The sequence below is a fragment of the Nodularia sp. LEGE 04288 genome (assembly GCF_963896525.1).
Classification (GTDB): Bacteria; Cyanobacteriota; Cyanobacteriia; order Cyanobacteriales; family Nostocaceae; genus Nodularia.
Map to the genome: position 1 here is coordinate 1 of NZ_CAWQOY010000131.1, position 41,050 is coordinate 41,050.

Below are 41,050 nucleotides of genomic sequence, written 5' to 3' on the forward strand. Positions count from 1 at the left end.
GCTCCCTGCCCCCCAGCCTCTTTTTACCGGGGACGTGTCACCATAGTATAGGAGTTGCCTAAAGATGCAAAAGGAGATAGAACCTTGAAAAGTCAGCAATTGGGGAATTGGCAAACCACAGTTTTTGGAATTGTGTTAGCACTAATTGTCCTCGTCGGACTAAATTCCTTTGTAATTCTCAACCCAGGACAAGCAGGAGTCATCAGCATCTTAGGTAAAGCTAGAGATGGTGCGCTACTAGAAGGCATTCACATTAAACCACCACTTGTATCAGTAGTTGATGTGTATGATTTGACAGTACAAAAATTTGAAGTCCCCGCCGAAAGTTCTACGAAGGATTTGCAAAATTTATCAGCAAGATTTGCCATTAACTTTCGCCTTGACCCCACAAGGGTAGTGGAAGTGAGAAGAAAGCAAGGAACCTTAGCAAATATTGTCTCAAAAATCATTGCTCCTCAGACACAGGAAGCGTTTAAAATCGCGGCTGCTAGAAGAACAGTAGAAGAAGCAATTACCAAAAGGAGTGAATTAAAAGAAGACTTTGATTTAGCTTTGAGCGATCGCTTGGCTAAATATGGGATAATTGTGCTAGATACTAGCGTAGTTGACTTGAATTTCTCGCCAGAATTTGCCAGAGCTGTAGAAGAAAAACAAATAGCTGAACAACGGGCGCAAAGAGCAGTTTATATCGCGCGGGAAGCTGAACAACAAGCACAAGCAGATGTGAATCGCGCCAAGGGTAGAGCCGAAGCTCAAAGACTCTTAGCAGAGACTCTCAAAGCCCAAGGTGGGCAGTTGGTTCTGCAAAAAGAAGCAATTGAAGCTTGGAGAAATGGCGGCTCTCAAATGCCCAGAGTCCTCGTTATGGGTGGTGAAGCCAAAGGCGGTGTGCCATTCATTTTCAACCTCGGAAATGACCCAAATAAATCATAATTTGAGTAAATAATGCCAATGGGGTGGGAGCATCCCACCTCAGATAGCAAAGCCAAACCCAGAAAATCGTAAATTAATTTATGGCGACACCAAATCATCAAAACCTCACAACCTCAGAAGCTACAAAAATCCTGCATAAATTCAACTGCTTAGATATCGCACCTATTCTCAAACCCTCAGAAAAAGCCTTAGTCCGTCGGGCTTTAATTTTGGTAGCTAGTCTATCTGATTACCAGATATTAGGGATTTGTGCTGATACCGCAGAAGCAGGGATACTGGCCATGAGAACTTATTCTCATGCTTTTGGTTATGAAGTCCCCAGTGATTTAGCCACACCCGAAGGGCCAGTTTATATCAAATTAAATGGCAAAAATGGGTTATGTTATCTCGACTCCTATGCCGGACACCATCGGGGTGTATTAATTTCTTGCCAATCTTATAATGAAGGGGGAATCAACGAAATGTATGGACATTTACCCCTGGATTTATTTGCTGAAAATTAGTAAGTGTCCCTGGGAGCATTCCAAATGTGTGAGAATTTAGTCACAAGATTGTGATTTAGCCTGGAGGGTGAAAGAAAATAAACCGCTTGGAATGTTCCCGTCTTGGTAAGATGAGATATTTTACAGACACTGACTAATGACCAATGACCAATGACTAATTTTTATGAGTAATATTACACTACAATCAGTTAAAAAAGACTTTGGCATCAAAGAAATTTTAAGAGATGCCAGTTTTAGCTTAGATACTACAGATAAAGTCGGTTTAATTGGCACTAATGGTTCTGGTAAATCAACTTTATTAAAAATGATTGCCGGACTAGAATCAATTGATAGCGGACAAATTACCTTTACTTCTGGTGCAAAAGTAATTTATTTACCACAACAGCCAGACTTAGATGAAAATCACACGGTTTTAGAGCAAATTTTCGCTGACAGTGGCGAACACTTAGCTTTAGTCCGTGAGTATGAAGAACTATCTCACAAACTTGTTCACCATCCAGAAGATAGTCAGTTGATGTCCCGCTTGTCTGGGGTAATGCAACGCATGGAAACTGCTGGCGCTTGGGAACTGGAAACCAACGCCAAAATTATCTTGACTAAGTTAGGAATTTCTGACTTTGATGCTGTTATTGGTACTTTGTCAGGCGGTTATCGCAAGCGCATCGCCTTAGCAACAGCTTTATTATCAGAACCAGACATTTTACTGATGGATGAACCTACCAACCATCTGGATGCGCTGTCTGTGGAATGGCTGCAAAGTTATTTAAATCGCTTTCGTGGCGCACTTTTGCTAATAACTCACGATCGCTATTTTCTCGATCAAGTCACAAACCGGATTATTGAAATCGACCGAGGCGATATTTACACTTATTCAGGTAATTACTCATATTACCTCGAAAAGAAAGCTTTAGCTGAAGAATCGGCAATTAGTAGCCAACGCAAACATCAAGGTGTACTCCGTCGGGAATTAGAATGGTTAAGTCGGGGACCAAAAGCTAGAAGTACCAAACAAAAAGCCCGAATCCAACGCATTCAAGGTATGCGGGAAACTGAATTTAAACAAGTTCAGGGTAAAGTTGATATTTCCACAGTCGGCCGTCGCATGGGCAAAAAAGTTATTGAACTGAATAACGTTTCTAAAGGCTATGATGGACGCACCTTAATTAATGATTTCACTTACGAATTTAGTCCAGAAGACCGCGTTGGAATTATTGGCGGGAATGGTACTGGTAAATCGACTTTAATGGATATGATTACCGGGCGCATTCAACCAGATTCCGGTAGTGTGGAAATTGGGACTACGATTCACATCGGTTATTTTGACCAGCATTCAGAAGAGTTACTCTCAGCCGTAGACGAAAATCAGCGAGTTATTGACTATATCAAAGAAGAAGGCGAATTTGTCAAAATCTCTGATGGAACTCAAATTTCCGCTTCCCAAATGTTAGAACGGTTTCTATTTCCGGGAAACCAGCAGTATGCGCCAATTCATAAATTATCTGGTGGGGAAAAACGCCGTTTATTTTTGCTGCGAATTCTCATTGGTGCGCCTAATGTGTTGATTTTAGATGAACCTACCAATGATTTAGATGTGCAGACATTAGCGGTACTAGAAGATTATTTAGAAGATTTTGCTGGGTGTGTAATTGCAGTTTCTCACGATCGCTACTTTTTAGATCGGACTGTAGATACTATTTTTGCCTTGGAAGAGGGCGGTAATCTGCGACAATATCCAGGTAATTACTCAGTTTATCTCGACTATAGGAAAGCTGAGGAGGAAGAAACAAAACAGCAACAAGCAGCTAATACGAAGGAAAAACCCAAGGAAGAGGTAAAAGTTGCAACTTCATCTTCCGACACCGAAAACAAGAAGCGCCGCAGACTCTCAAACTGGGAAAAGCGGGAATTTGAGCAGTTAGAAGGGAAAATTTCCAAGTTGGAAACTGAGAAAGCCACAGCCGAAAAAGCCTTGGTAAATGTCTCTCCTGGGAATTATACCCAAGTCCAGAAACTCTACGATCAAGTGGAAAATCTCAAGCACTCGATTGATACGGCGACAGAACGGTGGTTAGAATTAGCTGAGATGGACGCGTAATAAAATCGGTAAGAAATAATATGCCTGTTAAAGTTGGTGATACTGCGCCTGATTTCTCTCTCAGCGCCCAAAACGGTTCCACAGTCAGCCTTAGCGCTTTTCGTGGTCAAAAAGCTGTGGTTTTATACTTTTATCCCAAGGATGACACACCGGGATGTACAGCCGAATCCTGTGCTTTCCGGGATCAATACGAGGTGTTTAAAACGGCTGGTGCTGAAGTGATTGGCGTTAGCGGAGATTCTAACGAGTCTCACCAGAAATTTGCGGCGAAGTACAATTTACCTTTTACTCTCTTGAGTGATAAAGGCGACCAAGTACGGAAGCTATACGGCGCAACCGCAATGTTTGGTTTTGTCCCCGGTCGCGTCACTTATGTGATTGACAAGGAAGGCGTTGTGCAGTATGTGTTTGATTCAATGTTGAATTTTAAAGGTCATGTTGAGGAAGCGCTGAAAACTTTGCAACAGTTGGCGGTTAACTAAGAAAACGTCTGAGTACAGAAGCTCATGGTTCAGCCATAGGTAACCATGAGTAGTTCACTTAGCTGCATAAACAGCAATGCTGATACATATGAGTGAATACAAGGTACAAATTAACTGATAAGTATTGGTAGAGCATGATGAAAAACGTCACAAAATGGCTTTTGGGCTTGGCGATTGTTCCCGCAAGTTTGGTATTTACATCTAGTCATGCTCAAGCCAGTCAGATTGCTGGTGAGTGGTTCTTTGGTCTTTGGGATTGTAATATTGACGGTAGACCAGCCCAAATGCAATGGAAAATAGTAGATAACCCACAAACTACTTGCAATGGTAATGTTTGCTCTACTACTTCTGGTGTCCGTCTTCTGGGACGGTTTAGTGATAATGGTAGTGCGTGGGTTAATTTAGGAAAACGTTTTTCTAGCAGACAAAGACAGGATTTAGGTATTCGTTATCTAGGTGCAGAGCAAGATAACTGGTATCTCAAATACAACAGTCAAACTAAGATTGCAGATGGTTGGACAACATGGCGTGGTAATCGCTACCCACTACAATGTCGCAATCGCAGATGAGTATTTTCCAAATTATGCAAAATGTGTTTTGAGGAAAATATTAGTTTTCGTTTAGCCTGTGGGGTTGTCACCCCAAACCCTCTCCTTAGTAAGAAGAGGGTCGCTAAAACTTATTTTAGGGGGGTAGGGTTTTGGCTTTTATGCTGATTTAAAGTAGAGACTATCCTCACTTATGCGAGTGGGCTTTTTCAGCCACAACATGATTACCATTGCCATTTTTGCCGTTGGTGTGTCCGTTACTATTACGGGGTTGAATCACACCGTAACCACCGTGGTTACGTTCGTAAACTACATTGATTTCGCCAGTTTCAGAGTTGTGGAACATATAAAAGTCGTGTCCCACTAGTTGCAGCTGTTGTGTGGCTTCTGCAACGGTCATCGGTGGCATAGAAAAATATTTTGTTCGGACAACCTCGTTTGGTAGTTCGGGAGTGCGATCGCCAATTAAATCTGCCGCTACTGGTTCGGGAACTAATACTTGATTTGTGGGTAGGGCATTAGTTTTCTGATCTTGAAGTTTTTCTTTATATTTCCGCAGTTGACGGGCAATTTTATCTGCTACTAAGTCAATGCTGGCGTATAAGTTTTCGCTGCTTTCCTCCGCACGGATCACGCTACCATTGGCATAAATCGTCACTTCCGCCGCTTGCTTGGTGGTAATTCGAGGATTGCGGGCAACGCTCAGATGCACATCCACTTCATTGGTAATATTCTGAAAGTGACTAACGGCTTTTTCAATTTTTTGATGTACATATTCCCGAATAGCATCGGTGATTTCAATATTTTTGCCGTGGATGACAAGCTTCATGTAAACTCTCCCACTGATATATTTGATGTGAATTTGTTTTGTATGAAAAGAAGTCGCGGTAAGGTCTTTCACTACCGCCAAAACAAATTTTGAACTATTTTAATGTACTGCTTCTACGTTTGCGCTCTGTTGGATGTTTGATCCAATTCGAGTTTCAACGATTTATGAGATTCACCAGCCAGTGCATTCGTTCTGATTGTGTTTGGCGTGATGCTTGATGCAGACAGTTCCTCCTAACACCTTTGAGGTTATATATTCAACGTAGCACTTTGTATTCTCTAATGCACCTGAGTTTGACGTTCCTTTAAGATCCTTTGCATAGCTTGACATTTCTTGACCCAAATCCTGTAAATTGCAATATATTTGGTCAATAAACCCGTTGATTTTTGGCATGATCCGTAGTACCGAAACAGATTGCAGACGTTGTTTGTTATTTAACGCTGGATTGATGCCATATACTGATGCTCTTTTATGGCAGCGATCGCTTCTCACCGAGCGCATTCTGCAACCTAGTCTGGATGATGTGTTAATCTTGCTAGAGCATCCGCCTGTCTATACTTGGGGACAAGGCAGCAATCCCGAATTTCTCAAAGATTTGGATAAAACTAAATTCGATGTCCACAGAGTTGAACGCGGTGGCGAAGTCACGTATCATTGCCCTGGTCAAGTTGTGGGGTATCCAATTTTAAATCTGCAATATTATTGTAAAGACCTGCATTGGTATCTCCGGCAACTAGAAGAGGTATTAATTCGGGTATTGGCAGTTTATGGATTGACAGGCGATCGCCTACCGGGTTTTACTGGTGTTTGGCTAGAAGGGCGAAAAGTTGCCGCGATCGGTATTAAAGTCAGTCGTTGGATTACCATGCACGGATTTGCATTCAATGTTTGTCCGGATATGTCAGGCTTTAAACATATTATCCCCTGTGGGATTGCTGATAAGCCTGTAGCCAGTTTAGCCGAATGGATTCCCGATATTACCTGCGAAGAAGTACGTCCTAATATAGCCCAATCTTTTGCGGAAGTATTCGGCGTGGAATTAGTCGAGTCAAAGAATTTTAGATTTTAGATTTTAGATTTTGGATTGATTCCACAGATAAATCAAAAGCACTGTATCATTCAGGAATTATTGGTCAATGGGTGATTAAAATTCCTGATAAGTGATTGAGCTTCATAGATCACAAAATAATCAAAAACAGCTATGATTTTCGATCAAGATGGATTAATGTGATAAGGTCATGAAAAAATCAGCAGTAAAACCTACTATTTAGTTGTATTAACTGGAAATTTATGGATTTTAAAAAACTGACTAACCAAGCACAGGAACAAGCCGCAGAAGTTACGGCTGCTGCACAAAAAAAAATCGATGCTGTTATAGATGAATTTAATAATTTGCTTCCTGTCGTAGAACAATTAGGATTCAGGGTAGTAAGCTTTAATATCGAAGCAGGAGTATTACCAACCATAAATACTTCTTTAATTGGCTCAATAGATAGCATTAACGATGAAGTAATTGGGCAGATTATTACAGAGAATAAAAATAACAAACTACTTATTGCAGTTCTCAATTCAGTCTTAATGACTAAGAGTATCCATCAGCGTCTTAAAGGAGCTTATATATCAATTTTAAAAGATTTGGTGATTGATATTCAGTTGGGTATTCCTCCTAAGATATCTTGTCGATTTCAATAAATTATTTCTGATATTCCAGCCGTAGTTGTGGAACATCAACCCGTTCACCCTCATAAAATAGAACACGGCTAACTTCTTGCAAACCCAATTCGGCAAACTGGGCTAGTTCGGAGTTAGACAAAGGCCAGGGAGGTCCATCAGGTTCTACCTCTGTCTCTCGAAACCGATTAATCACTAATAAAGTTCCTGCTACTGCGACTACAGAAGCCACTGAAGCAATCACAGTTGAGCGAATACTTAAGGGTAAAGCTTGGATATTCCTGATTTCTACAACTAAATCAAAAGCTTGATGCCATTGTGCAGGTAAATTTAACAAATCTGCAACTACATAATTTACAGCAGAGTTAGGAAATCGTTGCTGACACCAATCAATAGCCGTGGGGGAAATATCAAAAGCGGTGACTTGAAATCCCAAGTTTGCTAAAGCTTCTGCATCATCTCCCAAACCACAGCCAATCACCAGCGCTGAATGTCCCTCACCTTGAGTATGATTAATAGTCAGCCAATCTTGTAAATAAGGGTGACAAGTTAACTTAGCCCAAGGAATTTGTGTCACATCACCCTGAGACTGACTATACAAAACATCAAACCATGCAGTAGGATTTGATTCTTGTATAGCTTGAGTCGCTAATTCTTTTACCCGTTGCTGTAAACCTTCTGGTTGTTTCTCAAACATCTAACTATCTGCGCCTCTGCGTGAAATAATTAATTTTAAAACCCCCCCAGAAATTCCGAGGGAGTTTTGAAGTTATTCAGTTTTTCTAGACAACTATACAGGATTAGGTTGAGTCTTATTTTGCAGTAACTGAATAATCGCTGCTTTTTCTAAAATTCCTACCAGTACACCATTGTCACGAATCACAGAAAGGGTAGATAACTTTTGTTGTTCGAGTAACTGTACTACTTCCAACAGGGGTTGATCCGATTTGACTGTGGTAGATTGTTCAATGGATTTCATCACTGCGCTGACTGGGGTTTCTGTCCACTGTGTTGTGGGAATAGTTCGCAAATCATTCAGGTTAATTGCGCCGATTAATTTTCCGTCTTCATCAGTGACTAAGAATGTTTTCCAGTCTTGATTGTTAAAAATTCGTTGGTCAGCAAAGTCTCTGAGGCTATCATTGGCAGATACAATGGGGCTGTTGAATGTTACAGCGTCTGCTGCGGTCAACCCGGTGCATTTTTCCTGTACTCTGGCATATTGTGCTGTTCTTCCGGCATTTTGCAACAAGAAGAAACCGATTAACAAGTTCCAAGAGTTGGCGAAGCTACCAAAGAATAATAGGGGAATTAAACCAGATGCGATCGCCACCCAACCAAATATTTGTCCGACTCGACTGGCAAAAGATACACCTTTGTAGGGGTTGCCTGTAATCTTCCACACAGCAGCCTTGAGGATATTACCACCATCTAAAGGCAAGCCAGGAATCAGGTTAAATAACGCTAATGCCAAGTTAACAGAAGCGAGAACACCAAGGATAGCTGCTGCTGCACCTGTGGCGGCGGTAGTGACACCAATGACTGTAAATACACCACAGAGGACGAGGCTCACTAAGGGTCCGGCGATCGCCACCCAAAAAGCTTCCCCTGGGGTTTCCGATTCTTTTTCTAAACTAGCCAAGCCACCAAATATAAATAATGTGATGGATTTGACATCAATTCCTTGACTAATTGCGACAAAGCTATGTCCTAATTCATGGGCGACGACAGAAGCAAACAATAACAACGCTGTCATCAATCCCAGTGTTAAAGCTAATCCCCCAGATAACCAGGGAAATTGTGCCGTCAGTCCACTGCTATAACTCCAGGCTACCAAGCCCAGAACTAGAAACCACGACGGATGGATATAGAAGGGAATCCCGAAGAGATTACCAACGCGAATTGTGCCATTCATGCCGTACACCTTTGAATAAATCTGCGAGAGATTTGCTTGCGCTGTTCTCTATGAATTTATTGTAACGTAATGTTAAAAAGTTTTAATCTTGGACATAGTTGTGGTAACCGCCCTTTTTGGTGCGGTTGTTGGGAATAAATTCTCCAGCTTTCCGAAATGGTGCGATCGCAATAGGTAGATATAGATGTGTTCAAACAACGCCAGTTAATCAAGTTTAAAAAAGTGTGTGCTTTCCCAACTTGAATAACTTGTAATTGTTACAACCAGATTTATTTTATTTTCTCGATAGGTCAAACAGCCTCGTTATAGCTACCAGGCAGTACTTTTATCTTTCAGATAAGAGCATATCGGGATGGTTCATAGCATCTACTGATCAACTAATTCAGTTTGCTGATTGTATTAAATTTATCAAAGAACCTCATATCATGCAGAACCAACGTCCAGCACGTCCTTCACGTCCAGATTGTCAAGAGCTTGGCCCTGAGAACAATAAACAACGGCAGAGATCATCTCGCAAAATCCGCCGTGAAGCCGCACAAATTGCTTTTAACAGAGGTATTGAAGATCATGTTTGTAATGGTGAAGAACAGGATTATTTGGGTGCAGATGGGACTCCTAACTATATTGCTAACTTCTCTAAAGGTTTGCCACACAATGAACTGGGCGAAGTAGACCCCAAAGCCTACAAATCCCTACTCAAAGCACTGGAAAGTGGCAAACCACAAGACTTTGAGGCTATTCCTCTGGGCCAAGGAAGAAAATTGACTAATCCTCAAGCCGGACTAAGTTTTGACCTACAAGGCCCTGACGGTCGCGCACTCGCCATACCTCCAGCCCCCCGCATTGATTCGCCACTAAACTCCGGGGAAATGGCGGAAATTTACTGGATGGCGTTGTTACGGGATATCAACTTCACTGACTTTAGCCAAAAGCCTCTAGTGCAGGAAGCAGCAGCAGACTTATCCAAATTCTCCGATTTTCGTGGGCCAAAAGTTGGCGCAAGTGTCACCCCAGAGACCCTTTTTCGAGGTAATTATGCTGGTGATTTAGTTGGCCCCTACATTTCCCAGTTTTTGCTCAAGGATATTCCCTACGGTTCCCTGACAATTTCTCAAAGACAGAAAACTGTTTTACCAGATATCAATTATTTGACTGATTACGACGACTGGCTAAATGTGCAGAACGGTGATTCAGATCCAATAGGTAAAGATAAATTCGATCCTACACCCCGCTATATCCGCAACATCCGAGATATTGGTCAGTATGTCCACGTTGATGCTCTCTACGAAGCTTACCTGAACGCTTGTTTGATTCTGTTAGACATCAAGGCTCCAGTCGATGAGGGTAACCCCTACAAGAAGTCACAGAATCAAATGGGATTTGGTACGTTCGGTGACCCACACATCCTGAGTTTGGTGACTGAAGTTGCAACCAGGGCGTTAAAAGCTGTGTGGTTCCAAAAGTGGTCTGTGCATCGCCGCCTGCGCCCAGAAGCCTTTGGTGGACTAGTTCATAACCATCGCAAAGGCAAGGCAAAATATCCGATTAATCAGGAGATTTTGAATTCCAGTGCTTTGGCAAAAGTTGAAAACCACTATGGGACTTCTTTGCTACCAATGGCATTCCCCGAAGGTTCTCCTACCCATCCCGCCTATGGTGCTGGACACGCTACTGTAGCTGGTGCTTGTGTGACAATTCTCAAAGCTTGGTTTGACGAATCTTGGCAGATTCCCCATCCAGTGGTTCCTAATCATGACGGTACTGAGCTAATGGCATACACTGGCGCTGATGCCGAAAAACTGACTGTAGGTGGTGAATTGAACAAAGTTGCTGCTAACATTTCACTTGGTCGTGATGGTGCTGGTGTTCACTGGCGCAGTGACTATACTGAATCAGTCAAACTAGGTGAACAAATAGCAATTGGACTTTTGCAAGATCAGTCACTTACCTATAATGAAGATAACTTCTTTACTTTGACTAAGTTCGATGGTAAAAAAGTGAAAATCTCTCGTGAAGAGGTGAAACACTTAATGGATGAAACTGAAAATGATTAATAGTTATTAGTTTGTCATCATCCATAACTAATCCTTACCCTCGGCATAATCCGGGGGTATTTTGGGGAATTGCCTCTACCGAGCTTCTGGAGCTTTTTGCAGGCGGATCAATGTATTGTAAACTTGTCTTTTTAAGTTATTGTTATTCTGTAGCTCTACAGTAATTTTGTTAAAGCGGTCAATACTGAGACCATTATCTTCAACTATTTTGAGAGAGCGATTACAGTAAGTTACGGCGATATTTTGAGCTGGCCGTGGTAGCTTGTTCATGCTGTTGGGATCGTTACAAATAATTTTGGGTATTTCTCCGCCCCCAATTAGTTTCTTAATCTCATCAAAAGCCTGTTGACGCGGTGTTTCCATAGCCAACACAGCTTGGGCGTAGTTGGTAATATCAGTATTGTTAACTGAATTGTTAGCCGCAGGCGTTTGAGCATCGGCGTGGGAACTGAATATCAGACTGCTGGTAACTAAACTAGCTGTGGTCAGAATGCTGAAAAGTAGACTCCGGGGAAATAGATGTTGTCGGCTAGGTTGAAAAAATAAATTAGCAAGTCTTTTCATAAAGTCGATGACACAGACGGATAGTAGGGAGATGTTAATGGCTTTGAATTATTTTAGGAGTGAGAAGTTCCAGGGAACTGTCTATGAATTAAATTTTTATATTTAATATCCGCCCCGTTGGCATACTTGACAAAGTTCTATTACTTTGGTCTGAAGTGCAGATACTTCAGTGTATCCTTGCTTGAGGCTGACTTCTAACTCTAGTAGTAGTGGTAAGCAGGAGACTAGTTGCTCTACAGAAAGTGATTTGACTTCTTGCTGTAAAAAGTAAATACGTTTGGGGTTGCTAACCTCGGCTAATTGGGCGATCGCTTGAGGATTGCGTTCCCCAGTTTCCATAGCAATCTTAACCAATAACCAGGTACGAAATTGACCTATGAGAGTAGCAACTATCTTCAATCCCGGTTCGGCAACGTTGATTAGATCAGCCAAAATAGTTAAAGCTTTAGCTGTGTCTCCCATTCTAATCGCTGCTGCTAATTGTAAACTATTTTGAGTAGTATTTCTGACTAATTTTGCCATCGTATCTACGTCTAACGGCTTACCGCTATCCGATGTATAAAGACGTAGTTTTTCCATTTCATTGTACAGGAGGCGTGTATCATTACCGACTGCTTCTGCTAATATTTCCGCAGTCCGGGTAGTCAGCTTCACTCCCACAGTTTGAGCAACTTGATTAACTGACTGTACGAGCAATTCTGTTTTCCAGGGTGGGATGAGCGGAAATTCTCGAAATTCATTGGCGGATTTTTTGAGCAATTTGGTGGATTTCAGGCGTTCATCTGGTTTGTTGCGGCTGGTGAGTAATAACCAGGAGTTTTCGGGAATGACTGACAGGGTGCGCGTCAGTTCGGCTAAGACATTTTCTGGGCAATGCTGACAGAGGGTAGTATTGATTAGCCACACCAACCGTCCACCAGCGCCAAAGGTGGGTGTCATCACTTGATTTAAAGCTGCAATTGCCGCATCTGGTTGGTCTGGGGTTAAAGATGTATAGTTAAAACTTGTCCAGAGAGGATCGAGAATGCGATCGCGTAATATTGTAACTGCTTTTTCAATGGCAAAATCATCCTCACCCCAGTAAACATAGATTGGCATAGATGAACCTCATCGCAGGTGCGGGTGCGAGTAGACAGAAAAAGATAATATCTTAGAATTATCCCAATATTAATATAAACAGTCAGGTTTATGAGTACATCACAGACAGTACAACCATTGCAGGCTGAATGGATCACACCAGAAAATTTTCGACGTTATGGACAGGTAATTTCCGCTAGTGAAGATGGTAAAACTTTTGATACAGAAGATGCCCAATTAAACCTACAAAATGGGACACCACGATTTTATATTATGAGATTAGAAAAGCGCGGGCGGAAGTTTAATAAAATTACTCGTCATTTGCAATGTACGCAATGTTTAGGTTCTCTAGAAGGAAAGGATTGGTTAATTGCGGTTTGTCCTCCTCATAATGATTTGAATCAACCAGTATTAGCAGAAATTGCAGCTTTCCGCATACCGGGAAATTGCTTCATCAAGTTAAATGAAGGTACTTGGCACGCTGGCCCATATTTTGAGCATGAATTTGTGGATTTTTATAATTTAGAACTTGCTGATACTAATGTGGTGGATCATTTTACTCATGATTTTCTCCAGAGTCATCAATTAGAGTTTGAAATGGTGACTTGAGGTTTAACAGTTGCTCTTGATATATTTCCGGTGTGTTAATATCTAGTAAGATATCAGAATTATCAAATTCAACTTGATGAATTACTGCGTGAAAATTCTGGATCAATTTACGTAAACCCAAAGTTTTCTCGGAAATATTTTGTAAGTGCGATCGCATTTTATTTCCCAGCAGGATGGGATGTCCCATTTTACCTTGATATATGGGTACGGTAATCAATGCTGAATTAGTTTTGTGTCCTGAGATAAGTTTTTGATAAATATCTGATTTCCTGGGTTGGTCAACAGCAGAAATTGCTAAAATATCAAAGTTTGAGGGAATATTTTGTAAACCTGTCAGAATGGAAGTTGTTTTCCCAGAATTAGCATTAGGATTAATCACAGTCAAAGTACTTGAAGGACAATCTTTTTGTCTTTGGCTATTGTGTGAACCCAAAACTACTACAGGCGTAAAACCTACATTTAACCACTGTTCCATTTGATAAGTTAAGAGAGTTTTTCCTTCACCCCAAGGTAGGGATGTTTTACAAGTACCCATGCGCGTAGATTTACCCGCAGCAAGAATAATAGCAAAGTTTGCCAATTTTAGTTTCTATATAATATTCTTACATTTTGGCAGATAAGGAATTTCCTGTTCCACCACGGCGAACTTTAATCAATTCTGCACAGATACTCACAGCTATTTCTTCTGGTGTTAAAGCCCCAATATCTAACCCAATTGGTGCATATATTTGTTGTAAAAACTCAGGATTTAGTTGCAAGTTTCTATATACTGTCTGGACTCGTTTCTCGCTACCTACCATCCCAATATATTGTAGCTGTAAATTACTGAGCATTTCTAAGGCTGCTAAATCTTGTAAATAGCCTCTAGTTACTAAAGCAACGTATAAATTAGGAATTTCTGCTAATATTTCTGCAATTGAGTTGATGGGTTGGGTTAGCACTAGTAATGCATCGGGAAATCTTTCTGGAGTGGCAAAATCTGGACGATCATCATGTATAATAATTTGAAATCCGGCTATTTTAGCAACCTGTGCTAGGTAAAAGCCTATATGTCCCCCACCAATAATTAAGAGTATGGGTGGTGGTAGCAAGGTTTCGATTAACGCATGATTTTTTAACTGTGGTAAAGTTGGGGTTTGTGCTGTTTCTAAGTAGGGTTTGGCATCTGTATTAAATGGGGTGACAATTGCCAGCAATCGCCCAGATGTTAAAATATCTATAATTTGGTTGACTACGTTTAAGTTTTCACTTTCTGTCCATAGTTCTAGCCATACCAACATTGTGCCACCACATACGCCTTGAGTGTCTGGTGTGCCGGTTAAGTCGATTTCAACAAATTTTTTCTCGCCTGTTTGGAGTATTTCTAAGGCTTGCTGATAAATTTTGGCTTCTCCTGCGCCACCGCCAATTGTTCCGTAGGTTTTGCCGTCAGCGCTGATGAACATTTTTGCGCCTACTTCTCTGGGTACTGAACCTTTGGTGCTGGTGACTGTGGCTAGGACTACGGGATTTTGTTTTAAGGTTTTTGCTAGTTTTTGGTAGAAGTTGAGCATTTATGATATCGAACCGCAGAGGCGCAGAGGACACGGAGGAAGAAATTAAGAAAACGAACCGCAAAGTACGCAAAGTACACGAAGGAAGAAAGAAAGGAAGAAAGAAATGTATATAGCGTTTCTTAATTACGAATTACGAATTACGAATTACGAATTACGAATTACGAATTACCCTAAGTTGTTGCCAAACTCTTTCAGGTGTCATAGGAAGTTGGTACAGTCTGCATCCTGTGGCATGAGCGATCGCATTCGCTATGGCTGGGGCTGTACAATTAATTGTAATTTCTCCGACTCCTTTTGCACCAAAGGGACCGTAGGGATCGGCGGCTTCTACTAAGATTATTTCTATTGGTGGTATATCTGCGGCTTTGGGTATGATATACTCTCTTAAGCTGGGGTTAATTATGTCTCCTTGTTGGTTGAAGATCAGTTCTTCGGTTAACGCATAGCCAATTCCCATTGCTATTCCCCCAATTGCTTGTCCTTCACAAATGCGTGGGTTGATGGCTTTGCCTAAATCAATGGCTTGGACGCATTTTAAAATTTCTACTTTGCCTGTTTCTATATCTACTTCAACTTGTACACCTTGCACGGCAAAGGTTAATGTCGATTCGTCTGCGGCGTAGGCAAGTTCCACGCTGGTTTGATTGGTGGTGAGGAGTTTTTCGGCGGCTAGTTTTACGGCTTGTCCGGAAATATAAATTGTGGCGGAAGCGTAAGAACCTGCGTCAAAGGGTGTTTTTTGCGTGTCGCCAGAAATAATCTTGATGTCAGCAACGGTAACACCTAAAACTTCCGCAGCTATTTGTCGCAGGGTGGTGTCGGAACCAGTCCCCACGTCTACGGAACCGGTTCTGAGTTCGTATTTACCATCAGCTAATTTTGTGATTTTCACACTCGCTAGGTGAATTTTAGATAAGCCGCTACCTTGCATAGAAACAGCAAACCCGACACCACGACGACGAGAATTTTCTGTTATTGGCGGTGTATTGGGAATGTAGTTGAGTGACTGGGTGACTTTTTCCCAGCATTCTTCCACAGCGTAACTACCAATTAAGTTAAAGTGGTCTTGGGACGTGCCTAAACTAATGACATCTCCGGGACGAATTAAGTTTTTTAAGCGGATTTCTCTGGGATTAATCTGGAGTTTTTGGGCAATTTCATCAATTTGGCTTTCCATTGCGAAGCTTCCTTGAGTTGCACCATAACCGCGAAAAGCACCCGCAGGCATTGTATTAGTATAAACTGCAAAAGCCTTTAATCTTTTATTGGGACAACGATATAAACCCAGGGGAATATATCCTGCTAAAAACGCCACTGTTTGCCCATGATTACCATACGCCCCAGTGTTAGCAATGATTTCCATATCTTGGGCGATAATTTTACCATCGGCTTTGACACCGCTTTTGATGCGAATTGTCATCGCATGACGGCTATTTGTGGCGGTAAATTCTTCTTTTCTAGTAAATTCCCATTGTACGGGTTTACCTGTTTTCAAAGTTGCTAAAACACAAAGGTCTTCTGATAAGATTTCTTGCTTATTTCCAAAGCCACCGCCTAGTTGTGCTTTATAAACGCGGATTTTATCTTGGGGAAAGTTGAAGATTTGAGAGAGTAAGCGTTGACAGTGAAATGGAACTTGGGTACTAGAACGGACAACTAATGTTCCATCCGCTTCTAGCCAACTGATAGTAATATGGGGTTCCAGATGAACGTGTTGGACTGCTGGTAAATTAAAGGTATTTTCGACAATGACATCAGCTTCGGCGAATGCTGCGGCTATATCACCCGATTCTAGGAGAATTTGTCCGGAAATATTGCGGGTTTTATCGGGAATTTGCGATGATTCTGGTTCTTCATGAATCACCACTCCGCTATTCATAGCTTCGATAGGGTCGATAACATGGGGAAGAATTTCATAATCGACGCTAATTAATTCACTAGCTTTTTCGGCAATATGAGGGGATTCTGCAACTATAGCAGCAACGCGATCGCCTATAAATCTGACTTTATGATCTAACAAATAATGATCTAAAGGATCGGGTACTGGTTCGGCGTGTCCGGCGGTAGTATAAGGTATTCTGGGGACATCTTCATGGGTGAAAATCGCCACTACTCCGGGAAGGGTTTTGGCTTGTGCTGTGTGAATTTTGAGAATTCTGGCGTGGGGATGTGGCGATCGCAATACCTTGAGATGCAATAATCCAGGTGGGGCGATATCTCCGGTATAAGCTGCTTGACCTGTGACTATTGCTGTACCATCTTGTTTAGGAATGTTTTTACCAACAGATTTGAAGGAGTTTTCAAACGCCGATGAACGCGGATAAACGCTGATGTTGGAGTTGTGCATCTGTGGTTGATAACTTGCCAAAATACTTTCAATAATCGCCTGATATCCTGTACAACGACAGAGATTTCCTTTTAAAGCTAAACGTAATTCTGCTTCTGACAATGCGGGTAATTTCGCCGCAGTCATTATCATTCCCGGAGTGCAGAAACCACATTGAAAACCTTGTGATTCCAGAAAAGCTTGCTGTATCGGCGCGAGTTCTTCGTTTTGGAAAAGTCCTTCAATAGTAGTTACCGATTTATCAGCAATTCGCATGGCTGGATAAATGCAACTATGGATAGGTGTATCGTTTACCCAAACAGTACAAGCACCACAATCACCAGTATCACACACACGATGTACACCAAACCAACCTAATTGACGTAATAAACTTAAAAGGCTAGTTCCCGGATGACAATTTTCTGTATAACTTTGCTGATTAACTTGAAAATTTAACTGTTTTTGCATCGCTTGATTAAAACTTTGGTTAATTCCCGCCGATAATCTGCACTAGCTTTTGTATCTGTAATAAAGGTTTCTGTTGCTATATCCTCATTTTCTAATAAACGCGGCGCAGCTACACTTGCAGCAATCACATAATGCACTTTTTCTCTGTTACTCGCACTCACTACAATGGCTAATGCTGGGTCAGATGTGGCTATACTCAAACGTTGATAATTAACTTTCCATTGTAAGTTAGGTAAGGGAATTAAAACTCTTCGGAGAATTTCTCCCGGTTTTAAAATTGTGCTTTTATCTCCTAGTTGAAAGTCTTGGGCGGCAATTTGATATGATTCTCCTTGTAAGTTCCAAATTTCATAAATTGCATCTAAAGCTACCATCACTGGTGCTAAGGTTCCTACAGATAAAGCGAGGCAAATGTTACCTCCGACTGTAGCTATATTAATTACTTTTAATGAGGCTGCAAGTGCATTAACAGCAGTTTTTAATCCTGCGATTGCTGTCCATTCTGGTAACCAGGGATATTCTAAAATTTTAATTAATGGACAAGTTGCACCGATAATTAAATAATCTTGGCTAATTTCAATTTCTGTCCATCCTAAATTTTGCGTATCTACTAAAACTTTTGCATCTGGTTGGGGTTGGGAAAATAGCCATGTTCCTCCACTTAGCCAAGTCCAACCTTTTTCCCATTTGGGGATGTCTTGGATGTGGTTTGGTTGTAGGTAGGTTTCGATGTTTGGTAAATCCATTTTTTAAACGCAGAGGTACGCAGAGGTACGCTGAGGGTTTTAGATTTCTAGTTGGAGTTGCAGGTTTAATCTTTTGGGGAGGGAGATTTTATACACGTCGCCTTGATTCATTTCGTCTGGTGTCTGCATTTGGCTTAAGGCGGTGACGACTTCATCGGAGTTTGCTGTCAGGATGACTACTGCGCGATCGCACGCTATGGGAAAATCATGCCATGTGCCAATATATAATAATAGTCCGTGACCAGGGGGAAAGCGGAATGCTTGGATTTGATTGATGTTGGGTAAGTTTTCCCCAGTTTCATGATTGGGGGGTGCTAAAACCATAATAAATGGTGCTTGTCCCAAGGCGATGAACATTTGAGTCATATATATATGTCTTTCTAGCCAGTTAATTGGCGGATATCCTGGCAGAATTTTGGCGGTTCTGAATGTTGCTGTACCTCGATAGCTAAAGTCGATGTTTTCACCTTCGAGGACTCTTTGTTGATAAAATGGAATCCCTAATCCGGGTTTGCTAACGTCGTCTCCTAATAAATGTCCGTAGGGTTTAATGTTTTCTGAGTTAGCATCAATGACGGGGATTTTTAAGGTTTGTGTGGGTGAAATAGTCATGGATTTAACGCACCACAGAGACGCAGAGAACACAGAGAGAATTTACAGCACTTTGTCATTTTAATAAATATTATTATAAATCTTGTGGGGGAGGGCAAAGATGCCCGCCTTTCTTTATTATCTATTTATCCATCCATTGATAAATACTTTCACCTGTTGTTAGCCAGGTATGAGGTTGATTTTTAATGTGAAGTAAGCATTGTTTGAGATATTTTAACCTCAGTGGTTGACCGACAATAAATGGATGTAAGCCAATAGCCATGAACCGAGGTTGCTTTTCTCCCTCTAGCCATAACTGCTCAAATTGATCAATAATTGCTTGGGCAAATTCTACCCCAGAAAATCGGTTACTCAAACATAAGCTAATGTCGTTTGCTTCTATGGTATACGGAATTGCTAATAAGCGTCCATCTGCTACAGGATACCAATAAGGTTGGTCATCGTTTACCCAATCTGCTGTGTAACTTATTCCGGCTGTCTGCAATAATTCAAAGGTTGATTCGGTAATGGAAAATCCTGGTGTTAACCAGCCTTTGGGCATTTTCCCTGTGGCTTGGCTGAGTAAATCTAATGTCTGTTTAATTATAGCACTTTCTGTTTCTTGATTCATGCCACTATGCCCAGTAGAATTATTCAGTCCATGTGCCATAATTTCCCAACCATGCTGTTGCATAGCTGCCATAATTTCTGGGTAAAATGTGCAAATTTCGCCGTTGACTGCGGCTGTAACTGGGATTTCTAACTCAGCGAATAATTCCAGTAAACGCCATATACCTACACGATTACCGTAGTCTCGCCAAGCATAGTTAGCAATTTCTGGATGACTATTTAAGTGGGGTTGAATCGCTGTTCCTAGTTTCCCAAAGGTGAAGTGTTCTACATTCATCACTACCCAAACAGCAACTCTGGCATGATTAGGTAATTTTAAAACCGGACGTTGGCTAATTGGTTGATAAGATGGGGGCAACATTGGTTTTAAATTTTGGTTTATGCAATATAAAATAGAAAGTTTATAGTTATGGTCAGGAATGATTTAATTTTTATATATTAAATGCCAGCAATGATTCTACAGAAAAAGCTGAAACATATGCAGGGGGTATATGCTCAAATTTATCACAATTAAGATGGGAATGAGCAAAATAAATCGTTATAGCAAAAACCGCGTTCATACAGATAAGTTAAATAGTATGAAAGACTAAAGGCAAACAAGGCAAAAATTACTGGCATCATCGTCCTAAATTCCAATTGCCGTTTCTTGAATATTTCCCATAAAGACATCAGAATAACTACAGGCCAAAAAATAGTTGTGATTACAAACATCACCAAAGATAAAAACTTATCTTCAGCAGTGGAAGTAGGATGACTCAGGGAAAATTTGAGCCAATTGATCAAAAAATAGCAAGTCATCAACAAATAGCTAATCAGTAAAGTTAATTGCAACTGATTCATCTTGAACAATCCTTATGATGATAGTATTTCCTAGTCTAATCCAGTACAAAGTTATCTGCGTTTATCTGCGTCCATCTGCGTTTAATTATTACTGCTTGTACCTCACTTGAATGGGAATTGCTATAATCCCACAAAACTGAATACAGTTATTATATGATTTGATTTCCAAAAATCCAGCTATATGTAACTAGAATTTTCTGATCTCTGATGTCACCCTAATATTCTTTGATTATATAAATATGATCCGCAGCGAGCAAACACATCAAACAGTGCTTATGCTTAATTTAAGCTCAAAATTAGCTAAGTGGCAATTATTACACATTTTTAATCAATTAGTTTACATTAATTTATGATGCGAGGAACTAGGGCAGCGGTTTAACTCTTAGTAATCATCTATACAAAAAATCAGCATCATCTATTGATGCTTGGTTGAAAGGATAGATCATGTACTTAATCTGGGGAATGATTTTCAGGAAATAAATAGGCGATCGCCGCCCCACCTGATACAGTCAGGAAACTGACCAAAAATGTAGCTAGAAGTATAGTAGACATTGGGGAAATGGAAAATATAATTGTCCTCTATACTTTTCAAGCTACCAATTTGATATGACGCAAATGCAACTTGCTTGTGTCAATTTTTTGTATGCACAACTCAAGCCAAAGGTAAGCAAAAACGAAAGGTGCTACCAATTCCCAGTTCGCTGGCTACGTAAATCCGACCACCTTGCAGTTCCACTAATCGCCGGGTGATAGTTAAACCAATACCAGTACCACCAGAATTGCGATCGCGTGATTGGTCAGCCCGCCAAAACCGTTCAAAGACATGGGGTAAATCCTCTGGGGAAATCCCAATCCCTGTATCCGTAACAGCAATCCACAGCTGAGATCCTTCCAAGGAAACCCGGATAGTAATTGCACCTTTGACAGTATGACGGATAGCATTACCCAGCAAATTGACTAAAACCTGTTCTGTGCGGTCAATATCTGCCAATACCAGAGGTAAATAATCGGGACATTCCCAGCCTAAAACCGGGCCGTCTTCCAGCAATTGGTCGCTAAATTTCTCCACTAACGACTCTAATAAAGGCCATAAATTCACAGGTTGGATATTAATTGGCAGATAACCAGCCTCTGCCTTGGATAATTCTTGTAAATCATTAACTAATCTCTCTAACCGCTTCGTTTCCTTAGTCAATCGCCGATAAATCTCCGGAGATGGTTCTATTTCTCCATCAGCGAGTTCTTCTAAATAACCCCGCACAACCGTTAATGGTGTCCGCAATTCATGGGTCATATCGCCAATCAATTCCCGCCGCCGGGCTTCCACCCCTTCTAAACTAGCCGCCATCTGATTAAAGCTAGTCCCCAACCGATGCAGTTCCGGAATGTCAGATAAAGGTAATCGCGCCTCTAGTTGACCAGATGCAAACTTCTGAGTAATTTGTTCCATCTCTGTCAACCGCAGCATAATTCGTTTGGATACCCAATAACTCAATCCTCCCGCCGCCGTTCCACCGACAATCACAGACCAAATAGTGCTACGTCGCCAAGCCGTTTCAAATCCTTGCACCAATTCAGCCCGAATATTAATTAATCTCATCCCCCGACTTTCTAACCTTTGCAAATGCAGGAAAAAAAAGCGCGGAGAAGAGATACCACTAATAATTACCAGACTAACCAACCCCACAATCATCACTACAAGGTGGGATAAAAACAGACGCGATGCCAGAGGCAAAGACTTTGCCCAACGCCAGCCCATGCAATTATCCTCACGCTACAGGGTATCTTCAAACTTATACCCTACCCCAACCACAGTTTTAATAAAAGTGGGACTAGCTGGATCAGGCTCAACTTTTTTCCGCAATCGTGCTACATGAGTATCTACAACTCGTTCATCGCCAAAAAAATCATTACCCCAAAGTTTATCAATTAGCTGAGTCCGGTTCCAGACTCGACCAGGATTACTGACAAAGGTATTTAATAAATTAAATTCTAACGTAGTTAAGTCCAAGGTTTCGGCTACTTGGGAATTGAGTTGTCGAATCGCAGTGTGCTGATCTAAATCAATCACAAAGTGTTGAGTCCGATTCACCTGATGCTGTCCTCCTTGGCGGAGACTACGCCGCAATAAAGCCCGGACTCTAGCAACTAACTCTCTCGGACTGAAGGGTTTAACCATGTAGTCATCAGCACCAGTCGATAAGCCAATCACCCGATCAATTTCCTCACCCCTAGCTGTCAACATCAAAATATAAGGGTCTTTTGCACCGGGTTTTTGGCGAATCCGCGCACACACTTCCAGACCATCCAACCCCGGAATCATTAAGTCGAGGATGATTAAATCTGGTGGTTGTGCCTGAAACATCTGCAAAGCGTTGAGACCATCGCGGCTAATGCGACAGGAAAATCCCTCTTTGGTTAAAGAATGTTGGATTAACTGAGAAATTTCCAGTTCATCCTCAACAATTAAAATATCCATTTCAATCAGGATTTAATAAAAAAAATACGCAGAGTAATTCCCTAGTTTGCCATTCTACTCTATTAAGCTGATACAAGTAGAGGCAGTAATCAATGTCAAATTTGCTCAATTGGCAATGGAGATTTACAGTTTGGAATTGGAAAGCACCCGATAACTATAGCCAAGATGGGAATCTTTCTGAATGTATTGTTTAATTTTATCGAGGTCAATGAACTCGTCTGCCACATCAATCAAACTGTCGCTCGTCAATGCCCGCAAACTTACAACTTCAACACGAGAACCTGTGGCGCTGACAGCATTTACCGCATAAGCTAAATCTCTATCTCCACTCACTAAAATTGCTGTATCATAGTAAGGAGCTAAGGTAATCATATCCACAGCAATTTCGACATTCAAATTGTGTTTTTTGGTATGGTCTGCCAGTTGCACTTCTTTGGTAACTACACGATAACCATTGCGCCGCATCCAAAACAGAAAACCTTGTTGCTTTTCATTCGGGCGTGGACGTGCAGCACTTGGTCGGGAGGTATCGACAGCAGTATAAAAGAAAGCACGCAACAACCGCGAACCCCCAGTTAAATGGCAAAGTAATTTGAGATAGTCGATTTCAATAGCCAGTTGTAAAGCTGTATGAAATAAACTTACGCCATCAATGAAAATAGCGACTCGACCCCGATTTTCCAGATTTAACAAGGAACTATTCGATAAAGGCGCACGTTTTTGGGTATTTTCATGTTTTGTACCATTTTTTATCAGGTTTTTTCTTGGTAAATGAGGTTCTTCTTCTGGGCGTTTGTGGGAATTTTCTACTTTGGTAAAATTAGTGGTACTCATGGACTCCTCTAGATTTTAAATCTGGAAACGCTTTTGGGTAAATTGTCAATAGGTCTTCTTTGCAGATAGGTTATCCTAGTACAGCACAGCGTCAATCGCACCACTATCCAAAATCAATGCAAAGCCTATAGAGTTAAGCTTTTTGACTTTTGACTTTTGACTTTTGACTTCCGCGTAGCGGTACTAGCCGCAAAAAAACTCAAATTGTGGTGATTGTCGAGATTCCCAAATATAACGCCCCAAGGAGCTGATTAACTCTTGTCCAGGCAGGTTTTACGCAATCTTTCCTTTGCCTACAGGTATGCTGTTGATTACCTACTTCTAATGCATATAGGTTGACCGCAGGATGCAACAATTTGGGTGAAAGTGGCTTCCTGAGATGGTAGGAGTAGGGGTGAACCTTTGGCAGTTAGTTTTATTGTACATCTCTATTGAGAAATCCTTCATTAAGGCAATCTTTGTATATTTGTTTAGTGATATTTACCTCTATCTTTTGAGTTAAAGTTATCAAAACAAAATATTATTTATTGTTTAATTCCCAGTTTGAACAGAATATTAAATTTACATAGCAAGGTACATAATAAACATTATTTATCCTGGTTTTGATGGTATCAGGCGTTGACTATTAGCGGCAATTGCTGCTCCAACCAGAAGTTTGTTGGGACATAAATGTTTTAGTTTGTACATAAAAATTGGATTGGAGAACTAGAGTAATTTCAGATTTAACCCTGACAAATAGGGCTTTGCAGTCTCAGAATATGTTCTAGAAGCAAAATGCAGTCCTATAGCTTGAGCCATTAACGAATTTCACAATAAAACTTTAATTAATATTAGTGACATAAATGATTTATTTATATCTCCCATAAAGTTCTAGTTAACTAGAGCAGTAATTTTACTTTCCTCTATACTCTAAAAAGTTCTACCATCACTATATTTAGTGGTGAAATTAAAATCTAAATCAAGAGGAAAGTCAAAATGGCAAATAATCAAAGTGGTCGTCACAGTCAATTTGAAATTAATGATTTGATTGATGATGCTGTAAACAATGCAGTAGAAAGAAGAAATCAAGCATTAGATGTCGATCCAGATTTGTCAGGTTTGTCTGAAGAAGAAGCTGCAAATATTTCCGGCGGTCAGGTGACAAAATTGGCGATCGCAGGTTACCGCCCCATTTGTCCTCCAATTACAGTGGGCATTATTTACATCCCACCAACAGTTCAGTAATTTGAGCCTGAAGTAAAAACAGTTTCTTTGCTAGAGGCTTGATTAATGGAAAATTTGCCTACGGAAAATACCACACTCTGTCCCAGTGCTAGGCCAGAATCAGTAAATAGTGTTGTCTTTGGAGTTATCGGTGGAACTGTAGCAGAACCTCGTGTAGCTTATCTCAAGCAGCCACAGCCTGTCACAAGTGAACTATTAGCCAAAGCTAGTCCCATTACACCTGCCGAAATATTCCGTACAGCCTCAGCTTGTGCTACTAAAGACTGTCAGCATTTTGATGGACAAGATTGCCGTCTCGCAATGCAAATTGTAGAGAAATTACCGGCGGTAGCTGAGGAACTTCCCCCTTGTTCTATACGCAGAGATTGTCGTTGGTGGCAACAAGAAGGAAAAGCAGCTTGTAGGCGTTGCCCGCAAGTGATTACAGATCACTACAATGCATCTGAACTAGTAATGAATGTCGCAAATCCTAGTGCTAGATAAGCCAATTTGCAACTATATTTTAGGAGAAAATCATGTCTCTCGAACACGTCAAGACTTTCTACGAAAAATTAGCGAAAGATGAGCGTTTTCGCGCTCAAGTTCAAGGTGCGACAAGTAAAGATGAATATAGCCAAATAGTAAAAACTGCTGGTTACGATTTCACCCCAGAAGAGTTTGAAGAATATACTCTGCAATTGTTGGAATCCACTGCTAATGAAGGTGAAATCCAAGATTTGAGTGAGAAAGAATTAGCAGCAGTTGTTGGTGGTGCAACAGCAGGAATTGTGGGATCTATCTGGCCTTATATGGTCGCCATCTATGGGTTGCCACCAAGACTTTTTTTGCAGTAACTCTTTAGAACTGTACATTCTAGACTAAACAATAGGACAAAACTATGTCTCTAGAACAGGTCAAATCTTTCTACGAACAGTTAGCAAATGATGAAACTTTTCGCACGCAAATCCAAGGTGTGGAAAGTAAGGATGAATGTAGCCAAGTAGTTCAAGGTGCTGGCTACGATTTTACCCCAGAAGAGTTTGAAGAATATACTATTAAATTATTGGAATCCACTGGTAATGAAGGTGAACTCCAAGATTTGAGTGAAAAAGAACTAGAAGCTGTTTTTGGTGGCATCCTGGGCAAGCCAGTAATACAGCCACTATATGGGGTGATTATGTGGCCAGGTATGCCGTGGGAGCCTAAACCTCAGCCATTGTATGGAGTGGTAAACCCTGAATTTTAGGAAGTTAGAGTATTGGGGACGGATCAAGAGAAATTCGTCCCTATCTCCATAAATTAATTGAGTAGAGGTGATTTTTATGGACTATCGCCGAATTAGTTATGCGGTTTGGGAAATTACATTAAAATGCAATCTTGCTTGTCAACACTGCGGTTCTCGTGCTGGTCAAACTAGGGTAGACGAACTGACTACAGCAGAAGCCCTGGATATGGTCAAACAAATGGCAGATGTTGGCATCACCGAAGTAACTATTATTGGTGGTGAAGCGTTTCTCCGTCCAGATTGGTTAGAAATTGCCCAAGCCATTACCCAAGCGGGAATGCTCTGTGGTATGACTACTGGGGGTTATGGAATTAGTTTAGACACAGCCCACCGGATGAAAGCAGCTGGTATTGGTGTAGTTTCTGTCTCTGTAGATGGCTTGGAAGCAACTCACGATCGCATCCGTGGTAAACAAGGTGCTTGGCAATGGGCTTTCAAAACTATGAGTCATCTGAAGCAAGCCGGTATTCCTTTTGGTTGTAATACTCAAATCAATCGCCTTTCTGCACCAGAATTCCCCAGTATATATGAACATCTCCGGGATGCAGGTATTTTTGCTTGGCAGATTCAGTTAACTGTACCGATGGGCAATGCGGCGGATAATAATGAGATTTTGCTGCAACCTTACGAATTATTAGATGTCTATCCGATGATTGCTCGTGTTGCTAGACGTGCGAAGGAAGAAGGGGTAAGACTGCAAGCAGGGAATAATATCGGTTACTACGGCCCCTATGAGCGATTGTTAAGGGGTGGGGATGCTTGGACTTTTTGGCAGGGATGCAGTGCGGGACTATCTACTTTGGGAATTGAAGCAGATGGCGCTATTAAAGGTTGTCCTTCATTGCCAACTTCAGCTTACACCGGTGGTAATATCCGCGATCGCTCTTTGCGAAGCATTATCGAGGAAACGGAAGAACTCCGGTTTAATTTAGGTGCTGGTACTCCCCAAGGCACAGATCATCTCTGGGGTTTCTGCAAAACTTGCGAGTTTGCCGAATTATGTCGAGGTGGTTGCAGTTGGACTGCACACGTCTTTTTTGACAAGCGCGGGAATAATCCTTACTGTCATCATCGCGCCTTGACTCACGAAAAAAATGGCATGAGAGAACGAGTATTTCTCCAACGTCGAGCCGATGGCAATCCCTTTGATAATGGGGAGTTTGCTTTGATTGCAGAACCGATTCATGCCCCTTGGCCAGAAAACGATCCACTACATTTTACAAGCGATCGCGTTCATTGGTCAGACAGTTGGCAAAAGGAACCAGAGTTAGTCCCATACTCAGTTGCTTCTAATTAAAAGTATGAATAATCCGCCTCCAGAAGAGATGAATATTAGCAATGAAATGGCTGCTACTTTAGAGTCATCCTCTAATCAATCTCAAACTGAATCCAATTCACAAGAACCGCTTTTGCCTCGTTCAGCTTGGAATAGCCAGTTAGCTTATTTGCGACTTGTATTTAGAGCCAAAAAAGCTTTAGACAGAATAGAAAAGGAAACTGGTGTATTTACTAGTAATTAATGGCTGAAATTTTCAGAAAATTTCTTAAAAGTAGCAATACTTAACTAAGTTGATATTGCTATCTCTGAAGATATTTTTGTTTGATTAGGTAATTGAGACTATTTTACTAAGCTTTAATATAACTTGAGATTTGCAAACTAAAGATTTATTGCAAGTTATAAATCCAAGTTTTGTTATTGGTAATCCGTGTGTTTTGAAAAACTGCAAATTAATTTGTGACTTATGACATTGCTTTTGAATTCTCATAATATTTTCGATTATTTAGTTGAGCATGGTTTAGCTCATCAAGCAGATAGCCCTATTAGTGTTGATGCAATAGTCGCTAAAAACTTCAATTTGTTAGTTACTTTAACAGATAGTCGTAAGCTTTTGGTTAAGCAGGAACGGCACGGTCAAGACGGTCAAGCCTCTGGTGAGTTTTTGCATGAGTGGCGAATTCAGGAGTTCTTAAAAACATTTCCAGAGACGGAGCATCTGCGTCATTTTTTACCGCAAATACTAAATTATGATAGAGATAACTCCATCATGATTTTCAACTACTTGGATAACTATCGTGATTTATCAGATTTTTATACCAAAGAAAATCGCTTTCCCAGAAAAATTGCCTCTGCAATTGGCACGATTTTAGCCAATCTTCATCGGACAACGCTTAATCAACAAGAGTATCGAGACTTTTTTTATCAGAATCCTGATGATCCACTGCTGGCTCGTATACCTAAATTAATCCGGGGGCTAGAACGTATTAGTCCAGAGGTTTTTGGTGTAGTCCCTGCTGACGGGTTAAAGTTTTTTGCGCTTTATCAGAGATATGACAGCTTAGGAGAGGCGATCGCTCAATTAGGTAATACTTTTACGCCGTGCTGTCTGATTCATAACGATCTCAAGCTCAACAATATTCTCTTACACAACGATTTTGAGCAGTCTACTGATAGAGTTGTGCGATTGATTGATTGGGAACAATCGACTTGGGGCGATCCTGCTTTTGATTTAGGCTGTCTCATTGCTAGCTATTTGCAAATCTGGCTATCAAGCTTAGTGATTGGGACTGAACTGAGTATTGAAGAATCTCTACAACTAGCGATCGCTCCCCTGGAACTACTGCAACCTTCAATTACTGCTTTCATGCAAGCTTATCTTGATACTTTCCCAGAAATCTTAAAATCTCATCCAGATTGGTTGTCAAAGGTAGTTCAATTTACAGGTTTAGCCCTAATTCAACAAATTTTGGCCATCGTTCAACACCAAAAATCATTTGGTAATACTGGTATCATTCTGCTACAAGTCGCTAAAAGCTTATTATGTCGCCCAGAATCATCTATAAAGACGGTTTTTGGTCAGTCTGTTGCTGAATTAACATCAGCGTTTAGAATTGCTGTTATTTAACTACTGCTCATATCGAATTTATAAGCAACCATGACACAGTTACTCAACGACTCTGTAATTGAACAATCTAAATTAACAGATTTACGACTACTTCACACTCTACAAGATATTGTTGACAAAGTAGAAATTCATTCTAATTTTTCCATCCATCATCCTGATTATCAGCCATTTGAACTACCACCAGAAGCCGTCAGCCGCTTTCAGTCAATACCTGAAGTGATTAAGCAAAAATATTTGAGTTTACAATTGCGTAATTTTCTCTACGGTATTTACTACAATCACTCTTTACGAGCCTCTCTTTCACTGGATACAAATACTAAAAACTTCGCCTCAAACTTAGAGAACAATAGCTTTTTAGGAGTAGATTTACAGTTTTATGAGCGATTACACGCTAGTAATAGCGGCACTGGCTACTTTGATCCAGGGTGGTCTGTGATTAAGCAAGAAGATGATGGCACTTTAGCCGTGACTAAAGCAGATTTAAGACTGCATATTGAACGAGAAAAACATCTCCCAGAATCGGCACAAAAATCTAAAGTGGGTGATTTAGTCGCTATCCGGATGCCTAAAAATTTAGTGCAGAATGGCTTTTATATGGCGGTTGGGAATATGGGGTTACATTACCAAAATCATGCAAATACTCATCCTGTAACTGTACGCATCTACTTCAATCTCACTGCTGAAGGAGCTGTGGCTGTGATGGCAAGTCTAACACAACAGCTTAATGCTCAAGCTATTCCCTTCGACTTCAAGGTTTTATATAACCCCAACGATTACCAACGTCATGATTCCGGTGTATTGTACTTTGATAAAAATCATTATCAGACGGTCAGGCAAGTTTTACAAACTGTTTATCAAGAGCAGCAAATACACTTTCAGCCTGAGATTCCCTTATTTACGATGCAGTTAGCATCAGGATTAGGATTAGCAGAAGAACCTGAGCATAAATTTGCCACTCAAGAAAGCTTTGGTATGAATCGTTGCCAAATTATTACTAATGGAATGCTTGCTGCTTGGTATGCAGGAGAGAAATTGCCAGAAAATCGGATGAAAGCTATTTTTGAGCAGTTTTCTCTATTAAATATTGACTGGCAACATCCTTATCTGAATGCCAATTCTGAAAATATTTACTTACCATTGAATGATACAAATAACTAATCTTGCTGCACCATCCTTAGTCTCTACAAACAAGCTTGTCTCCTGTAATTCTCAATTCCAGGAGTCAGATTTGCCTTTTTACCGTAAACTAGGACGCACTGATTTAAACGTTAGTTGCTTGGGATTAGGCGGTGGTGGCAGTATTTCCAGCGAGGATACCCTTTATGCTTTCGAGCAAGGGATTAATTACTTTTTTTATTCTAGTGATTTACATCACCATATTTACAGTTCTATGTCAGGAGGATTGCGTCAATTATGTGGACGTGGTTCTGCAAATAGAGAAAAAGTGGTGCTGGCTACTGTAACTTACATCAAAAATCCAGACATGGCACTTGCTGCGCTGATGGATCAGTTTGTGGAGTTGAAACTTGACTACATTGATGTATTTTTCTGGGGTTGGATTGATGTCAAAGATGAGTCCAACTTCCAAGATTGCTTGCAACTTTCTCATGATTTAAGAGGTGCTAATTCTGTTTATCAGCGAACTATAGAAAAAATATTTGGCATCTCAGAACGTCTGAAAAAAATGGGGGCAGTTCGCTATATTGGTGCTTCTTTTCATGACCTTGGTTTAGCACAGAAGTGGTCTAATAGCCCACTGTTAGATGTCGTGATGGTGAGACATAATATGGCTCATCGCTCTGCTCAAGCAAAAGTATTCCATGAATTAGATCCTCAAGATCCTCAAAGGCCAGGTATTGTTACCTTTAAATCTACTGGTTCCCATTCAGGAGTTCTTTGGGACACCCCCGATAGTTTTCCAGAAGGTCTTTGGCAACCATTTGCACCTGATTGCTATCGCTACTCCCTCACTCAAAACTGTGTAGATGTTTGTTTAACCGGATTGCGTTGTCGAGAGGAAATTGATGCCGCGATCGCTGGCATAAAGAAAGGTAAACTGACATCAGCAGAACTAGATTATCTCGCAATCTATGGTGATTTACATCGCCAGCGCCTGAAAATCGAAGATATTGAGGCGAAAAAACTCATTTATCGTTCAAATTAGCCGTTAAAGTTTTAATTTTTTCCCAATATGCAAAATAACTCATCAACCCTAACACTACCGGAAATTACACCAGCCACAGATGAAGAAATTATTGCTTATCTACGACGTTCAACGAAAATGGCCGAAATTGCGGCTTTGACTGAACAGGATGCACTAATTTTATCTACCTGCGAACAGTTAGGTATCACAGTTACCAATGAAGAGTTGCAAGCAACGGGAGATGCCTTTCGTCAAGAACACAAGCTACTAGATACAACTGAAACCTTAAACTGGCTGACTCAACAGCGCATTTCTGTTGAAGATTGGTCAGAGGGAATTCGTCTATCGCTATTGACCCAGAAATTAAAAGAACATTTGTTCGGAGCCGCAGTAGATAGTCATTACATGAATCATCGGGATGAATATAAGCGTGTAGCTTTATCACAAATTTTAGTCCGTGATTTAACAGAAGCATTACAAATCTCTCAATCTCTAGGCCAAGACAATATTTCTTTCTGTGTTTTAGCTTTAGAACATTCCAAAGGGCAAAAATCTAAGGAAAATGGTGGTTTTGTAGGGATTTGCTTTTTGACAGAGTTAATGCCGGAAATTGCTCAGGCTATTACTAATGCAAAAGAAGGGGACATAATTGGACCCATTACTACCAAACTTGGTTATCACATTTTAAAGGTTGAAAAATGGTTTCCTGCTGAATTACGGGAAATTAGAGAACAAGTATTAGACTCGTTGTTTCAGATGGGATTAAAAAATGGTTTTAATTCCTAAATTTTAACATCTCGTAAATCATTTATCATTTATAAATTAGGTTGGCAGAATTAATTTTGTTCTTCTCACATTAATTCTGCTATTTTTCTTTATTTTAAAATTGCTTAAATTTATGGACATAATAACTACATTTTTGCACCTTTGGTAATTCAATGAGTATTGCTATCTAAATTGCAAAAGTATTACTATTTTGTTGGTAATGAACATTTTATTTCATTACTTAAATAACTTACAAATTGGAGTAAATTAAAATGGCTACAATCGCAATTTCTGACCTGCGTCCTGTTGGTTATGACCTATTCTCTGATTCTGAAAGCTACTTGAATGATTTGTCAGAAAATGAAGTTGGTAATATTGGAGGAGGTGCTTCACCCTCATCTTTAACCATCACTACTACTTGGATATGTGTGGGTACTGCCGTTTCTGTAATCGCCACAGGCGCTGGAATTTCTTATCTAGTCGGTCGGTTGTAAAACTAATTTTTTGAAAGGAAGCGAACGCACCTGTTCACTTTTTAGATGTAGTTTAAGGAGATTTATATGGCAACAATTCAAATCGACAATCTTAAGCCTAGCGGCTTTGACCTACTTACAGACGAAGAAAGCTTTCTTCATGAAGTATCTGATGAACAAATGGGTCTCACTTATGGTGGTATTACCCCTTGGGGCGCGCTTTTTCTAGCCGCTGCCGCCTTAAGTTACAAAATTGGTAGAGATGACAAACAAGATGCTGCAAACTAGTTAAGTACAAAAGTAAATATTATATTATTTGGAAAAGGGATGTAAATATGTCACACATATAGCTTTACATTCCTTTTCTCATTAGCAAATAAAATATAGAAGATCCCTTTATGAGTAAATGCAGTTTTCCTGGTGCGCCCAATAATATTTATATACAAATTCAAATAACATTTGTTCGGAGCCGCAGTAGATAGCCATTATATGAATAATCTGGATGACTGTCAGGGTGTAGCTTCATTATTTATCGGTTGTAAATTAAGATGGCAAAATTTATTTGAGAGAAATCCAATTAATTTTGCCATTTTTTGTTGAATTTTAGATTATTTAAATTGATGGACATAATAACTACATTTTTGCACTTTTACTAATTAAATAATTATTGCTATTTCAATTGTAGAAGTATTATTATTTTTTAGGTAATGAACATTTTATTTCATTACTTAAATCACTTACAAACTGGAGTAAATTAAAATGGCTACAATCGCAATTTCTGACCTGTGTCCTGTTGGTTATGACCTATTTTCTGATTCTGAAAGCTATTTGAATGATTTGTCAGAAAATGAAGTTGGTAATATTGGAGGAGGTGCTTCACCCTCATCTTTAACCATCACTACTACTTGGATATGTGTGGGTACTGCCGTTTCTGTAATCGCCACAGGCGCTGGAATTTCTTATCTAGTCGGTCGGTTGTAAAACTAATTTTTTGAAAGGAAGCGAACGTACCTGTTCACTTTTTAGATGTAGTTTAAGGAGATTTATATGGCAACAATTCAAATCGACAATCTTAAGCCTAGTGGGTTTGACCTACTTGCAGACGAAGAAAGCTTTCTTCATGAAGTATCTGATGAACAAATGGGTCTCACTTATGGTGGGATTACTCCTTTTGCCGCACTTTTCGTAGCAGCAGCAGGGTTAAGTTATACAATTGGCAGAGATCACAAACAAGACGCTGCAAACTAGTTAAGTACAAAAGTAAAGACTATTTGGAACTGGGATGTAAATATGTCATACATAAAGCTTTACATCCCTTTTCTCATTAGCAAATAAAACAAAGGAGATTCCCTCATGAGTAAATGCGGTCTTCCTGGTTCTCCTAATAATACGGTGATTTTCTGCATTGTCACAGTGTTAATTACAATTATCGCTACTTACTTTGGCTATGTTGCAGGCAAAGAAAAGCAAAAATCGGAGTCGAATCATTTACAAAAAAGCAACAATGTCACAAGGCTAAACTAAACTTTTAATTCAGTTTAGTAACAACTTCAATAGCTTCAATCTGCTTTTCTATCCAAGCATTAAATAAATTAGAAGCAATTTGAAGGCGCAGTTGATCATCTAATTTTGGTTGAATAATCTCTGTCACTAAAATTAGATGATAGCCTTTAGCAGTTAGAATAGGTTTGAGAATTTGCGGTGGTTTAGCAGCAAAAACATTGGCTGAAATTTCTGGTCTTAAATCTGCGCGTCGTAATATTCCACAATATCCTCCACAACGGCGTAGCTCTTTATTCTGAATGTATTGGAGAGCTACTTCAGTAAAGCTAATTTCTCCTTCTTGCAAGCTATAGAATAATTCAATTGCTAAGTCCTCATCATCCAGTACAACCTCATAGATAATTGCACCAGCATACTCTAACTGATTTTCAAAAAAATAGGGTTCGATTTTATCAGCAAAAAGATGAGTAGCCAACTTCCAAGATAGTATATTAGTGCATATCATTTCTTCAAAATCATCAAGAGAAAGGCTATATTTTTGCATCCATGCCCAAGTATCATCAGCAGTATGCAGGTTGTTGATTAACCTCATTTGGTTTGCTGCTTCCTGAATTTCTTCAGTCTTAACAGTTATACCTTCTTTAGCTGCTACTTCATCAATCAGTTTGCAAGTCACAATCTTCTTGATTAAGTCAGGAATTTGAGAAGATAACTTGACTTGCTGAAGAATATCTTCACTACTAATTGTAACTGTTTGTAACATGAATCCGTGCCTCAATTAAGAATTGGGTGTTTATCTGTGATTTATGATTTCTTCTTGTGTTTCATGTGTAAATAACTTACAATTTCACTCCTCCTTGTTGCAATTTCTTAAACGGATCAAGTAGAAAGTCAATAATCCGACGCTGACGCACTATCACTTCAGCAGTTGCAGTATCCCCAGGATTTAAGGGAATACATTGATCAGGACTAGGAATACAATGCTGATTCATCGCAATTTCTAAGTTATAAGCCGCTACTCTTCCCCCAGGTGTATCTATTTCTGTTGTCGTTGGAGAAATTTCTAATAATTCGCCGGCAATAACTCCATAATCTTGAAAAGGATAAGCATCAAATTTGAGCTTAACTGGTAATCCCTTTGCTAAAGAACCGCTCTCAGTTGTGGCCATTTGCGCTCTAATAATTAAAGGCGAATCTGTTGGGGCAATTTCGGCAATCATTGTGCCTGGCTGAACTACAGAACCAGCTTTTTCAATTGGTAACTGAAATACAGTTCCATTCACGTTTGCTTTTAAAATTCGTTGACTTATCTGAAACTCTAAAGCCTGAATTTGGCTTTTAGTTTGAGCAATTTCTGCATTGAGTGTGGAAATTTCTGTATCTATATTTTTTAATTGCTCCTGAGTTTTGAGTACCGCAAGTTTACCCACATGAGTTACTGTTTGATAACCATTTTCTTGTTCATTGAGACGTAATCTAGCCTGTTCAATATCGGCATTAAATTGACTAAGAGTCCGTTCATAACTACTCTGTTGTTCTGCTAACCTTAACTTAGCTTGTCGAATGTCTGACTTACTCTGTTCATATAATCTTTGCTGTTCTTTAGCGATATCTTGTTTTTCTATAACTGTAATTTCTGGGATAACCTCTTTTTCCCAAAGCTGACGATAGCGGTTAACTTCTCGTTGGGTACTGGCTAAACTACTTTCTATTAAGTTGTTAGCAGTTTGACTATACTCAACCGTTTGCTGTGCTTGATTGACCTGAGATAATTTTTCTTCTTTTTGTAAATTAGATGAACTTCTAATAGCATTCAAGTTCTGTCTGGCTTGGTCTATTTGAGATTGTTTTTCTAACTCTTGAGATTGATTTTGTTGTTCTTGAGTGGCTAAAGCTACAATTAACTGGCTCTGTAATAAATTTAACTGCGATCGCCTATTTAATTGCCCTTCTAATCTGTCTTTTACCTGTCGTAACTCGGCTTGGACTAATTCAGATTCCATGACTAACAAAATCTGTCCATTCTTAACTAAATCACCCTCTTTAACTTGAATTTCGGCAACAGTTCCAGCAACAGGAGCATCTAGTCTCACTGTCTTACCTTGGGGTTCTAATCTGCCTCTAGCTACACCTGTTTCATCTACCCGCGAAAACATTGCCCAAGGTAAAATAATCGCTACAAAAATAATTAAAAAGTATAGTAATCCTCTTGTCCAAACTTGTGGCAAACTATCAAGCAAATCTTTGGTAACATGAGACCAATCATCAGATGAGATGGCTATGCTTGATGTTTGAGATGTTTTCGTTTCCTGATTAAGTTCTGGTTTAGAAATAGCTGGATTTTGAGGTGTTAAAACTTCCTGATAGATTCCATCTTCATGAAGTTGGTTTTTTACTTGTCCATTTAATGTATCTGTCATAACTTCTCTGAAGATTAATGATGGATTGGGAAAATTGAAAATTAGCTTGAGTTAGGCTGCGTTATCTAACTGCTGGTGATTCAGATAAAAATAATGTCCCCGTTTAGCCATTAACTCTTCGTGAGTACCACTCTCGATTAGCACACCCCGATCCAGCACCAAGATTAAATCTGCATTGCGTACAGTTGAGAGACGATGAGCAATTACTAATGTGGTTCTTCCCTTGAGGATGGTATTTAAATTACTCTGAATAATTCGCTCTGATTCAGCGTCTAAATGGGAAGTAGCTTCGTCTAAAATTAACAATTGGGGATTGCCTAATAATGCTCTGGCGATCGCAATCCTTTGTCGTTGTCCACCAGACAACATTCCCCCGCCTTCACCGATTTGGCTTTCATAGCCCATAGGCATTTTTTTGATAAACTCATCAGCACCCGCTAATTGTGCAGCTTCAATAATTTCTTCTAGTTTTGCCCCCGGATATCCTAAGCTGATATTCTCTCGAATTGTGCCGCCAAATAGAAAAGTATCTTGGTCAACGACTCCAACTTGTTCCCGTAAGGAACGTAAGGAAAGGCTAGTAATATCTTGTCCATCAATTAAGACTTTGCCATCTGTAGGCGGATACAACCCCAAAGCTAACTTAGAAATAGTTGTCTTTCCTGAACCACTCCGACCGACTAAAGCCACCATCTGCCCTGGTTTAACCCTAAAGCTGAGGTTTTCTAAAACGTTAATATCACTTTCTTGATGATAGCGGAATGTCACATGATCAAAGTGAATATGTCCTTGAATTGGTGGTAAAGATTGTCTAACTTGATGCTGTAAATCCTCTTCTGGTTCTGCATCTAGTACATCGTTAATTCTTTCTACTGCAATGGTTACTTCTTGTAATTCACTCCACAAAACTGTTAATCTCTGGAATGGTGCAATCACATTTCCTAATAGCATATTAAATGCTACTAACTGACCAATGGTTAACTGATTGTGAATTACTTGATATGCCCCAAACCATAATAAAGTAGTAGTAACAATTGCGTGAATGGAATTACTAAATATTTGCAGGCGATTACCAATAATCTGCCCAGAAAAACCAGTTTTAATTTCCTTATGCAATAATTCTTCCCAATGCCAACGCACTGTCTGTTCTACTGCTGTAGATTTCACTGTTCTGACACCAGAAAGAGCTTCAATTAGATAACTACTTTCAGTAGCATAAGCATTAAAAATCTCTCTGGAAATTTTGCGTAAAAAAGGTGTGGCGACCAAAGCCAATAGTACAAAAGGCGGTACAATTACTAAGGATAACAATGCCATTTTCCAGCTATACCAAAACATCAATCCTAGATAGATAAAAACAGTTAGTAAATCTAGCAGGATAGATAATGCTTCACCAGAAAGAAAACGTTGAATTTTGCGATTTTCTTGGACGCGAGAGGTAATATCCCCCACATAACGGGACTCAAAGTAACTGAGGGGTAGGCGCAGAGTATGGCGAATAAATGCCACGATTAATGCCACATCTATTTTATTAGCTGTGTGGTCTAATAAATATTGCCGTAAACCCATCATTGCTACACGGAATAAACTAAAAATTAGTAATCCTAAACCGACGGCAAATAAGGTGAGTTCAGAACGCTGTACTACTACCCTATCTAAAATTAACTGAGTGAATAAAGGAGTAATCAGTCCAAATATCTGAATAAACACAGATGCGGCAAATACTTCCAACATGACCAAGCTGTGAGGCTTGAGTAGTTCAAAGAATTGCCAAAAAGGTGTAATTGTGTCTTTGGTATCTTTTAAAAAGGCTGTGGGTTGCAGCAGCAGTGTATAGCCAGTCCAATTTGCTTTAAATTCAGCATGACTCAGAGTCCGTTGACCAATGGCTGGGTCGGCGACAATCACAGATTTTTGGGTAATTTCATAAACCACAATGTAATGTTTGCCTTCCCAGTGAACGATCGCAGGTAATGTTTGCTTGGCTAACTGATCTAGGCTGGCTTTTACTGGTCGTGTGCTAAACCCAATACTTTCTGCTGCTGTGGATAAACCACGCAAAGATGCACCATTACGGTCAACATTCGCGATATCCCGTAAGCGATTCACACTAAAGCGTTTACCCCAATAACGAGACACCATGACTAAACAAGCTGCACCACAATCTGATGCACTTTGTTGGTTAAAAAATGGGTAACGGCGAATTGTTCGTTGTAATAAATGTCCAACTCGCTGCTTAGGAGTGGGAAAGTAAGCTTTGCTAAGTTTTTTGTCTAGCTGAGGTTCTGTAACTGGTGTTACTGGTGCTGAGGGAATTTCGGTTTGATTGTGTTGAGGTGATTGTTCGGAACCCACCAGCAGCGAATTATAGGTATTTGCCTTAGCTAGTAAATGCTCTTTAATTGGGGGATATCTAAGCATCAAGGCCGATAAAACTGCGGCGGGAATAAAGCATAGTTGTAAATTAACACTTGCTCTAGCCCCATAGGGTTGGAAGTTAGCCTCTGGGAATAAGGTAAATTCTCCAAAAGATTCTCCAGATCCCAATGTGGTAATTAACTCTCCTTGATCATTTAATAACCTGACTTTACCTGCGATCGCAATATATACTCCAGCTTCTGCATCTTCTCCTTGCCAAAACTTTCCGACTTTCGGGTTGAGAAATTTAAATTGTTGGTAGTAGCGCTGAAATTCCGCTTCGCCCAGTGAATGTCCTAATGCATGGTTGAACTGTTGTAATAAAACCACAGGATCGGATAGATTTTGCACCATAAGTTTCTGACTCCATACCTAATTTTGCGAATTGAATAGGCAGAAATCCGTTATTTTCGGGGATGTTGTCGGATTTCAGGTCGTGAATCAATATGCTGGAACTTTTAGTATTTTCAGATCCTGCTTGCGGCTCGTTATTGGTTTTTGGGCGCGTAGATAATCCCATTTGTTTGAGCAGTCGCTTGATATGGCGATCGCTCACTTCAATACCAAATTCTTTAGCCAAATGTTTTTGAAGCCAGTTGGCTGTCCAGCGGCGAAAAGCATAGCCGTAATCGCGGGGACTATTTAAAACTAGTTCTTTTAATCGTTGCAGATATTCGTCGTTGACTGCTTTCGGGCGACCAATGGGACAATCTTGCCATTGATGCGCCATACCAGTACGGGCTATGTGCATCCAATGTCTAACTGTTGCTGGACAACATCCTAAAGTTTTACAAATTTCTGTTTGAGATTTCCCCTGGTCTGCTAGCAGCATAATTTCAATGCGCTGACGATAGGAATCAGGTAGATTTTCTTGTAAACTTTTCTGTAAAAACCTCAATTGAAAAGGCGTTAAAAATTTACCTGTACAACTGTCTGCAACTTTCGTTTGATTGTTCATTTTATAATGAGATATAAGCAGATATTATGGATAATTATGCTATTACAATAGACGCGACTTTCCTTGTTGTTTAATGTTATACACAAACATCATACTAACCTTTAGTGGTATCAAAAACTTCTATTAAGAGTTAAATTTCGGTTAACTTTAAGTTAAGTTAGTTGAGGATGAATTATTTTCTTTGGTAAATAAAAGTTTCAATCATATTTACTTTCAAAGTCCAGTCTTTTAAAAAAAATCTCTGTTAACATCTCAAGGACTTCGAGGATTTGTCCGAACTTCCGTCTCAACGAATTTATACAATATCAAAAAAATACCCCCAGTAGCTAGCCTGCTAACTGAGGGATTCTGCAAGTCGGTATTGTCGCACAAAGATATTCGCGAATCTCACAATACCAACTCAGCCATCCGAAAATGTGCCAAATTGCCAAATGGTATTTTGTAACCAATAATTTTCAGTCTTTGGGTAGATTACGGTGTTCATTTTGGGGAATGAGTCATGAAACCGAAACTACGATTAAGATCATAAGTATAGGGATCTTTCGTCGTAGCTTAGGCATGAAACGCATTGTCTTGATTGCTGGATTTGAGTCGTTTAACGCTGACTTGTACAGAAAAGCGGCTGAGGTGGCTAAATTGCGCTGTCCTGATTTGGATATTCGGGTGTTTAGCGATCGCCATATTACCAGTCAGCGCAGCGAAGTAGAAGCAGCACTAGATGGCGCTGATGTGTTTTTCGGTAGTCTGCTATTTGATTATGATCAGGTTTTGTGGTTGCGCGATCGCATTTCCCAAATTCCCATCCGTCTAGTCTTCGAGTCAGCCTTAGAACTGATGAGTTTAACCAAACTGGGTATTTTTGCCATTGGCGACCAACCCAAAGGAATGCCAAAACCTGTTAAATTCATCCTTGACAAATTCAGCAACGGACGCGAAGAAGACAAACTTGCTGGTTATATTAGCTTCTTAAAAATCGGTCCCAAACTTTTAAAATTCGTCCCAGTGCAGAAAGTCCAAGACTTACGCAACTGGTTAATTATCTATGGATACTGGAACGCCGGCGGTTCCGAAAACGTTGCCGCATTATTTTGGATATTAGCAGAAAAATACTTAGATTTAAAAGTCGGAGAAATTCCCCCACCCATTGAAACCCCCGACATGGGCTTACTTCATCCCGACTATCAGGGATTTTTCACATCACCCCGTGAATATTTAAACTGGTATAACAA

The 41,050-nt window shown here is 40.1% G+C and carries 44 protein-coding genes; 25 read left to right on the forward strand and 19 right to left on the reverse strand.

What is annotated here, in order from left to right; translation table 11 throughout:
- Positions 1 to 84 precede the first annotated feature (84 nt).
- The 5 genes from AACX33_RS17885 to AACX33_RS17905 all read left to right on the forward strand — a co-directional run bounded on the left by AACX33_RS17885 (position 85) and on the right by AACX33_RS17905 (position 4,582).
- On the forward strand, positions 85 to 933 hold the full coding sequence (locus tag AACX33_RS17885) for a prohibitin family protein (protein ID WP_193996877.1): 849 nt from the start codon (positions 85 to 87) through the stop codon (positions 931 to 933).
- Positions 934 to 1,013: 80 nt separating this feature from the next.
- Entirely contained in the window at positions 1,014 to 1,436 is a 423-nt protein-coding gene (locus AACX33_RS17890; protein WP_193996876.1) for a DUF1824 family protein, read from the forward strand.
- A gap of 163 nt (positions 1,437 to 1,599) precedes the next feature.
- Positions 1,600 to 3,531, forward strand: a complete 1,932-nt coding sequence (locus tag AACX33_RS17895) for an ABC-F family ATP-binding cassette domain-containing protein (RefSeq protein ID WP_193996875.1) — start codon at positions 1,600 to 1,602, stop codon at positions 3,529 to 3,531.
- Between the two features lie 20 nt (positions 3,532 to 3,551).
- Entirely contained in the window at positions 3,552 to 4,013 is a 462-nt protein-coding gene (locus tag AACX33_RS17900) for a peroxiredoxin (protein ID WP_193996874.1), read from the forward strand.
- A 137-nt stretch (positions 4,014 to 4,150) separates the two neighbouring features.
- The gene (locus tag AACX33_RS17905) at positions 4,151 to 4,582 is read left to right on the forward strand and encodes a DUF6006 family protein (RefSeq protein ID WP_193997512.1); all 432 of its coding nucleotides are present in this window, start codon (positions 4,151 to 4,153) and stop codon (positions 4,580 to 4,582) included.
- 166 nt (positions 4,583 to 4,748) lie between these two features.
- On the opposite strand, the gene hpf is transcribed toward AACX33_RS17905, so the two are convergent.
- Complete coding sequence (gene hpf / locus AACX33_RS17910; RefSeq protein WP_193996873.1) at positions 4,749 to 5,390, reverse strand: ribosome hibernation-promoting factor, HPF/YfiA family; 642 nt, start codon at positions 5,388 to 5,390, stop codon at positions 4,749 to 4,751.
- Positions 5,391 to 5,781: 391 nt separating this feature from the next.
- Between hpf and lipB the strand changes: the two genes are divergently transcribed.
- Positions 5,782 to 6,459 carry a lipoyl(octanoyl) transferase LipB gene (gene lipB, locus AACX33_RS17915; protein ID WP_193996872.1) on the forward strand — a complete coding sequence of 226 codons (678 nt, stop codon included), beginning with the start codon at positions 5,782 to 5,784 and terminating at the stop codon, positions 6,457 to 6,459.
- Between the two features lie 221 nt (positions 6,460 to 6,680).
- A complete protein-coding gene (locus AACX33_RS17920) occupies positions 6,681 to 7,082 on the forward strand; it encodes a hypothetical protein (RefSeq protein ID WP_193996871.1) in 402 nt (133 codons plus the stop codon).
- 1 nt (position 7,083) lies between these two features.
- Here AACX33_RS17920 and AACX33_RS17925 read toward each other — a convergent pair whose 3' ends face one another.
- Together AACX33_RS17925 and AACX33_RS17930 are read right to left on the reverse strand one after the other, a co-directional pair.
- A complete protein-coding gene (locus tag AACX33_RS17925; protein WP_193996870.1) occupies positions 7,084 to 7,758 on the reverse strand; it encodes a class I SAM-dependent methyltransferase in 675 nt (224 codons plus the stop codon).
- Positions 7,759 to 7,851: 93 nt separating this feature from the next.
- Entirely contained in the window at positions 7,852 to 8,976 is a 1,125-nt protein-coding gene (locus AACX33_RS17930; RefSeq protein WP_193996869.1) for a site-2 protease family protein, read from the reverse strand.
- Positions 8,977 to 9,401: 425 nt separating this feature from the next.
- Between AACX33_RS17930 and AACX33_RS17935 the strand changes: the two genes are divergently transcribed.
- Entirely contained in the window at positions 9,402 to 11,030 is a 1,629-nt protein-coding gene (locus AACX33_RS17935; protein WP_193996868.1) for a vanadium-dependent haloperoxidase, read from the forward strand.
- 75 nt (positions 11,031 to 11,105) lie between these two features.
- On the opposite strand, the gene AACX33_RS17940 is transcribed toward AACX33_RS17935, so the two are convergent.
- Together AACX33_RS17940 and holA are read right to left on the reverse strand one after the other, a co-directional pair.
- The gene (locus tag AACX33_RS17940; RefSeq protein ID WP_193996867.1) at positions 11,106 to 11,594 is read right to left on the reverse strand and encodes a DUF4168 domain-containing protein; all 489 of its coding nucleotides are present in this window, start codon (positions 11,592 to 11,594) and stop codon (positions 11,106 to 11,108) included.
- A gap of 102 nt (positions 11,595 to 11,696) precedes the next feature.
- The gene (gene holA, locus AACX33_RS17945) at positions 11,697 to 12,692 is read right to left on the reverse strand and encodes a DNA polymerase III subunit delta (protein ID WP_193996866.1); all 996 of its coding nucleotides are present in this window, start codon (positions 12,690 to 12,692) and stop codon (positions 11,697 to 11,699) included.
- 90 nt (positions 12,693 to 12,782) lie between these two features.
- Between holA and AACX33_RS17950 the strand changes: the two genes are divergently transcribed.
- Positions 12,783 to 13,280: an ureidoglycolate lyase gene (locus tag AACX33_RS17950; RefSeq protein ID WP_193996865.1), complete on the forward strand. Its 498-nt coding sequence runs from the start codon at positions 12,783 to 12,785 to the stop codon at positions 13,278 to 13,280.
- Here the strand turns inward: AACX33_RS17950 and AACX33_RS17955 are convergent.
- The 10 genes from AACX33_RS17955 to AACX33_RS18000 form a co-directional block, all read right to left on the reverse strand.
- A complete protein-coding gene (locus AACX33_RS17955; RefSeq protein ID WP_227789160.1) occupies positions 13,228 to 13,860 on the reverse strand; it encodes a nucleotidyltransferase family protein in 633 nt (210 codons plus the stop codon). The two genes, AACX33_RS17950 and AACX33_RS17955, sit on opposite strands and share 53 nt — an antisense overlap.
- 22 nt (positions 13,861 to 13,882) lie before the next feature.
- Complete coding sequence (locus tag AACX33_RS17960; RefSeq protein ID WP_193996864.1) at positions 13,883 to 14,833, reverse strand: XdhC family protein; 951 nt, start codon at positions 14,831 to 14,833, stop codon at positions 13,883 to 13,885.
- Positions 14,834 to 14,987: 154 nt separating this feature from the next.
- Entirely contained in the window at positions 14,988 to 17,630 is a 2,643-nt protein-coding gene (locus tag AACX33_RS17965; RefSeq protein ID WP_193996863.1) for a molybdopterin-dependent oxidoreductase, read from the reverse strand.
- Positions 17,615 to 18,376 carry an FAD binding domain-containing protein gene (locus tag AACX33_RS17970; RefSeq protein ID WP_193996862.1) on the reverse strand — a complete coding sequence of 254 codons (762 nt, stop codon included), beginning with the start codon at positions 18,374 to 18,376 and terminating at the stop codon, positions 17,615 to 17,617. Before AACX33_RS17970 ends, AACX33_RS17965 begins: the two co-directional genes overlap by 16 nt.
- A 39-nt stretch (positions 18,377 to 18,415) precedes the next feature.
- Positions 18,416 to 18,988 carry an ureidoglycolate lyase gene (locus tag AACX33_RS17975; protein ID WP_193996861.1) on the reverse strand — a complete coding sequence of 191 codons (573 nt, stop codon included), beginning with the start codon at positions 18,986 to 18,988 and terminating at the stop codon, positions 18,416 to 18,418.
- Between the two features lie 121 nt (positions 18,989 to 19,109).
- Positions 19,110 to 19,958, reverse strand: coding sequence for a polysaccharide deacetylase family protein (locus AACX33_RS17980; protein WP_193996860.1), 849 nt, complete (start codon positions 19,956 to 19,958; stop codon positions 19,110 to 19,112).
- 149 nt (positions 19,959 to 20,107) lie between these two features.
- Entirely contained in the window at positions 20,108 to 20,437 is a 330-nt protein-coding gene (locus AACX33_RS17985; protein WP_193996859.1) for a hypothetical protein, read from the reverse strand.
- A gap of 652 nt (positions 20,438 to 21,089) precedes the next feature.
- Positions 21,090 to 22,196: a sensor histidine kinase gene (locus AACX33_RS17990; protein WP_193996858.1), complete on the reverse strand. Its 1,107-nt coding sequence runs from the start codon at positions 22,194 to 22,196 to the stop codon at positions 21,090 to 21,092.
- Between the two features lie 15 nt (positions 22,197 to 22,211).
- Positions 22,212 to 22,916 carry a response regulator transcription factor gene (locus AACX33_RS17995; RefSeq protein ID WP_193996857.1) on the reverse strand — a complete coding sequence of 235 codons (705 nt, stop codon included), beginning with the start codon at positions 22,914 to 22,916 and terminating at the stop codon, positions 22,212 to 22,214.
- A gap of 123 nt (positions 22,917 to 23,039) precedes the next feature.
- Positions 23,040 to 23,750, reverse strand: coding sequence for a LabA-like NYN domain-containing protein (locus AACX33_RS18000; protein ID WP_193996856.1), 711 nt, complete (start codon positions 23,748 to 23,750; stop codon positions 23,040 to 23,042).
- A gap of 975 nt (positions 23,751 to 24,725) precedes the next feature.
- Between AACX33_RS18000 and AACX33_RS18005 the strand changes: the two genes are divergently transcribed.
- The 15 genes from AACX33_RS18005 to AACX33_RS18075 all read left to right on the forward strand — a co-directional run bounded on the left by AACX33_RS18005 (position 24,726) and on the right by AACX33_RS18075 (position 34,046).
- Positions 24,726 to 24,974, forward strand: coding sequence for a hypothetical protein (locus tag AACX33_RS18005; RefSeq protein ID WP_193996855.1), 249 nt, complete (start codon positions 24,726 to 24,728; stop codon positions 24,972 to 24,974).
- A 45-nt stretch (positions 24,975 to 25,019) separates the two neighbouring features.
- Positions 25,020 to 25,457 carry a nitrogen fixation protein gene (locus AACX33_RS18010; RefSeq protein WP_193996854.1) on the forward strand — a complete coding sequence of 146 codons (438 nt, stop codon included), beginning with the start codon at positions 25,020 to 25,022 and terminating at the stop codon, positions 25,455 to 25,457.
- A 32-nt stretch (positions 25,458 to 25,489) separates the two neighbouring features.
- Entirely contained in the window at positions 25,490 to 25,807 is a 318-nt protein-coding gene (locus AACX33_RS18015; protein ID WP_193996853.1) for a Nif11-like leader peptide family natural product precursor, read from the forward strand.
- A gap of 44 nt (positions 25,808 to 25,851) precedes the next feature.
- Positions 25,852 to 26,199 (forward strand): Nif11-like leader peptide family natural product precursor, encoded by a 348-nt coding sequence (locus AACX33_RS18020; RefSeq protein ID WP_193996852.1) that lies wholly within the window; start codon positions 25,852 to 25,854, stop codon positions 26,197 to 26,199.
- A gap of 76 nt (positions 26,200 to 26,275) precedes the next feature.
- Positions 26,276 to 27,535, forward strand: a complete 1,260-nt coding sequence (locus AACX33_RS18025; RefSeq protein WP_193996851.1) for a nif11-class peptide radical SAM maturase 3 — start codon at positions 26,276 to 26,278, stop codon at positions 27,533 to 27,535.
- Between the two features lie 4 nt (positions 27,536 to 27,539).
- The gene (locus AACX33_RS18030) at positions 27,540 to 27,758 is read left to right on the forward strand and encodes a hypothetical protein (protein ID WP_193997555.1); all 219 of its coding nucleotides are present in this window, start codon (positions 27,540 to 27,542) and stop codon (positions 27,756 to 27,758) included.
- Positions 27,759 to 27,980: 222 nt separating this feature from the next.
- The gene (locus AACX33_RS18035; protein ID WP_193996850.1) at positions 27,981 to 29,141 is read left to right on the forward strand and encodes a phosphotransferase; all 1,161 of its coding nucleotides are present in this window, start codon (positions 27,981 to 27,983) and stop codon (positions 29,139 to 29,141) included.
- A 30-nt stretch (positions 29,142 to 29,171) separates the two neighbouring features.
- Positions 29,172 to 30,299 carry a T3SS effector HopA1 family protein gene (locus AACX33_RS18040; RefSeq protein ID WP_193996849.1) on the forward strand — a complete coding sequence of 376 codons (1,128 nt, stop codon included), beginning with the start codon at positions 29,172 to 29,174 and terminating at the stop codon, positions 30,297 to 30,299.
- The gene (locus tag AACX33_RS18045; protein ID WP_227789163.1) at positions 30,286 to 31,305 is read left to right on the forward strand and encodes an aldo/keto reductase; all 1,020 of its coding nucleotides are present in this window, start codon (positions 30,286 to 30,288) and stop codon (positions 31,303 to 31,305) included. The genes AACX33_RS18040 and AACX33_RS18045 overlap by 14 nt, the downstream gene beginning before the upstream one ends.
- A gap of 27 nt (positions 31,306 to 31,332) precedes the next feature.
- Positions 31,333 to 32,070 carry a peptidylprolyl isomerase gene (locus AACX33_RS18050; RefSeq protein WP_193996847.1) on the forward strand — a complete coding sequence of 246 codons (738 nt, stop codon included), beginning with the start codon at positions 31,333 to 31,335 and terminating at the stop codon, positions 32,068 to 32,070.
- A gap of 251 nt (positions 32,071 to 32,321) precedes the next feature.
- Positions 32,322 to 32,543, forward strand: coding sequence for a hypothetical protein (locus AACX33_RS18055; RefSeq protein ID WP_193996846.1), 222 nt, complete (start codon positions 32,322 to 32,324; stop codon positions 32,541 to 32,543).
- Between the two features lie 66 nt (positions 32,544 to 32,609).
- Positions 32,610 to 32,810 (forward strand): hypothetical protein, encoded by a 201-nt coding sequence (locus AACX33_RS18060; protein WP_193996845.1) that lies wholly within the window; start codon positions 32,610 to 32,612, stop codon positions 32,808 to 32,810.
- Between the two features lie 471 nt (positions 32,811 to 33,281).
- Entirely contained in the window at positions 33,282 to 33,503 is a 222-nt protein-coding gene (locus tag AACX33_RS18065) for a hypothetical protein (protein ID WP_193996844.1), read from the forward strand.
- 66 nt (positions 33,504 to 33,569) lie between these two features.
- Positions 33,570 to 33,770, forward strand: a complete 201-nt coding sequence (locus AACX33_RS18070) for a hypothetical protein (protein ID WP_193996843.1) — start codon at positions 33,570 to 33,572, stop codon at positions 33,768 to 33,770.
- A gap of 105 nt (positions 33,771 to 33,875) precedes the next feature.
- A complete protein-coding gene (locus AACX33_RS18075) occupies positions 33,876 to 34,046 on the forward strand; it encodes a hypothetical protein (RefSeq protein WP_193996842.1) in 171 nt (56 codons plus the stop codon).
- 4 nt (positions 34,047 to 34,050) lie between these two features.
- Here the strand turns inward: AACX33_RS18075 and AACX33_RS18080 are convergent, their stop codons facing one another.
- From AACX33_RS18080 to AACX33_RS18095, 4 genes are all read right to left on the reverse strand, one after another.
- Positions 34,051 to 34,788: a peptidylprolyl isomerase gene (locus AACX33_RS18080; protein WP_193996841.1), complete on the reverse strand. Its 738-nt coding sequence runs from the start codon at positions 34,786 to 34,788 to the stop codon at positions 34,051 to 34,053.
- A gap of 76 nt (positions 34,789 to 34,864) precedes the next feature.
- Positions 34,865 to 36,445 carry an HlyD family efflux transporter periplasmic adaptor subunit gene (locus AACX33_RS18085; RefSeq protein WP_193996840.1) on the reverse strand — a complete coding sequence of 527 codons (1,581 nt, stop codon included), beginning with the start codon at positions 36,443 to 36,445 and terminating at the stop codon, positions 34,865 to 34,867.
- A 51-nt stretch (positions 36,446 to 36,496) separates the two neighbouring features.
- Entirely contained in the window at positions 36,497 to 39,217 is a 2,721-nt protein-coding gene (locus AACX33_RS18090; protein ID WP_193996839.1) for a peptidase domain-containing ABC transporter, read from the reverse strand.
- Positions 39,111 to 39,821 carry a helix-turn-helix domain-containing protein gene (locus AACX33_RS18095; RefSeq protein WP_193996838.1) on the reverse strand — a complete coding sequence of 237 codons (711 nt, stop codon included), beginning with the start codon at positions 39,819 to 39,821 and terminating at the stop codon, positions 39,111 to 39,113. The genes AACX33_RS18090 and AACX33_RS18095 overlap by 107 nt, the downstream gene beginning before the upstream one ends.
- A gap of 558 nt (positions 39,822 to 40,379) precedes the next feature.
- Between AACX33_RS18095 and AACX33_RS18100 the strand changes: the two genes are divergently transcribed.
- Positions 40,380 to 41,050, forward strand: a 671-nt coding sequence (locus AACX33_RS18100; RefSeq protein ID WP_227789161.1) for a DUF3479 domain-containing protein, incomplete at its 3' end; no start/stop codon positions are given.

What these genes read in the sequence shown, in the direction of transcription:
- AACX33_RS17970 (WP_193996862.1), bottom strand. Translation starts at nt 18,376, where the DNA reads ATGGATTTACCAAACATCGAAACCTACCTACAACCAAACCACATCCAA.
- AACX33_RS18060 (WP_193996845.1), top strand. Translation starts at nt 32,610, where the DNA reads ATGGCAACAATTCAAATCGACAATCTTAAGCCTAGCGGCTTTGACCTA.
- AACX33_RS18010 (WP_193996854.1), top strand. Translation starts at nt 25,020, where the DNA reads ATGGAAAATTTGCCTACGGAAAATACCACACTCTGTCCCAGTGCTAGG.
- AACX33_RS18090 (WP_193996839.1), bottom strand. Translation starts at nt 39,217, where the DNA reads ATGGTGCAAAATCTATCCGATCCTGTGGTTTTATTACAACAGTTCAAC.
- AACX33_RS18055 (WP_193996846.1), top strand. Translation starts at nt 32,322, where the DNA reads ATGGCTACAATCGCAATTTCTGACCTGCGTCCTGTTGGTTATGACCTA.
- AACX33_RS17895 (WP_193996875.1), top strand. Translation starts at nt 1,600, where the DNA reads ATGAGTAATATTACACTACAATCAGTTAAAAAAGACTTTGGCATCAAA.
- holA (WP_193996866.1), bottom strand. Translation starts at nt 12,692, where the DNA reads ATGCCAATCTATGTTTACTGGGGTGAGGATGATTTTGCCATTGAAAAA.
- AACX33_RS18025 (WP_193996851.1), top strand. Translation starts at nt 26,276, where the DNA reads ATGGACTATCGCCGAATTAGTTATGCGGTTTGGGAAATTACATTAAAA.
- AACX33_RS17995 (WP_193996857.1), bottom strand. Translation starts at nt 22,916, where the DNA reads ATGGATATTTTAATTGTTGAGGATGAACTGGAAATTTCTCAGTTAATC.
- AACX33_RS17900 (WP_193996874.1), top strand. Translation starts at nt 3,552, where the DNA reads ATGCCTGTTAAAGTTGGTGATACTGCGCCTGATTTCTCTCTCAGCGCC.
- AACX33_RS18000 (WP_193996856.1), bottom strand. Translation starts at nt 23,750, where the DNA reads ATGAGTACCACTAATTTTACCAAAGTAGAAAATTCCCACAAACGCCCA.
- AACX33_RS18035 (WP_193996850.1), top strand. Translation starts at nt 27,981, where the DNA reads ATGACATTGCTTTTGAATTCTCATAATATTTTCGATTATTTAGTTGAG.
- AACX33_RS17985 (WP_193996859.1), bottom strand. Translation starts at nt 20,437, where the DNA reads ATGAATCAGTTGCAATTAACTTTACTGATTAGCTATTTGTTGATGACT.
- AACX33_RS17940 (WP_193996867.1), bottom strand. Translation starts at nt 11,594, where the DNA reads ATGAAAAGACTTGCTAATTTATTTTTTCAACCTAGCCGACAACATCTA.
- AACX33_RS18050 (WP_193996847.1), top strand. Translation starts at nt 31,333, where the DNA reads ATGCAAAATAACTCATCAACCCTAACACTACCGGAAATTACACCAGCC.
- AACX33_RS17905 (WP_193997512.1), top strand. Translation starts at nt 4,151, where the DNA reads ATGAAAAACGTCACAAAATGGCTTTTGGGCTTGGCGATTGTTCCCGCA.
- AACX33_RS18030 (WP_193997555.1), top strand. Translation starts at nt 27,540, where the DNA reads ATGAATAATCCGCCTCCAGAAGAGATGAATATTAGCAATGAAATGGCT.
- AACX33_RS17925 (WP_193996870.1), bottom strand. Translation starts at nt 7,758, where the DNA reads ATGTTTGAGAAACAACCAGAAGGTTTACAGCAACGGGTAAAAGAATTA.
- AACX33_RS17920 (WP_193996871.1), top strand. Translation starts at nt 6,681, where the DNA reads ATGGATTTTAAAAAACTGACTAACCAAGCACAGGAACAAGCCGCAGAA.
- AACX33_RS17950 (WP_193996865.1), top strand. Translation starts at nt 12,783, where the DNA reads ATGAGTACATCACAGACAGTACAACCATTGCAGGCTGAATGGATCACA.
- AACX33_RS18095 (WP_193996838.1), bottom strand. Translation starts at nt 39,821, where the DNA reads ATGAACAATCAAACGAAAGTTGCAGACAGTTGTACAGGTAAATTTTTA.
- AACX33_RS18005 (WP_193996855.1), top strand. Translation starts at nt 24,726, where the DNA reads ATGGCAAATAATCAAAGTGGTCGTCACAGTCAATTTGAAATTAATGAT.
- AACX33_RS17965 (WP_193996863.1), bottom strand. Translation starts at nt 17,630, where the DNA reads ATGCAAAAACAGTTAAATTTTCAAGTTAATCAGCAAAGTTATACAGAA.
- lipB (WP_193996872.1), top strand. Translation starts at nt 5,782, where the DNA reads ATGATCCGTAGTACCGAAACAGATTGCAGACGTTGTTTGTTATTTAAC.
- AACX33_RS17980 (WP_193996860.1), bottom strand. Translation starts at nt 19,958, where the DNA reads ATGTTGCCCCCATCTTATCAACCAATTAGCCAACGTCCGGTTTTAAAA.
- AACX33_RS18080 (WP_193996841.1), bottom strand. Translation starts at nt 34,788, where the DNA reads ATGTTACAAACAGTTACAATTAGTAGTGAAGATATTCTTCAGCAAGTC.
- hpf (WP_193996873.1), bottom strand. Translation starts at nt 5,390, where the DNA reads ATGAAGCTTGTCATCCACGGCAAAAATATTGAAATCACCGATGCTATT.
- AACX33_RS18015 (WP_193996853.1), top strand. Translation starts at nt 25,490, where the DNA reads ATGTCTCTCGAACACGTCAAGACTTTCTACGAAAAATTAGCGAAAGAT.
- AACX33_RS18065 (WP_193996844.1), top strand. Translation starts at nt 33,282, where the DNA reads ATGGCTACAATCGCAATTTCTGACCTGTGTCCTGTTGGTTATGACCTA.
- AACX33_RS18075 (WP_193996842.1), top strand. Translation starts at nt 33,876, where the DNA reads ATGAGTAAATGCGGTCTTCCTGGTTCTCCTAATAATACGGTGATTTTC.
- AACX33_RS17935 (WP_193996868.1), top strand. Translation starts at nt 9,402, where the DNA reads ATGCAGAACCAACGTCCAGCACGTCCTTCACGTCCAGATTGTCAAGAG.
- AACX33_RS17960 (WP_193996864.1), bottom strand. Translation starts at nt 14,833, where the DNA reads ATGCTCAACTTCTACCAAAAACTAGCAAAAACCTTAAAACAAAATCCC.
- AACX33_RS17930 (WP_193996869.1), bottom strand. Translation starts at nt 8,976, where the DNA reads ATGAATGGCACAATTCGCGTTGGTAATCTCTTCGGGATTCCCTTCTAT.
- AACX33_RS17975 (WP_193996861.1), bottom strand. Translation starts at nt 18,988, where the DNA reads ATGACTATTTCACCCACACAAACCTTAAAAATCCCCGTCATTGATGCT.
- AACX33_RS18085 (WP_193996840.1), bottom strand. Translation starts at nt 36,445, where the DNA reads ATGACAGATACATTAAATGGACAAGTAAAAAACCAACTTCATGAAGAT.
- AACX33_RS17990 (WP_193996858.1), bottom strand. Translation starts at nt 22,196, where the DNA reads ATGGGCTGGCGTTGGGCAAAGTCTTTGCCTCTGGCATCGCGTCTGTTT.
- AACX33_RS18070 (WP_193996843.1), top strand. Translation starts at nt 33,570, where the DNA reads ATGGCAACAATTCAAATCGACAATCTTAAGCCTAGTGGGTTTGACCTA.
- AACX33_RS17890 (WP_193996876.1), top strand. Translation starts at nt 1,014, where the DNA reads ATGGCGACACCAAATCATCAAAACCTCACAACCTCAGAAGCTACAAAA.
- AACX33_RS18020 (WP_193996852.1), top strand. Translation starts at nt 25,852, where the DNA reads ATGTCTCTAGAACAGGTCAAATCTTTCTACGAACAGTTAGCAAATGAT.
- AACX33_RS18040 (WP_193996849.1), top strand. Translation starts at nt 29,172, where the DNA reads ATGACACAGTTACTCAACGACTCTGTAATTGAACAATCTAAATTAACA.